General features: G+C 41.1%; 51 protein-coding genes, 2 other RNA genes and 1 other annotated feature (1 of these 54 running past the window's edge). Of the genes, 43 read left to right on the top strand and 10 right to left on the bottom strand.

What is annotated here, in order from left to right:
• From WMO37_RS13525 to WMO37_RS13505, 5 genes are all read left to right on the top strand, one after another.
• A protein-coding gene (locus WMO37_RS13525; protein WP_227089691.1) for a pseudouridine synthase crosses the window boundary here: on the top strand, positions 1-574 show its 3' portion. Its footprint begins 143 nt before the window's first position; only the last 574 of its 717 coding nucleotides appear in the window; its start codon lies off the left edge, out of view; its stop codon occupies positions 572-574.
• Complete coding sequence (ligA, locus tag WMO37_RS13520) at positions 558-2537, top strand: NAD-dependent DNA ligase LigA (protein WP_349155259.1); 1980 nt, start codon at positions 558-560, stop codon at positions 2535-2537. Before WMO37_RS13525 ends, ligA begins: the two co-directional genes overlap by 17 nt.
• A 93-nt stretch (positions 2538-2630) precedes the next feature.
• On the top strand, positions 2631-3539 hold the full coding sequence (metA, locus tag WMO37_RS13515) for a homoserine O-acetyltransferase MetA (protein WP_022431276.1): 909 nt from the start codon (positions 2631-2633) through the stop codon (positions 3537-3539).
• 20 nt (positions 3540-3559) lie between these two features.
• On the top strand, positions 3560-4045 hold the full coding sequence (locus WMO37_RS13510) for a hypothetical protein (RefSeq protein WP_349155258.1): 486 nt from the start codon (positions 3560-3562) through the stop codon (positions 4043-4045).
• 73 nt (positions 4046-4118) lie between these two features.
• Positions 4119-4763: a YoaK family protein gene (locus WMO37_RS13505; RefSeq protein ID WP_227089795.1), complete on the top strand. Its 645-nt coding sequence runs from the start codon at positions 4119-4121 to the stop codon at positions 4761-4763.
• A 48-nt stretch (positions 4764-4811) separates the two neighbouring features.
• Here the strand turns inward: WMO37_RS13505 and WMO37_RS13500 are convergent, their stop codons facing one another.
• Together WMO37_RS13500 and WMO37_RS13495 are read right to left on the bottom strand one after the other, a co-directional pair.
• The gene (locus WMO37_RS13500) at positions 4812-5795 is read right to left on the bottom strand and encodes a hypothetical protein (RefSeq protein WP_349155257.1); all 984 of its coding nucleotides are present in this window, start codon (positions 5793-5795) and stop codon (positions 4812-4814) included.
• 118 nt (positions 5796-5913) lie between these two features.
• Positions 5914-7173 (bottom strand): DNA polymerase Y family protein, encoded by a 1260-nt coding sequence (locus WMO37_RS13495; protein WP_349155256.1) that lies wholly within the window; start codon positions 7171-7173, stop codon positions 5914-5916.
• 271 nt (positions 7174-7444) lie between these two features.
• Between WMO37_RS13495 and WMO37_RS13490 the strand changes: the two genes are divergently transcribed.
• A complete protein-coding gene (locus tag WMO37_RS13490) occupies positions 7445-7756 on the top strand; it encodes a hypothetical protein (protein ID WP_022431271.1) in 312 nt (103 codons plus the stop codon).
• Positions 7757-7806: 50 nt separating this feature from the next.
• Here WMO37_RS13490 and WMO37_RS13485 read toward each other — a convergent pair whose 3' ends face one another.
• On the bottom strand, positions 7807-9309 hold the full coding sequence (locus tag WMO37_RS13485; protein ID WP_349155255.1) for an oligosaccharide flippase family protein: 1503 nt from the start codon (positions 9307-9309) through the stop codon (positions 7807-7809).
• 93 nt (positions 9310-9402) lie between these two features.
• Here WMO37_RS13485 and WMO37_RS13480 point away from each other — a divergent pair, with 93 nt between their 5' ends.
• On the top strand, positions 9403-10557 hold the full coding sequence (locus tag WMO37_RS13480; RefSeq protein WP_436970293.1) for a cysteine desulfurase family protein: 1155 nt from the start codon (positions 9403-9405) through the stop codon (positions 10555-10557).
• A gap of 7 nt (positions 10558-10564) precedes the next feature.
• Here the strand turns inward: WMO37_RS13480 and WMO37_RS13475 are convergent, their stop codons facing one another.
• Positions 10565-11386 (bottom strand): histidinol-phosphatase HisJ family protein, encoded by an 822-nt coding sequence (locus WMO37_RS13475; protein ID WP_227089699.1) that lies wholly within the window; start codon positions 11384-11386, stop codon positions 10565-10567.
• Positions 11387-11637: 251 nt separating this feature from the next.
• Between WMO37_RS13475 and WMO37_RS13470 the strand changes: the two genes are divergently transcribed.
• The 10 genes from WMO37_RS13470 to smpB all read left to right on the top strand — a co-directional run bounded on the left by WMO37_RS13470 (position 11638) and on the right by smpB (position 24679).
• Complete coding sequence (locus WMO37_RS13470) at positions 11638-13281, top strand: Na/Pi cotransporter family protein (protein WP_436970294.1); 1644 nt, start codon at positions 11638-11640, stop codon at positions 13279-13281.
• A gap of 166 nt (positions 13282-13447) precedes the next feature.
• Positions 13448-14476: a type I glyceraldehyde-3-phosphate dehydrogenase gene (gene gap / locus WMO37_RS13465; RefSeq protein ID WP_022431266.1), complete on the top strand. Its 1029-nt coding sequence runs from the start codon at positions 13448-13450 to the stop codon at positions 14474-14476.
• A gap of 169 nt (positions 14477-14645) precedes the next feature.
• Positions 14646-15839 carry a phosphoglycerate kinase gene (locus WMO37_RS13460; protein ID WP_022431265.1) on the top strand — a complete coding sequence of 398 codons (1194 nt, stop codon included), beginning with the start codon at positions 14646-14648 and terminating at the stop codon, positions 15837-15839.
• Between the two features lie 278 nt (positions 15840-16117).
• Positions 16118-16864, top strand: coding sequence for a triose-phosphate isomerase (gene tpiA / locus WMO37_RS13455; protein WP_349155253.1), 747 nt, complete (start codon positions 16118-16120; stop codon positions 16862-16864).
• A 173-nt stretch (positions 16865-17037) separates the two neighbouring features.
• A complete protein-coding gene (gene gpmI / locus WMO37_RS13450; protein ID WP_227089702.1) occupies positions 17038-18585 on the top strand; it encodes a 2,3-bisphosphoglycerate-independent phosphoglycerate mutase in 1548 nt (515 codons plus the stop codon).
• A 104-nt stretch (positions 18586-18689) separates the two neighbouring features.
• Positions 18690-18947 (top strand): preprotein translocase subunit SecG, encoded by a 258-nt coding sequence (gene secG / locus WMO37_RS13445; protein WP_022431262.1) that lies wholly within the window; start codon positions 18690-18692, stop codon positions 18945-18947.
• Between the two features lie 85 nt (positions 18948-19032).
• Complete coding sequence (locus tag WMO37_RS13440; RefSeq protein ID WP_349155252.1) at positions 19033-21015, top strand: methyl-accepting chemotaxis protein; 1983 nt, start codon at positions 19033-19035, stop codon at positions 21013-21015.
• 40 nt (positions 21016-21055) lie between these two features.
• Positions 21056-22036 (top strand): sugar ABC transporter substrate-binding protein, encoded by a 981-nt coding sequence (locus WMO37_RS13435; protein ID WP_349155251.1) that lies wholly within the window; start codon positions 21056-21058, stop codon positions 22034-22036.
• Between the two features lie 32 nt (positions 22037-22068).
• Positions 22069-24246 (top strand): ribonuclease R, encoded by a 2178-nt coding sequence (gene rnr, locus WMO37_RS13430; protein WP_349155250.1) that lies wholly within the window; start codon positions 22069-22071, stop codon positions 24244-24246.
• On the top strand, positions 24206-24679 hold the full coding sequence (gene smpB / locus WMO37_RS13425) for an SsrA-binding protein SmpB (RefSeq protein WP_022431258.1): 474 nt from the start codon (positions 24206-24208) through the stop codon (positions 24677-24679). The genes rnr and smpB overlap by 41 nt, the downstream gene beginning before the upstream one ends.
• 337 nt (positions 24680-25016) lie before the next feature.
• Here the strand turns inward: smpB and ssrA are convergent.
• Positions 25017-25366, bottom strand: a transfer-messenger RNA (tmRNA) gene (ssrA, locus tag WMO37_RS13420).
• 321 nt (positions 25367-25687) lie between these two features.
• Between ssrA and WMO37_RS13415 the strand changes: the two genes are divergently transcribed.
• From WMO37_RS13415 to WMO37_RS13400, 4 genes are all read left to right on the top strand, one after another.
• Positions 25688-26278, top strand: a complete 591-nt coding sequence (locus WMO37_RS13415; protein WP_022431257.1) for a hypothetical protein — start codon at positions 25688-25690, stop codon at positions 26276-26278.
• A gap of 75 nt (positions 26279-26353) precedes the next feature.
• Positions 26354-27028, top strand: a complete 675-nt coding sequence (locus tag WMO37_RS13410) for a response regulator transcription factor (protein ID WP_022431256.1) — start codon at positions 26354-26356, stop codon at positions 27026-27028.
• A 2-nt stretch (positions 27029-27030) separates the two neighbouring features.
• Positions 27031-28710, top strand: a complete 1680-nt coding sequence (locus WMO37_RS13405) for a sensor histidine kinase (RefSeq protein WP_349155249.1) — start codon at positions 27031-27033, stop codon at positions 28708-28710.
• Positions 28711-28772: 62 nt separating this feature from the next.
• On the top strand, positions 28773-29573 hold the full coding sequence (locus WMO37_RS13400) for a hypothetical protein (RefSeq protein WP_349155248.1): 801 nt from the start codon (positions 28773-28775) through the stop codon (positions 29571-29573).
• Between the two features lie 135 nt (positions 29574-29708).
• On the opposite strand, the gene WMO37_RS13395 is transcribed toward WMO37_RS13400, so the two are convergent.
• Positions 29709-30647, bottom strand: coding sequence for a pectinesterase family protein (locus tag WMO37_RS13395; RefSeq protein ID WP_349155247.1), 939 nt, complete (start codon positions 30645-30647; stop codon positions 29709-29711).
• A gap of 192 nt (positions 30648-30839) precedes the next feature.
• On the opposite strand from WMO37_RS13395, the gene WMO37_RS13390 reads away from it, so the two are divergent.
• From WMO37_RS13390 to WMO37_RS13380, 3 genes are all read left to right on the top strand, one after another.
• Positions 30840-31268 carry a GNAT family N-acetyltransferase gene (locus WMO37_RS13390; RefSeq protein ID WP_022431252.1) on the top strand — a complete coding sequence of 143 codons (429 nt, stop codon included), beginning with the start codon at positions 30840-30842 and terminating at the stop codon, positions 31266-31268.
• Positions 31265-32407 (top strand): glycosyltransferase, encoded by a 1143-nt coding sequence (locus WMO37_RS13385; protein WP_349155246.1) that lies wholly within the window; start codon positions 31265-31267, stop codon positions 32405-32407. Before WMO37_RS13390 ends, WMO37_RS13385 begins: the two co-directional genes overlap by 4 nt.
• A 155-nt stretch (positions 32408-32562) precedes the next feature.
• On the top strand, positions 32563-33123 hold the full coding sequence (locus tag WMO37_RS13380) for a biotin transporter BioY (protein ID WP_022431250.1): 561 nt from the start codon (positions 32563-32565) through the stop codon (positions 33121-33123).
• 158 nt (positions 33124-33281) lie between these two features.
• Here WMO37_RS13380 and WMO37_RS13375 read toward each other — a convergent pair whose 3' ends face one another.
• Positions 33282-33923, bottom strand: a complete 642-nt coding sequence (locus tag WMO37_RS13375) for an RpiB/LacA/LacB family sugar-phosphate isomerase (protein ID WP_022431249.1) — start codon at positions 33921-33923, stop codon at positions 33282-33284.
• 355 nt (positions 33924-34278) lie between these two features.
• Between WMO37_RS13375 and bioB the strand changes: the two genes are divergently transcribed.
• The 5 genes from bioB to WMO37_RS13350 all read left to right on the top strand — a co-directional run bounded on the left by bioB (position 34279) and on the right by WMO37_RS13350 (position 39626).
• Complete coding sequence (bioB, locus tag WMO37_RS13370; RefSeq protein WP_227089709.1) at positions 34279-35253, top strand: biotin synthase BioB; 975 nt, start codon at positions 34279-34281, stop codon at positions 35251-35253.
• Between the two features lie 21 nt (positions 35254-35274).
• Entirely contained in the window at positions 35275-35856 is a 582-nt protein-coding gene (locus WMO37_RS13365) for a biotin transporter BioY (RefSeq protein ID WP_022431247.1), read from the top strand.
• Between the two features lie 80 nt (positions 35857-35936).
• On the top strand, positions 35937-36920 hold the full coding sequence (locus tag WMO37_RS13360; protein ID WP_227089711.1) for a sigma-70 domain-containing protein: 984 nt from the start codon (positions 35937-35939) through the stop codon (positions 36918-36920).
• Positions 36921-37022: 102 nt separating this feature from the next.
• A non-coding RNA gene (gene ssrS, locus WMO37_RS13355) (6S RNA) lies at positions 37023-37202 on the top strand.
• A 147-nt stretch (positions 37203-37349) separates the two neighbouring features.
• Positions 37350-39626, top strand: coding sequence for a SpoIID/LytB domain-containing protein (locus WMO37_RS13350; RefSeq protein WP_349155245.1), 2277 nt, complete (start codon positions 37350-37352; stop codon positions 39624-39626).
• Between the two features lie 110 nt (positions 39627-39736).
• Here the strand turns inward: WMO37_RS13350 and WMO37_RS13345 are convergent, their stop codons facing one another.
• Positions 39737-40588 (bottom strand): YihY/virulence factor BrkB family protein, encoded by an 852-nt coding sequence (locus WMO37_RS13345; protein ID WP_227089713.1) that lies wholly within the window; start codon positions 40586-40588, stop codon positions 39737-39739.
• A 158-nt stretch (positions 40589-40746) separates the two neighbouring features.
• On the opposite strand from WMO37_RS13345, the gene WMO37_RS13340 reads away from it, so the two are divergent.
• From WMO37_RS13340 to thiI, 7 genes are read left to right on the top strand one after another with little or no spacing between them, the layout of a single operon-like run.
• Positions 40747-41523, top strand: a complete 777-nt coding sequence (locus WMO37_RS13340; RefSeq protein WP_227089714.1) for a segregation and condensation protein A — start codon at positions 40747-40749, stop codon at positions 41521-41523.
• Positions 41524-41532: 9 nt separating this feature from the next.
• Complete coding sequence (gene scpB / locus WMO37_RS13335; protein ID WP_227089797.1) at positions 41533-42150, top strand: SMC-Scp complex subunit ScpB; 618 nt, start codon at positions 41533-41535, stop codon at positions 42148-42150.
• Positions 42151-42178: 28 nt separating this feature from the next.
• Positions 42179-43573: an aminopeptidase gene (locus WMO37_RS13330; protein ID WP_227089715.1), complete on the top strand. Its 1395-nt coding sequence runs from the start codon at positions 42179-42181 to the stop codon at positions 43571-43573.
• Positions 43574-43598: 25 nt separating this feature from the next.
• A complete protein-coding gene (gene prmA, locus WMO37_RS13325; protein WP_227089716.1) occupies positions 43599-44555 on the top strand; it encodes a 50S ribosomal protein L11 methyltransferase in 957 nt (318 codons plus the stop codon).
• A 39-nt stretch (positions 44556-44594) separates the two neighbouring features.
• Positions 44595-45332: a 16S rRNA (uracil(1498)-N(3))-methyltransferase gene (locus WMO37_RS13320; RefSeq protein WP_227089717.1), complete on the top strand. Its 738-nt coding sequence runs from the start codon at positions 44595-44597 to the stop codon at positions 45330-45332.
• Between the two features lie 17 nt (positions 45333-45349).
• The gene (locus tag WMO37_RS13315; protein ID WP_022431238.1) at positions 45350-46507 is read left to right on the top strand and encodes a cysteine desulfurase family protein; all 1158 of its coding nucleotides are present in this window, start codon (positions 45350-45352) and stop codon (positions 46505-46507) included.
• Positions 46508-46556: 49 nt separating this feature from the next.
• Positions 46557-47738, top strand: a complete 1182-nt coding sequence (gene thiI, locus WMO37_RS13310) for a tRNA uracil 4-sulfurtransferase ThiI (protein ID WP_496111651.1) — start codon at positions 46557-46559, stop codon at positions 47736-47738.
• A gap of 90 nt (positions 47739-47828) precedes the next feature.
• Here thiI and WMO37_RS13305 read toward each other — a convergent pair whose 3' ends face one another.
• A complete protein-coding gene (locus WMO37_RS13305; protein ID WP_022431236.1) occupies positions 47829-48062 on the bottom strand; it encodes an HPr family phosphocarrier protein in 234 nt (77 codons plus the stop codon).
• A gap of 100 nt (positions 48063-48162) precedes the next feature.
• On the opposite strand from WMO37_RS13305, the gene mtaB reads away from it, so the two are divergent.
• The 3 genes from mtaB (at position 48163) to WMO37_RS13290 (ending at position 52401) form a co-directional block, all read left to right on the top strand.
• Positions 48163-49491 carry a tRNA (N(6)-L-threonylcarbamoyladenosine(37)-C(2))-methylthiotransferase MtaB gene (mtaB, locus tag WMO37_RS13300; protein WP_349155244.1) on the top strand — a complete coding sequence of 443 codons (1329 nt, stop codon included), beginning with the start codon at positions 48163-48165 and terminating at the stop codon, positions 49489-49491.
• Positions 49492-49571: 80 nt separating this feature from the next.
• Positions 49572-49824, top strand: a binding site (T-box leader).
• 126 nt (positions 49825-49950) lie between these two features.
• Positions 49951-51174: a tyrosine--tRNA ligase gene (gene tyrS / locus WMO37_RS13295; RefSeq protein ID WP_022431234.1), complete on the top strand. Its 1224-nt coding sequence runs from the start codon at positions 49951-49953 to the stop codon at positions 51172-51174.
• Between the two features lie 42 nt (positions 51175-51216).
• Positions 51217-52401 carry a hypothetical protein gene (locus WMO37_RS13290; RefSeq protein ID WP_349155243.1) on the top strand — a complete coding sequence of 395 codons (1185 nt, stop codon included), beginning with the start codon at positions 51217-51219 and terminating at the stop codon, positions 52399-52401.
• Here WMO37_RS13290 and WMO37_RS13285 read toward each other — a convergent pair.
• Complete coding sequence (locus tag WMO37_RS13285) at positions 52354-54087, bottom strand: Rqc2 family fibronectin-binding protein (RefSeq protein ID WP_349155242.1); 1734 nt, start codon at positions 54085-54087, stop codon at positions 52354-52356. The genes WMO37_RS13290 and WMO37_RS13285 overlap by 48 nt on opposite strands.
• A 157-nt stretch (positions 54088-54244) precedes the next feature.
• Between WMO37_RS13285 and WMO37_RS13280 the strand changes: the two genes are divergently transcribed.
• The 4 genes from WMO37_RS13280 (at position 54245) to rlmD (ending at position 57627) form a co-directional block, all read left to right on the top strand.
• Positions 54245-55123, top strand: a complete 879-nt coding sequence (locus WMO37_RS13280; protein WP_349155241.1) for a YicC/YloC family endoribonuclease — start codon at positions 54245-54247, stop codon at positions 55121-55123.
• A gap of 66 nt (positions 55124-55189) precedes the next feature.
• Positions 55190-55825 (top strand): guanylate kinase, encoded by a 636-nt coding sequence (gene gmk, locus WMO37_RS13275; RefSeq protein ID WP_227089723.1) that lies wholly within the window; start codon positions 55190-55192, stop codon positions 55823-55825.
• Positions 55826-55828: 3 nt separating this feature from the next.
• On the top strand, positions 55829-56182 hold the full coding sequence (gene rpoZ, locus WMO37_RS13270) for a DNA-directed RNA polymerase subunit omega (protein ID WP_022431229.1): 354 nt from the start codon (positions 55829-55831) through the stop codon (positions 56180-56182).
• Positions 56183-56454: 272 nt separating this feature from the next.
• Positions 56455-57627, top strand: a complete 1173-nt coding sequence (rlmD, locus tag WMO37_RS13265; RefSeq protein WP_349155240.1) for a 23S rRNA (uracil(1939)-C(5))-methyltransferase RlmD — start codon at positions 56455-56457, stop codon at positions 57625-57627.
• Positions 57628-57671: the final 44 nt, after the last annotated feature.

Raw genomic sequence — 57671 nt, 5'->3', positions numbered from 1 at the left:
TTTTGTCGATGGAAAATCAATTATAGAAGAAGATGAAAAGATTTTGCTGGCATTTTACAAACCAACGGGAATCGTGTGTACGACAACGGCAAATCAGGGTGATAATAATATTGTTGATTATATTGGGTATCCTAAAAGAATCTACCCGGTTGGCAGGCTGGATAAAGATTCAGAAGGGTTAATTTTAATGACAAATAACGGAGAGATGATGGATAAAATTCTCCGTTCAGCCAACGGTCACGAAAAGGAATACATTGTAACCGTAAATAAAGAGATTGATGATTCATTTATTAAGGCAATGTCTGGAGGAATATATCTGGCGGAGTTAGACAGAACAACGAAACCGTGCAAAGTAACCGCATTGGGAAAGAAAACCTTCCGCATTATCCTTACACAGGGATTAAACCGGCAGATCCGGCGTATGTGCAGTACACAGGGAAGGGAAGTTGTGCAGCTCAAAAGAATCCGTATCATGAATATTTTATTGGGAGATTTAAAGCCCGGAGAATACCGGAATGTGACAGAAGCAGAATATCAGCAGTTAAAGGAGCAGTTATATGATTCAGCAAAGTAAAATGGACAGAATTAAAGAATTGGTAGAATTACTCAATAAGGCAGGGAAAAGCTATTATTCAGAGGGCAGGGAACTGATGTCTAATTATGAATATGATGCTTTATATGATGAATTGGGTATGCTTGAAAAAGAAACAGGTTATATTCTTTCAAATAGTCCGACCGTAAATGTCGGCTACGAGGTGCTTAGTGAACTGCCTAAAGAACGTCATGAATCTCCAATGTTAAGTCTTGATAAGACGAAAAGTCCGGAAGCGCTGGCAGAGTGGCTTGGCAGTCAGAAAGGTCTGCTTTCATGGAAGCTGGACGGTCTGACAATTGTATTGACCTATGACAATGGACAACTGCAAAAAGCTGTTACAAGAGGAAATGGCGAAGTAGGAGAAATTATTACCAATAATGCCAGAGTATTTAAAAATGTTCCTGTGACCATTCCTTTTAAAGGAAAACTTGTTCTGCGTGGAGAAGCGATTATTACGTATTCAGATTTTGAGCGTATTAACGAACAGATTCCGGAAGCCGATGCAAAATATAAAAATCCGAGAAATTTATGCAGCGGATCTGTCAGACAGTTAAATAATGAAATTACGGCACAGCGTAATGTCCATTTTTTTGCATTTACACTGGTATCGGCACAGGATGTTGATTTTGATAATTCCAGACAACGACAGTTTGAGTGGCTTAAAGATCAGGGGTTTTCGGTTGTTGAATATAAAATGGTTACAAAAGACACGATTTTAGACACGATAGAATGGTTTGAAAAAACAATTGTAACAAATGATTTTCCGTCAGACGGTCTGGTAATCTTATATGATGATATTGCATATGGAGATTCTTTGGGAAGAACAGCAAAGTTTCCAAGAAATGCGATGGCGTTTAAATGGACAGATGAAACCGCAGAAACGACACTGCGAGAAATAGAATGGAGTGCTTCAAGAACCGGTCTGATTAATCCGGTTGCCGTTTTTGACCCGGTAGAGCTTGAAGGCACGCAGGTCAGTCGTGCAAGTGTGCATAATATCAGTATTGTTGAAAGTTTAAAACTAGGTATTGGTGATCGCATTAAAGTATTTAAGGCGAATATGATTATTCCGCAGATTGCAGAAAATCTTACACAAAGCGGTAATTTAGAGATTCCGGAAGTCTGTCCGGTATGCGGCGGGAAAACGCAGATTAAACAGGTTAATGATGTCAAAACACTTTACTGTATCAATGAAGACTGTCAGGCGAAACATGTAAAAAGTTTTGCCCATTTTGTATCAAGAGATGCATTGAATATCGATGGATTGTCAGAGGCAACACTGGAAAAATTTATTCAGCACGGATTTTTAAAGAATTTCTGTGATTTATACCATTTGGAAAAATTCCGTGATGAAATTATTGCTTTAGACGGATTCGGGGAAAAATCCTATGAGAATCTGCTGACATCTGTTGAAAATTCAAGAAATACAACGCTGCCGAAATTTATTTACGGACTTGGCATTGCAAATGTAGGACTTTCCAATGCCAAGATGATTGTGCAGGCATTAGGTAACGATATAGAAAAAATAATTCATGCCGGAAGACAGGAACTTGAGAAAATAGATGGTGTAGGTGCAGTCATTGCAGATACATTTGCTTCCTATTTTGAAAATGAAAAAAATAAAGAGGAATTTTATAAGCTGCTGCAGGAAATGCACATTGAAAAAGCGCAGGACAATCAGAATAATCAGATTCTTACCGGTAAAGTGTTTGTAATTACAGGTTCATTGGAACATTTTGAAAACAGAAATCAGTTAAAAGAACGCATTGAACAGCTTGGCGGCAGGGTGACCGGTTCTGTGACAGGAAAGACATCATACCTGATTAATAACGACAGCCATTCTACGTCATCTAAAAATAAGACTGCGGCAAAACTGGGAGTTCCTGTAATAACAGAAAACGAATTCCTTGAAATGGCACCGATGAATGATGATGGCAGATGATGACGGTTGCCGATAAAGAGAAAATATGCTATAGTGTGACTGCGTAAGCACAAACCAACAGGAATAAAAGCGTTGTGCGGAAATGAGGAAATTATGCCAATTAAAATACAGAGTGATTTGCCGGCAAAGGCAGAACTGGAAAATGAAAATATATTTGTAATGGATGAACATAGAGCAATGACACAGGATTTCCGTGAATTGCAGATTTTAATTCTTAATCTGATGCCGATTAAGCAGGATACGGAATTACAGCTTCTGCGGGGACTTTCAAATACACCGTTACAGATTGATATTACTTTTCTGCAGATGGCAACACACATTTCAAAAAACACCTCAGCTTCCCATTTGAAGAAGTTTTATGAGGTATTTGAAGATATTAAACACCGCAAATTTGATGGGATGATTATTACAGGTGCACCGGTTGAAAAGATGAATTTTGATGAGGTGAATTACTGGAAAGAATTATCTCAGATTATGGAGTGGTCTAAAACACATATTACGTCAACACTTCATATCTGCTGGGCGGCACAGGCGGGATTATATTATCATTACGGGGTAAAAAAGGTACAGCTGGAAAAGAAGTTATCCGGAATATACCGCCATCATGTAATGAATAAAAAAGAACCGCTGGTACGTGGATTTGATGACTTTTTTATGGCACCGCATTCACGCTATACGGAGGCCTGCCGGGAGGATATTTTAAACAATCCGAAATTGAAAGTGCTGGCGGATTCAAAAGAAGCCGGAATATATATTGTCATGGCACAGGAAGGCAAACAGATTTTTGTAATGGGACATCCTGAATATGACCGTATGACACTGGATCAGGAGTATAAGCGGGATGTGAAAAAAGGCATTATGCCGACTTTACCGGTACATTATTATCCCGATGATGATCCGACGCAAAGACCGATATTATCATGGAGAAGCCATGCCAATAATCTATATACGAACTGGCTCAACTATTACGTATACCAAAGCACACCGTATGAGTGGCACTAATTATAAGGGGAAGACATTCTATGACAGAAAACGAAATGTTACAGGCAATTTATTCTGATATGCAGAATATGAAAAACGATATGCAGGAAATGAAGACTGACATGCAGAATATGAAGGCAGATATGCAGAACATGAAGTCGGATATGAAAGAAATGAAGACTGATATGCAGGGTATGAAGACTGATATGCAAGGTATGAAGACTGATATGCAGGGTATGAAGACTGATATGCAAGGTACGAAGACTGATATGCGGGGAATGAAGACTGATATGCAAGGCATGAAAACGGACATACGGGATTTAAAAGGCCGTGTATCCGGTATTGAAATGACCCTTGAGAATGAAACAAACCGCAATATCAGAATTATTGCAGAGGGACATGCCGATTTGTGCAGAAAACTGGATGAAGCATTGAAGGTAGAAAACGAAAAGGAACTCCTTCTTGTCCGGACGAATATAATGGAAAATGATATCCGGAAGATTAAAGATAAATTAGAAATTGCTTAATCAGACTTTGGAGGTGCGTGCATTGAGCAGTCATAAACAGACTTGGATAAAACATCTGCTGTCAGAAAAACAGATGTCTGAAGCATTTGTAAACAGTGTATTTCTGGCATTGTCCGGAGGCTTTCAGGATGCGTATACATACAATACAAGAGATGAGGTTTTTTCAAATGCCCAGACGGGAAATGTTGTCCTGATGAGCCAGCATTTTATGAACCGGGAATGGCAGATTGGGCTGCGGTATTTGTTCCCTTTACTGGCATTTGTGTTTGGGGTCTTTGTTGCAGAAAATGTACAGAACCGCTTCAAGTATGCTAAAAAAATGCACTGGCGGCAGGGAATTTTGTTGGCCGAAATAGGGATACTCGCGATTGTAGGATTTATTCCAAATGCTTATAATATGATAGCAACCGTAATGGTATCGTTTGCCTGTGCAATGCAGGTGCAGACATTCCGCAAAGTGGGTGGCTATTCTTATGCAAGCACAATGTGTATCGGAAATTTAAGAAGTGGAACAGCCGCATTGTCTTTGTATTTAAGAGATAAAAAAGCTGAACATCTGCGGCAGACTTTTTATTATTTTGGAATTATCTTTTTCTTTGCCATTGGTGCGGGCATTGGTGGTATTTTATCTGTCTGTTATGGGATTCATGTTATCTGGATATCTTGCATATTGCTGTTTATCAGTTTCCTGCTGATGTTTTTGGAAAAATTAAGATAGTGATAGTTAAAAGAAGTGGGTAAGCATAAAATGTTTACCCACTTCTTTTTATGCGTAGTAATCAATATTTAAATCAGATGAATCTGCCTGCACAAGACTTGAAAAAAGTTTTTCGGCATATCCTTTTATAATTGTTCCATAAGAAGATGAAGAACCAAACAGATTTTTTACATTTTCGATATTATCCGAAGAAACGGCTGTTTCGTCAAAAGAAAGTGTACCGTCATCGGTGACTGTAATGCCGACAGGCAGAAGCTGGTTCTTTACCTTCTGTGTTGCATTTTTCATAGCATTCAGATAACCGTTTTCTGTTGAATTTAAATCAGCGGAAGTATGGTTTTGCAATGTATTGTTATACTGTTCTGTATAATTTTTTAAATAGGTAACTAAGGTTTGCGCCTGCACGGATGCATAGTCTGTTAAATACAGATTTTTTGTGGCAGCTGCTAAGAGCTGATCAGACTGAGCCAGAGCTGTATTACCGGCAGATACAGAAATAGTGGTTGTTCCAAGTACATTCTCTGGCGTATTTAAAGCCTGCTGCGCAGCAGAAGAAATAGCTTTGGCATATTTAATGCTGTCACTTACAAAATGTTCATCTTCACCAAAAACAGCATCCAGTTTTGTGCTTGTTACATCTGAAAAATTGGTAGTATCGAATTTTAATTTATTCGTTGAAGTCCGTGTAATACCAAGACTTTTTAATGAATCTTCATATTCGGAAAACAGGCTGTCCATTTTATCCATGTACTTTGTGAGTTTCTTGGAACCGGTTATACCGGATGCGGAAGACATTAAATCATTATAGGTATTTACAAAACTTTTGATTTTATTCTGTGTACGTGCAGTTGGTCCGTCCGATGTATCAATATCTTTTAAAGAACGTAATTTATGCTTGAGTGAAGAAGCACTCTGACGGGTTTCATCTGCATCGCTGTTGTACTTTACAATTCTTTTTGTCGATGAAAAAGCATAAGAATTGTTTGCTGTCAAATTATTTAAAATTGCCGAAGCATTAATTGTAATAGACATCTATAAACACTCCATTCTGTCAGACTGACATTTATTTTAATCGTATTTTGTCTGGTGTATTTTTGTATAAGCATTGTACCATTATACTTTTATGTATATCGGCTGAATCTCCAAAAAATTAAGAGTTCTTTTTGTGACTGCGTTTTTCGCGGTTTAAGCCTCCGGACATATGGGTGCAGCCATTATCTAAAAAACGTGCCCGTTTAATACTGTCTTCACCATATTTATCCCGAATGGAATCAACCGCTTTATTCAACATCGCAAACCGTTCATTTTTATCTTCATCAAAAAGGCTCATTTGATGAAAAGCAGTGTCTGTCGCATGTGCCGTGGAAACACCGAGCAGACGGATTGGGACATGATTCCATGTCAGATCAAACAGCCGGCAGGCATTTTCATAGATGATTTCTGTTATATCTGTTGGTGTAGAAAGCGTACATTGACGGGATAGGTGGCGAAATTCATTATCAACAATTGTGACAGACACCACACCAATATAAGCGTGTTCTGCGCGGATTCGTGCACCGACTGTTTCGCTGAGGGAAAGAAGAATGGTCTTTGCATTTTCAGCATCTGTAACATCAAAATGCAGTGTAACGGAATTACCAAAGCTTTTATTGGCAGCTTTGTGGTTTACCGGCAGTTCAATATCAAATCCATTTGCATAATTCCAGATCAGTTCTCCGTGCTTTTTAAAATGGCTCACAAGCAGCTGCGGATTGCTGACGGCAACATCACCAATCGTATGAATCCCCAGGGCTTCCAGTTTTTTGCACATTGAAGGTCCGACAAAAAACAGTTCTCCCACAGGGAGCGACCACATTTTTTGGGGGATTTCTTCAGGAAAAAGTGTATGCACAAGATTTGGTTTCTTAAAATCAGATGCCATTTTAGCAAGCAGTTTATTTGTTGAAATACCGATATTAACTGTAAAGCCAAAGCGGTTTAAAATATCGTCTTTAAGCTGGTGTGCAAAAGCAACCGGATCGCCGTACAACAGACCGGTACCTGTCATATCACAAAATGCTTCATCAATGCTATATTGTTCAACAACAGGCGCAGTCTGTTTCAAAAAATTCATAAGCTGTTCGGACATGGATACATATGTTGCAAAATCAGGCGGAACAATTAAAATATCAGGACATTTTTTCCGGGTCTGTACAAGAGGCTCTCCTGTCTGGATGCCATAGGCTTTAGCGGGAACAGATTTTGCAAGAACAATGCCATGCCGTTTCTTTTCATCTCCGCCGATAACAGCCGGAATCGTCCGGATATCTAACGCTTCCGGATTGTCACGAAGTCGCTTTACAGCAGTCCATGAAAGAAATGCGCTGTTTACATCAATATGATAAATAATGTGTGGTGGAAAATCGCTCATGAAAAACCTCCTTATTTTTAACAGTATATCAAAACAAACGTTCTGTGTAAATCTTTAAACAGCATAAAATTATATAAAAAAACATATAAAATCATGTTATAATGTGCGTAAGCAATGAGCCATGCCGTCCGGAAGTCTAGAAAAGAACTGTGCTTGCACAAAGTTCTTTTCTAGACTTCCGGACGATAGGGCGAACGCCCGACAGAGCAGGAAAATTCATTTTCCTGCTCGTGCATGGCGGAAAAGCCGGAGAAAAGGAGAAAAGGTTAAAATGATGGATGAAAAAGAAATTATGCCATACAATTTTTTTAAGTATGGCGGAGTATATACAGGTGAACATCACGGTATGCGTTATCTGATAAAAAATACCGGAGAAAAACCGGATTTTAAATTGATGGTACAGGTCTGGTTAGGACCGTATGCTTCGACAGCAGTTCCAGATGAAAAAAAGACGACACAGTATTTTGAAAGCAGTGTTGAAGGCCGCAAAGAAGCAATTAACTGGCTGCATGAGCAGTATGAAACACGCAGGGGTGAGTGGGATACGGCACCCGCACTGCTGGATGCCGTACTGCCGCAGTAATTGTATGAAATAATGCCGGAATTAAAAGATTTAAAACTACGTGGGGCAGCTCACAGCCGTGTGCGTTCTGCTGTCAGAAATGAAGATTTTATTAATACCGCAAAAATAAAGACGGCACAGCAGGCACCGGTAAAAAGCCGGAAAAACAGTGAGTCCGTTCCTAAAAACAGCAATAAACGGCAGAACATCTGTGAAAATAAAATTGAAACAGCTGTATATAAAAGCGGCTGCAGGATGTATTTCCAGACCGGAAAACCGATATGAAACAGATGGTTTAAATATAGAAAATGTGCAATGCAGACCAAAATCTGTGAAACCAGCGTGCCAATCAGATATCCGCGGATACCGGTTTTGGGAACGAGCAGAACAAGAAAAGCAATGCGCACAAGAATTCCGGCAATGGTCTGGACACAGGTCAGGGTAGTACAGCCAAGACCGTTTAAAATACTGCCAAGTGTTGTTGTCAGATAGTAAAAAGGACACAGCCATGCAAGAATCATGACAAAATTTTCAACAAGCGGTTCTTTAAACAAAATAGCCCCCATTTTAGCACCATAAAATAAGAAAAGTGCGGTGCTTAAAAATCCCATTGCCATACAGATTTGCAGGGAGCGGTTCAAAGTATGTACAATCCGTGCATTGTCACCGTCTGCCTGCGCACCGGAAACTTCCGGCAGAAGCATGACAGCCATGGAATTGGTTATGGCAGACGGGAACAAAATAAGCGGAAGGGACATCCCCATAAGAATACCATAAATACTTAAAGCCTCATTCTGCGTATTGCCAAAAAGCACAAGCTGTGCCGGAATCAGAATAGATTCTCCACTTTGCAGCAGATGCATTAAAAGACGGTTGGCAGTCAGCGGAATAGAAAATACCACGGTTTTTTTGATACATTCAGGTAAAGAATGAAACCGGAATGTTACGGTTTTATCAATCAGCAGAGCAAGGATACAAATCAGGCAGGAAGCTGCTTCACCGGCAAGATTACCGTAAACGGCGCATAAAACAGAAACAGGACGTTCGTTTTGTGTACAGTATACAGTGTACAAATAAACGGCACCAATCCGTGCAAACTGTTCAAACAGCTGGGAAAATGCAGGGAGTCCAGCCTGCTTTTTTCCGAGATAATAGCCGTTTACGCAGTTGTGAAAAGTACAAAATGGAACGGCAATTGCAAGAATCCGGATAAAACGGGAGCAGTCTTTGTTTAGAAAAATCCGTACAGCAATAAAATCTGCGTAAGCATAGGTGAAAAATGTAAAAAGAACAGATAGCGGAAGTGCAACGGCTAAACCGGCAAAAAGCCATGTGCTTTGAAATTTTTTTGCAGCACAAAATCGTGAAATGGCAGTCTGAATACCGGCAGAGCATAGCGCAAATGCAATGCCAAGCACCGGTGTGACAAGCTGGAACATTCCTATACCATCAGCACCAATCTGGCGGGTTAAAAAAATACGGTAAAAAAATCCCGCAATCCGGCTGATAATACCAGCCAGTGTCAAAATTACAGTTCCTTTTAATACAGCATTTTTATTAAATGAAAAGTTCATTGTTGTAACCAACCGGAATGTCAAACAATTATTATCAATATATGCATGCATTGAATATATTATTAATAAGAAATGAAAAAAGGGGATGGCAGTATGATTTATATGGACAATGCCGCAACAACCCGGCTGCACCCGGAAGTTATCAATGCGATGCTGCCTTATATGGGAAAACGGTATGCCAATCCATCCGGTGCTTATACATTTTCAGCGGATGTAAAAAACGATATAAATAACGCAGAGGCATTTCTTGCCCAGACCATTCAGGCAAAGCCGCAAGAAATCTATATTACATCAGGTGGAACAGAATCGGACAACTGGGCGGTAAAAATTGCAGCCGAGGAACACCGCAGGGGACACATTATTACAACAGCAATGGAACATCATGCAATTTTAAAAAGCTGTGAAGCAGTTGAAAAGGAAGGGTTTTATGTGACTTATATCCGTCCGGCTGAAAATGGGATTGTCCGTCTTACGGATATTCAGCGGGCAGTCCGTCCGGATACATTCTTAATTTCAGTAATGGCAGCCAATAATGAGATTGGCACAATTCAGCCGGTTGCGCAAATTGGTGCATTTGCACGCAGACACCGTATTTTGTTTCATACGGATGCAGTGCAGGCATATACGAATATGGATATTGATGTCAATGCCATGCAGATTGATATGCTCAGTACCAGTGCACACAAATTAAACGGACCGAAGGGGATTGGATTTTTATATATCCGCGAGGGCTGTGTAAAGACACCGTTTATCCACGGCGGCGGACAGGAGCGTGGGATGCGCTCAGGCACGGAAAATACGGCAGGGATTATCGGTTTTGCAAAGGCGGCGCAGACTGCCATGGCAAATAAACCGGTGCGGACACAATATGAAATGCGGATGCGGGATTATATGATTCACAGAGTTCTTACAGAGATTCCTTTTTCACGTTTAAACGGGGACAGCAGAAAGCGGCTTCCGGGAAACATGAATTTCAGCTTTCAGTTTGTTGATGGCGGGACGCTGATTGTAATGCTGGATAAGCAGGGAATTTGTGCATCGGCGGGTTCTGCCTGTTCTACAGGCTCCGGTATGCCTTCACACGTATTAAAATCCATCGGACTGCCGGATGAATTAAGTTTCGCAACAGTCCGTTTTACCATTAATGAAGAAATCACCCGCCAGGAAATTGATTACGTTGTGAATTGCCTGAAAAATGATATTGCCCAATTGCGGGAACAGTCCGAGGATTACCAGAACTTTTTGTGAAAATATTTTAAAGGCGGATAAATTCAGGCTTTCGCTGATGGAAAAGCGTGTAATAAGAAAAACCGCAGTCTTTGAGTAAATCCACAATAATATCAAAAGCAAATGCCATATCCTGCGGCTTATGGGCGTCGGAACCGGTTGTGAGGATTTCGCCGCCCAGTTCGCGGTAACGTTTCAAAATAAAACAGCATGGATTTGCCTCTTTTAAACCATAACGAAGTCCTGCTGTATTGATTTCAATGCCTTTTCCGTTTTCAATCAGTTTTTTTAAAATCATATCCAGCAAGTCCGTGTAATCCGCAGGCTGGTAGTCTGCATCTTTCTTAGGTGCATAGCGGACAACGTAGTCTAAATGTCCGTAAACGTCAAAATTATCGCAGCAGCAGATACTTTTGTAAATATTTTCAAAATAAGTACAGATACTTTCCTTTGGTGAGTGATGTTCCCAAAAAGATGGATAATAAGGGTCACTTCCGTCTACTAAATGTGTTGATCCAATGATAAAATCCAGCCGGTGTGCAGGGTCATAATTGTTAATTTGTTCACAAAGATGCGGCTGCAGACCCTGTTCCACACCGATCCGGACATCAATTTTATCTTTATAAATTTTCTTTAATACAGATATTTTTTCTAAATAAGCATCTAAATCCAACAAAAAGACGGTTTTTCCATCTTCTTTCGGGTAATCATAGTCATTGTGGTCTGTAAAACAGATGTGAGACAGCCCCAGTCTGACTGCGTTATCTATCATAGATTCCGGTGAAGCTTCAGAATCCGAAGAAAAATGGCAGTGTAAGTGGCAGTCCGATAAATTTTCAAAGCCTTGCATTATATCTCCAATCCGCCGTATAACGGCATTTATCATAGTCCTTTTAGTATATCATAAAATAAATTTGAAGAATAGTGTAAGATTTCAACTTGAAAATTAAGCAGACAATTGTTATGATGTAAAGGAATTGTTAAAAAAATTTTACACAAAAAGCACGTACTTTTTACATTACGAAAGAAAATGTGCAGACAGGAGTAGAAGTGAATATCGAGTATATCAGCAGTTTGTTTGAATTTGCAGGAGGAATCGGAATGTTCCTCTACGGTATGAACACAATGGCAGATGGTATGCAGCGTTCCGCCGGCGGTAAGATGAAAAAATTATTGGGTTATCTTACAAGTAACCGGCTGCTGGCAATCATCGTAGGTGCCGTTATCACAGCGATTATTCAAAGCAGCGGTGCAACAACGGTTATGGTTGTTGGTTTTGTTAATGCAGGACTGATGACACTGGTTCAGGCAGTTGGTGTTATTATGGGTGCCAATATCGGTACGACCATTACCGCATGGATTGTATCTTTAGGACAGCTTGGGGATGCGGCGAAGGTAATGAATCCGTCATTTTATGCCCCGTTTTTAATCGGTATCGGTGCATTTGTTATTTTATTTTCAAAAAAGGATAAAGTAAAAAATGCAGGAGAGATTATCGTCGGAATCGGTCTGCTGTTTGAAGGTCTGACATTTATGTCTTCTTCGATTGCACCGTATACAGATGCGCCTATTTTCTCACAGGCATTCCAGATTGTGGGAAGCAATCCGTTTTTAGGTATTTTAATTGGTATTATTGTAACCGCGGTTTTACAAAGTTCCTCCGCCTCTGTCGGGATTTTACAGACACTGGCTTTAAACGGAGTGGTAACAACCAATGCGGCAATTTATATTACACTGGGACAGAATATCGGTTCCTGTGTGACTGCACTGATTTCAAGTGCCGGAACAACGAGAACGGCAAAACGTGCAGCCTGTATGCATATTTTATTTAATATTGCAGGGGCACTTTTATTCGGTACCGTCGGATTTATTCTGTTCAGTATTTATCCGGCACTTGCGGCACATAATATTACAAGCGTGGAAATTTCCGTATTCCATACATTCTTTAATATTACATGTACACTGGTAATGTTTCCGTTTGCCAATCTGCTTGTAAAAATTTCCGGTCTGATTGTGCGTGAAAACGAAAAGCAGGACGATTTTGCGGAACTGGAAGCCAAAGATGCCGTTGCAGCAGAAATTGCAAGACATTTTGATTCCCGTCTGTTAGGTCAGCCGTCCGTTGCAGTAGAAACGGCTAAAAATGAAGTGATTGCCATGGGTAATCTGGCATTAGATAATATTAAATATGCGGCAGAGGCAACACAGAAAAATGACCAGACGATGGTAGATAAGGTCTATGAAATCGAACATAAAGTCGATTTATATGAAAAGTATCTGACAGACTTTTTAATTAAGGTCAACAATTTATCAATCACACAGGAACAGCATCTGCTGGTTAAAAATCTGTTCCATGCGATTATTGATATTGAAAGAGTATCCGACCATGCGGAAAATATTGCGGAGCTGGCAAAATATAAGATTGAACATCAGATAATTTTTTCCGAAAAAGGAACACAGGAACTTAATCAGCTGTGGGATAAAGTTGTGCATTGTTTTGAAGAAGCTGTTAAGGCGAGAGGAACCGGAAGCCGTCAGGCAATTCAGAATGTCCTGAGAATTGAAGACGAGGTCGATGATTTGGAAGAAGAACTGCGCAACAAACATATCGAACGTTTGTCCGCGGGGCTTTGTATTCCGTCAAACGGTGTTGTGTTCTTAGATATTCTTTCTAATCTTGAAAGAATGTCAGATCACGCCAATAATATTGTCGATTGTATACAAGAAGAAAATACCGCTAAATAATTTTTAAATTTACCGTTTTTTTTGGACAAATAATAGAAAATGGACGGTAATTTGTAAAAAAAGGGAATTAATACTTGATATTTTGGAATGAATTCGGTAAAATACACCATAGTTGATTATTTATTAACAAACTCAATAAAAATTCTATTTTAGGAGGAATGATTTTATGTCAGTAAAAGTTGCGATTAATGGTTTTGGACGTATCGGTAGACTTGCATTCAGACAGATGTTCGGTGCAGAAGGATACGAAGTAGTAGCTATTAACGATTTAACAAGCCCAAAGATGTTAGCTCATCTTTTAAAGTATGATTCATCACAGGGAAGATACGTTGGTTTCGGCGAAGAAAACCAGGTAACAGCTGATGACGAAGCTGGTACAATCACAGTAAAGGGTAAGACAATTAAGATTTACAAAGAGCCAGATGCTAACAACTGCCCATGGGGAGCTCTTGATGTAGATGTAGTTCTTGAATGCTCAGGTTTCTACACATCTAAGGAAAAGGCTCAGGCTCATATCAATGCAGGTGCTAAGAAGGTTGTTATCTCAGCTCCGGCCGGTAATGATTTAAAGACAATCGTTTATAATGTAAACCATGAAACATTAACAGCAGATGATAAGATTATCTCAGCAGCTTCTTGTACAACAAACTGCTTAGCTCCTATGGCTAAGGCTCTTAATGACTGTGCTTCAATCGAATCAGGTATCATGTGCACAATTCACGCTTACACAGGTGATCAGATGATTCTTGACGGACCACAGAGAAAGGGCGATTTAAGAAGATCAAGAGCAGGTGCATGCAACATCGTACCTAACTCAACAGGTGCTGCTAAGGCTATCGGTCTTGTTATCCCTGAATTAAACGGAAAGCTTATCGGAGCTGCTCAGAGAGTTCCTACTCCTACAGGTTCTACAACAATTCTTAACGCTGTAGTATCTAAGAAGGTTACTGTTGATGAAGTTAATGCTGCTATGAAGGCTGCTGCAACAGAAAGCTTCGGTTACAACGAAGAACTTATCGTTTCAAGCGATATCGTTGGTATGAGATTTGGTTCATTATTTGATGCTACTCAGACAATGGTAAATGACCTTCCAAACGGCGGCTGCCAGGTTCAGGTTGTTTCTTGGTATGATAACGAAAATTCATACACAAGCCAGATGGTAAGAACAATCAAGTATTTTGCTGAATTAAACTAATATAAATTCGGCTTTGTGCCGGAATGAAAGCCGGGGAATGAAGCTATAGTCTTCTTTCTCCGGTATTTTACTATCGCGTGGCACTGTCCCGCAAAAACAAGGAGGCAAAATCCTCTGCTCCTGCATAGGGCAGTCGCATTTTGCTTCGCAAAAACAAGGAGGATTCATTATGCTTAATAAGAAGTCAGTTGATGATATTAACGTAAAAGGCAAGAGAGTATTATGCAGATGTGATTTTAACGTGCCGTTAGACGGAAAGAAGATTACAGATGAAACAAGACTGGTTGCAGCACTTCCTACAATCAAGAAGTTAATCTCAGACGGTGGTAAGGTTATCCTTTGCTCTCATTTAGGAAAGCCGAAGGGACCGGATGCAGCATTTTCTCTTGAACCGGTTGCTGAAAGACTTTCTGCACTGTTAGGACAGGAAGTGAAGTTTGCAGCAGATGATACTGTTGTAGGTGAAAATGCAAAGGCTGCTGTTGCAGCTATGAATGACGGTGACGTTATTTTACTTGAAAACACCAGATTCAGAGCAGAAGAAACAAAGAATGGTGAAGCATTCTCTAAGGATTTAGCTTCTATCTGTGATGTATTTGTAAACGATGCTTTCGGTACAGCACACAGAGCTCACTGCTCAAATGTTGGTGTTACACAGTTTGTAGATACAGCTGTTGTCGGCTATTTAATGCAGAAGGAAATCGATTTCCTTGGCAATGCAGTCAACAATCCGGTAAGACCTTTCGTAGCAATCCTTGGTGGTTCGAAAGTATCTTCAAAGATTTCTGTTATCAACAATCTGCTTGATAAGGTAGATACATTAATCATCGGTGGTGGTATGTCTTATACATTCCAGAAAGCAAAGGGCGGCAATGTAGGACAGTCACTCGTAGAAGATGATTATCTTGATTATGCTAAAGAAATGATGGAAAAGGCTGAAAAGAAGGGCGTTAAAATGTTGATTCCGATTGACACTGTTGTGACAAAGGAATTCAAAAATGATACACCATTTCATGTAGTAGATGCGGGCTGCCAGGCTGATGATGACATGGGCATGGATATCGGACCAAAGACCTGTGAACTTTACAAGGAAGCTTTAGCTGATGCAAAGACTGTTGTATGGAACGGACCAATGGGTGTATTTGAATTTGAAAACTTTGCAAAGGGTACAATCGCTGTTGCAGAAGAACTGGCATCATTAAAGGATGCTACAACAATCATCGGTGGCGGTGACTCAGCTGCAGCTGTTAACAATCTTGGTTTTGGTGATAAGATGACTCACATTTCAACCGGTGGCGGTGCATCTTTAGAGTTCCTTGAAGGAAAAGAACTTCCGGGTGTTGTTGCAGCTAATGATAAGTAATAAGTAACATTTGATGAAATATTACTGACATAATAAAAATATAGGAAAACAGTCATACATTCAGTGGTTTTATCTGAAATATTGCGTATGACTGTTTCTTTATTTTGTAAAAAAATCCGCATAAATTTTATAAATTGTATTTATTGAAATAATTGGATATAAATTTTTATAAATTCTAGTATTATTTAGAAAGATGTGTTATAATTTACTTAAAAGAAAGCGACGGAATAACCAAATATGTATGACAAAAAATAATACAGTTTGAGGAGGATTATTTTATGCGCAGGAAAGTTGTAGCAGGTAACTGGAAAATGAACATGACACCGAGTGAGGCAGTGGCTCTTGTTAAGGAACTTAAGCCCAATATGGAGAATTCAGATGTGGACGTTATCTTTTGCGTTCCATCTATTGATATCGTTCCGGTTGTAGAAGCCTGCAAAGGTACAAAAATCAGCGTGGGAGCTGAAAATATGTATTATGAAGAAAAGGGAGCCTATACAGGTGAGGTTTCTCCACAGATGCTGGTTGATGCCGGTGTATCCTATGTGATTATCGGCCATTCGGAAAGAAGACAGTATTTTAAAGAAGACAATGAAATGGTAAACCGAAAAATCAGGAAAGCCATTGAACATGATATTATTCCGATTATCTGCTGTGGTGAAACATTAGAAGAAAGAGAAGCAGGTATTACACTTACATTGATTAAAAAACAGATTGTAAGTGCATTAAAGTATGTATCACCGGAAAATGCCCAGCGTTGTATCATTGCTTATGAACCAATCTGGGCAATTGGAACGGGGCGAGTGGCAACTACACAGCAGGCACAGGAGGTATGTTGTTCTATCCGTGGAATTATCCGCGATATTTATGGTACACAGATTGCGGATGCTATCCGTATTTTATATGGCGGCAGTGTGAATGCAGGCAACGCATTGCAGCTGTTTTCTGAACCGGATATTGACGGTGGTCTTGTCGGCGGTGCCAGTTTAAAACCTGAATTTTCAAAAATTGTAAATTATCAATAAAAATACATAACTGCTGCAAAAGGAACGGTTTCTGATGGAGTTCTTTTTGCAGCAGTTTTTTAATGTGAAGTGCCATAATTATAATAATTAGCACTTTTATTTTTGCGCAAAATATGATATGATTCTTTAGGTATATTGTACCGATTATGGAAAATGTTAAAAGGAGAAATACAATGAGTAAAAAACCAGTTGTTTTAATGATACTTGATGGATATGGATTAAATGATAATACAAAAGGAAATGGTATTGCTGCAGCGAATACACCGGTAATGGATAAATTAATGAAGGAATATCCTTATGTAAAAGGCTATGCAAGCGGTCTTGCAGTCGGACTTCCGGACGGACAGATGGGTAACTCTGAAGTAGGACATTTAAATATGGGTGCCGGACGTATTGTATATCAGGAACTGACAAGAATCACAAAAGCAATAGAAGATGGTGATTTCTTTGAAAACGAAGAACTTTTAGGCGCAATTAAAAACTGCAAGGAGAACAATTCAGACTTACATTTATTCGGTCTGTTATCAAACGGCGGTGTGCACAGCCACATTACACATTTATATGCCCTGCTGGAACTGGCAAAGAGAAACGGTATTAAGAATGTCTATGTTCACGGCTTTATGGACGGACGTGATACAGCACCGGACGGAGGAAAAGAATTTATCAGCCAGTTATCTGACAAAATGGAAGAATTAGGTGTTGGACAGATTGCTTCTATTATGGGTCGTTACTATGTAATGGACAGAGATAACAGATGGGACAGAGTAGAAGCTGCTTATAATGCACTTGTAAAGGGTGAAGGAAATGAGGCAGAATGTGCAAAGTGTGCTATTGCTGCATCTTATGAAGATGGGAAAACGGATGAATTTGTTGTGCCGACTGTTGTAAAGAAGGATGGTAAGCCATTAGCAACGATTAAAGACGGAGATTCTGTTATCTGCTTTAACTTCAGACCGGACAGAGCAAGAGAAATCACAAGATGTTTCTGCGATGATGAATTTACAGGCTTTGACAGAGGCGCAAGAAAGAAAGTCCACTATGTATGCTTCACAGATTACGATGTAACAATCGGCAATAAGTATGTAGCATTCAAGAAAGAAAAGATTACCAATACATTTGGTGAATTTTTAGCAGCAAACAACAAGACACAGGCCCGTATTGCTGAGACAGAAAAATACGCACACGTAACATTCTTCTTCAACGGTGGTGTAGAAGAACCAAACAAGGGTGAAGACAGAATCCTTGTAAAGTCACCGAAGGTTGCAACTTATGATTTACAGCCGGAAATGAGTGCACCGGAAGTCTGCGATAAGTTAACAGCTGCTATCCGTTCAGATAAGTATGATGTTATTATCATCAACTTTGCAAACCCGGATATGGTCGGACATACCGGTATTGAGTCTGCCGTTGTAAAGGCAATTGAAACTGTAGATACCTGTGTAGGCAAGGCTGTAGAAGCATTAAAGGAAGTTGACGGAACTATGTTTATCTGCGCTGATCACGGAAATGCAGAACAGTTAATTGATTATAAGACCGGAGAACCGTTTACGGCACATACAACCAATCCGGTTCCGTTCATTCTTGTAAACTACGATGAAGCGTATACATTAAAAGAAGGCGGAAAGCTTTGTGATATCGTACCGACACTGATTGAAATTATGGGTATGGAAAAACCAAAGGAAATGACAGGCGAATCCCTGCTTGTTAAAAAGAATTCATAAATTTCTATTGTGTTGCACGTATAGGTGTGCTATAATGATAATAGTATGCGATTATAATTTAATGAATAGAATCGTAAGCTTCGACACAATAGGAGGTGTGATAAATGTTCGGAATGTCGGCTGGTGATATTATACGAATTGTTTTAATGGGAATCTTTATATTAGTATGTATAGCATTATCAATCGTTGTTTTAATGCAGGAAAGCAAGCAGCAGGGTCTGTCTGGTACAATCAGTGGAGCCGCTGATACTTACTGGGGCAGAAACAAAGGCCGTTCAATGGAAGGAAAACTGGTATTATTTACAAAGATATTAGGTGTTGCTTTCTTTGTTCTGGCAGCTATATTAAATATTAATTTTTAAAAAGAAACCTGGATTCTCCGTAAAACAATGGAGGATTCAGGTTTTATTTTTTGCAGAAGTGAAAATATATAAAGGGGTTGGTTTTATGAAAAAACGCGGAAACATATCAATTAAAGCAAAACTTTTGGGTGTTATTACACCAGTAGTCATTGCAATTGTTGTTGTGCTGGTACTGGTATCGTATCTGGCATCCGCACATATCATTGAAAATTATTCGCAGAATCTGTTGGAATCTTCGGTTGAAAACCAGACATCAAAGATTGAATCGTGGTTAGACGAGAATCTTTCGTCTTTTCAAATGGCAAAGACAACGATTGAACAGTTAAATCCAGACGATGCACAGCTTCAGACGATTTTGGACAGCTATTATGGCTACAGCGACAATTATCCGGACGGATTATATGTATCCGACAGTAACGGCAATTTGTTAAAGGCTTCCAAATCTACAAAGAGTGAGAGCAGTCCGACAAAAAGCACATGGTATACTGAAGGTCTGACTCGTGTCAACATGGCAGTCGGTTCGGCTTACAAAAATGCAGAGGGTGTCAATGTCATCAGTGCATCGGGAATATTAAAGGATAATTCGGACAAAATACGTGTCATATCCGCAGATATGACGTTGGACCGCATTTCTATCATTGTCAATTCATTTATTGAAATGGACGATGCGCAGACATTTCTGGTTGACAAAAACAGCGGTACGATTTTAGCAGACCGTGATTCGTCTTTGATTTCACAAAAGCTCGGTGCAGCGGGACAGAGCATTTTTTATCAGGATATGGCACAGCGTATTGACGACCAGAACTACGATTTTACAACGATTGACGGTGAAATGACTGTTTCACAGGAGGTACAGGGAACGGACTGGATTCTGGTATCTTACATTCCTAAGAGTACGGTACTCGTGGATTTAGTTGCATTAAGAACACGAATGATTGTAATCGGCGTGGTTTGTATTATTCTGCTCTGCATATTGATTGAAAGAATGACACATATTGTTGTAAAACCTGTTAAAGAAATAACAAAGGCTATTACACAAATGGCATCCGGTGATTTCACGGTATCCGTCAATCCGCGCGGCAATGATGAAATCGCCGTAATGGGCTACAGTGTCCAGCATTTTATCGAAGCCATGAAGCAGATGATTACACAGATTGGACAGGTTTCCCAGACGTTAAGCGAACAGGCACAGTCCAGCAAGAGTGTATCCACGGAGTTAAATTCCGCAACGGAAATCCAGTCGCGTTCTATGGGCGAATTAAATTCAACGGTAGACCAGCTTGCGGTTTCTGTCAATGAAATTGCCGAAAACGCAACACAGCTTGCCGGGGTTGCCGCCGATACCAAGAAGGACAGCGATGTTGTTGATGTTAAAATGCGTGAAACGGTTGAAGTATCCGAAAAAGGCCGTCAGGATATGGAAAAAGTCAGCAAAGCGCTGGAGGGCATTGAGCTTTCTATCCATAACTTACAGGAGGCCGTTGACAAGGTCGGCACCGCTTCTGGTGAGATTGTTGACATTATCAATCTGATTGGCAGTATTGCGGAAGAAACAAATCTTTTGTCTTTAAATGCTTCGATTGAGGCGGCGAGAGCCGGAGAAGCTGGCAGGGGCTTTGCTGTTGTTGCTTCTGAAATCGGTACACTGGCAAAAAACAGTGCCGATTCCGTTGCCAATATTACGGAATTAATTAATGAAATCAATAAGCTGGTAGAAAATGCCGTATCCCAGGCAGGAAGCAGTGCCGGTGAAATCGCCGACAGTGCCGGTCTGATCCATGCGGCAGTGGATACCTTCCATACAATTTTCAGTAATATACAGGATACAAACGAATTGATGAAAAATGTTGTAAGCAAGATTGGCGAAGTCGATGAAGTCGCAACCAATGTTGCTGCTATCTGTGAAGAACAGGCGGCAAGTTCCGATGAAATCCTTGCAACTTCGGAATCCATGCTTACACAGGCAAAAAATATTACAAGAAACAGCGAACAGGTTGAATCCGCATCTGAAAATTTAGCAGTATCGGCAAATCAGCTTTCATCACAGATAGAGCAGTTCAGGATTTAAGCTGATACCGGTAAAAGTCTGAGTATGGAGGTAAGATAAAATGAAAAAGATAATCAGTTGGTTTTTATGTATTACAATGCTTGCAGGCTGTCTGGTTTTAGGCGGCTGTACGCAGTCTGCGAAGTCCGGTTCGTCCGCAGGCGGCAGTGTGAAAATGCTTTTATCCCTGGGACAGGCAGATACCTTTCGCACCACGCTTGTCAATCAGGCCAAAAAGACCGCTTCGGAAAATAATGTACAGTTAGACGTGCTGGACGCGGAAAGTTCCATTGAAAAGCAGGTTGAACATATTAAAAAAGCCGTGTCCGAAAAATATGACGTCATTTTATGCAATATGGTTGATGCCGATACGGCGCTGGAACTGGAAGCACTGGCAGGCGATATTCCGATTGTGTTTTTTAACACGTCACCGGACGTTTCTCGCTTAAAAGCCGGAAAATACATTTACGTAGGCTCAAATGAAGCAGATGCGGGACAGTATCAGGCGGAATATGTGTTAGAGCAGTTAAAAACACTTTCAGAATTAAATGTGGCAATCATTAAAGGACCGGACAGTCATTCCGCAACAAAGGGCAGAACGGATGCCGTTAAAAATACGCTGAATACATCCGGCAAAACGGTTCATTATGTGTTTGAAGACCATGCGGACTGGGACCAGACCCGTGCCGAAGAACTGTTTACAATATTTTTAAAGACGAATCAGAAATGCAACGCCGTTATTTGTAACAATGATACCATGGCGTTAGGTGTTGCGGACGCATGTAAAAAAGCAGGAAGAAATGACATTTTAATATTAGGAATTGATGCAACGGCTGACGGTTGTACGGCGATTACCAACGGTACAATGAACTTTACGGTTTACCAGTCTGCAACAGGACAAGGAGAACGCCTGATTCAGGCAGGAAAGATTCTGGCACAGGGCGGCAGTATCAAGGATTTGGACGGTGCTGCGGAAAATGAAAAGTACGTATGGGTTCCGTTTGAAAAGGTAGATGCCTCTAACGTCAGAAATTATCAGTAAATAAAAGCGCATCAGGAAAGGCTCGGTGGAGAATGAATAAAGAACAGCTTGAAAAACGTAAAAAGTTAATCGCTGAATTGATTTTGGAAAATGAATTTTATGTACCGATGAAAACAAAGGAAATTGCGATTCTTTTGCAGATTCCAAAATCACAGAGAGGGGAACTTCAAGAGGTGTTAGACAGCTTAGTCAGTGACGGAACTATTGGCGTTTCAAAGAAAGGAAAATACGGAAAACCGGATAATACGGCGGTTGTCGGTATATTTACCAGCACCAGGAGAGGTTTCGGCTTTGTTACGGTAGACGGCTGGGATGAAGATATTTTTATTCAGGAATCGGACACCGGAGGCGCATTCCATATGGATAAAGTAAAGGTGACGATTACCCATAAGAAGCAGGGTAACAAGCGCTGTGAGGGGAAAATTATCGGTGTGCTTGAGCATCAGCTTACCGAGCTGGTCGGTACATTTCAAAAAAACAGAACATACGGATTTGTTGTACCGGATAATGGAAAAATTCCGGTTGATATTTTTGTGCCGCAGGAAAAATCAATGGGTGCAATGAATGGTCATAAGGTTGTCGTAAAAATTACCAATTACGGCAGTCACGGCAAGAACCCGGAAGGTCAGGTCATTGATATTATCGGTCATATCAATGACCCCGGCACCGATGTATTGTCTATTGTTAAAGCCTATGATTTACCGGTGGAATTTCCGGATGCAGTCATGCAGTATTTAAAAAATATTCCCGATGAGGTAGACGAAAAGGAGAAGGCGGGGCGTGTTGATTTCCGCGATGTTGATACGGTTACGATTGACGGCGAGGATGCCAAGGACCTTGATGATGCTATTACGCTGACTGCAAATGAAAAGGGCTACCAGCTCGGCGTGCATATTGCGGATGTCAGTCACTATGTCACGGAAAACAGCATACTGGATAAGGAAGCCTATAAACGCGGAACGAGTGTATACCTTGTAGACCGTGTTATCCCGATGCTTCCTCACAAATTGTCAAATGGAATCTGCTCCTTAAATCAGGGCTGTGACCGTCTGGCATTAAGCTGTATAATGGACATTGATAATAAAGGAAATGTGGTGGGACACCGCATTTGTGAAACATTAATCAATGTCAACCGCCGTATGACTTATACGAATGTAAAGAAAATTCTTGTCGATAAAGAGACTTCTGTGATTGAAGAATACAAAGAACTTATTCCGATGTTTGAACGCATGGGAGAACTTGCGGCAATTTTAAGAAAGAAACGTTTTCAGCGCGGTTCGATTGATTTTGACTTTCCTGAAACGAAGATTATTTTGGATAAGGACGGTCATCCTTTGGAAGTCAAGCCGTATGACAGAAATGTTGCGACCAAAATCATCGAGGAATTTATGCTGATAGCTAATGAAACGGTTGCAGAGGATTATTTCTGGCAGGAAATACCATTCTTATACAGAAGCCATGAGAATCCGGATATGGAAAAGATTCAGAAATTAAGCACTTTTATTAATAATTTTGGATATTCTATTCATACCGGTGATGAAATTCACCCAAAGGAACTGCAAAAGCTTTTAGAAAAAATTGACGGAACAGACGAGGAAAATCTGATTGCACGTCTGACACTGCGTTCAATGAAAAGAGCACAGTACACAACAGAATGTGTCGGACACTTCGGACTTGCAGCAAAATATTACTGTCATTTTACGTCTCCAATCCGCAGATATCCGGATTTGCAGATTCACCGGATTATTAAAGAAAATCTGCACGGTGGACTGAAACAGACACGTTTCAAGCACTATCAGAATCTTCTGCCGGAGGTGGCAAAGCATACCAGCACAACGGAACGGCGTGCCGATGATGCAGAACGTGATACCGATAAAGTCAAAATGGTTGAATATATGGAAAAACACATGGGCGAAGAATTCGACGGCGTGATTTCCGGAATGACGGCATGGGGCATGTATGTGGAACTGCCAAGCACGATTGAAGGCATGGTTTCTGTGACATCTCTGCGGGACGGGTATTACATTTATGACGAAAACCATTACGAAATGGTTAATGAAACCACCGGAAGAACCTTCAAACTCGGACAGAAGGTCACGGTCAAAGTTGTTGCAACCAATAAAATTTTAAGAACGATTGATTTTGAATTATCAGAAGGAGAATGGGAGAATGGCAGAACAAAAAAACGCAAACCGACTGATTTCCAATAATAAAAAGGCCTATTTTGATTATTTTATAGAGGATAAATATGAGGCAGGACTGGTTCTGCACGGAACGGAAGTGAAATCTATCCGCATGGGAAAATGCTCTATTAAGGAGGCGTATATTCAGATTCAGAACGGCGAAGTATTTATTAATAATATGAATATTACACCTTACGAAAAAGGCAACATTTTTAATAAAGACCCGCTCCGCCCGAAAAAGCTATTACTGCACCAGAGCGAAATCAACAAGCTTGCCGGACAGATTGCGCAGAAAGGATATACAATTGTGCCATTGCAGGTTTATTTAAGCAAAGGCCGTGTGAAAATGGAAATCGGACTTGGTCGTGGTAAAAAGCTCTACGATAAGCGTGATTCCATTGCAAAGAAGGATCAGAAGCGGGAGGCAGAGAAAGAATTTAAAGTACGCAATCTCTATTAAGCATATACAACCCGTTGTAATTTAATAAAAGCAGAAAACTATAAAATAAAAACACCACCGCTTTGCAGGGCAGATTATCAGTTCTGCAGAGCGGTGGTGTAAATTTTAGTCAATGCGTTCCTTTTTACTTTCACGTTTATTCTGATACATTGCTGATATTTTTAGCTTCATCCGTTTCAGTTTATAGGATGAGCCGTTTTGATCATTACAATAGCCTGAATTTTGACAACACTTTTGACAACACTTTTCTTAATTTAAGACGGTTTAAAATACTGTAAAATGGCAATAAAAAAAGCCTGAAACACCATAAAATACGGTATTTCAAAGCCTTTTTTAATAGTGGAGTAGACGGGAGTCGAACCCGTGTCCAAAAGCCCATTCACTGTTCTTCTACTATCATAGTTGGTTATTGTGGGTAAACCCTCATTCCCTCCGGTAGCAGGAAATCAACACCCTGATACCTTTAGTAGCTTCATAATACGCCCACCGGTTCAAAGCTTTACCGGCGTCGTTTCCCGTATAGTCGAAGCCTGGGTCCTAAAGTACGGGTACTCTAGGTCAGACTGCTGCAACTAGGCAGCGTAAGCTAAATTTTCGTTAGCGTTTATATTTAGATTTGTGAGTTGACGCATCACCTGCGGATAGCTTCACCAGCTTCAAAACCCCTGTCGAAACCTTTACTACCCCGAGTGTATACACCGGAATATTTTCGGTCAACCAGTCATAACGCTGATTATTTACTACTATAGCACGCGGTAACGGCTTCGTCAAGAATTATCTTGTGACTTTTATTGACTTTAAAGCACACAATAAGTAAAATAATAGTAAATTAGCGACAAAGTCGCTCAGAAATGTGGATAGTGTGAAAAATAACACTGATGTGCTTATTTTTCACACAGGGATTTGTTTCTGGGCGAAAGCAAATCCCTATGATGGCAGATGAGAAATCGCCTGCGCGAATTTCTCATCGCCTCTTCGCGACAAAGTCGCTCAGAAATGAGGAATAATATGGCAAAAAACGAATCAAAGAATCCGGCAAAGGAATATTCTGTCGGAGGATATACCTTTAAGACAAAAGAAGGCGCACAGGCGGCAAAGGATGAGCTGGCGGCAATTAAATATATGTCATCAAAAACAGACAGTACAAATGCAAAACAGGTATATATTTTGTATCATGACATTATTGATAAAAAACTGTTTAATACGCTGATTGGCATGAATTATTTAAAAGAGCTGCAGCAGTTTTTATATCTTTCACCGGATGTACCAAATGAAAAAATCAGGCCGATTCCGATTAATAATGAAACAAAAGAAATGATGGAGGGCCGCAGAGAGCTTACGGAACATAAAAGCGAAATCCGTAAGCTGACAAAGGAACGCAATCATTATAAAGACAATTTTGTTATATCTGTGATTGTAAATGTTGTATTGGTTGTTGTGATTGCGGCAATGATTTATATTACACTGCATAGTTCCAATGCAAATGTAATCAATTACGAAGTAAACCTTCAGGATAAGTATGCTTCATGGCAGGAAGAACTGCAGTCGCAGGAAGAATCATTAAATGCAAGAGAACGTGCATTAAATCAGCAAAAATAATTTTAAAAAACACATTTTTAACATATTCTTACGATATAATCGGCACAAAGGTAAAAAGTCAGGAGGATATTACGAATGAATAAATTAAAAGTTTTAATGGTAGATGATGAAAGCAGAATGCGCAAGCTGGTAAATGACTTCCTGTCACGTAAAAATTATGAAGTCATTGAAGCCGGTGATGGTGAAGAAGCAATTGATAAATTTTATGCGGATAAAGATATTGCACTAGTAATCCTCGATGTTATGATGCCGAAAATGGACGGATGGGAAGTCTGCAAACAGATTCGCAAGGATTCCAAAGTGCCAATTATTATGTTGACGGCAAAAGGTGAAGAACGTGATGAATTACAGGGCTTTGACTGCGGTGCGGATGAATACATTTCAAAACCATTCAGCCCGAAAATTCTGACTGCCAGAGTGGATGCTCTGGTACGCCGTGCGTATATGGTAGATGGCAGCGAGTGTATTAACATCGGCGGAATTGAAATTGATAAAGCCGCACACATGGTTAAAATTGACGGGGAAGAAATTGAGCTGAGTTTCAAAGAATTTGAACTGTTATCTTATTTTGTGGAAAATAAAGGAATCGCTCTTTCAAGAGAAAAGATTTTAAATAATGTATGGAATTACGATTATTTCGGAGATGCCAGAACGATTGATACACATGTCAAAAAACTGCGTAAAAAGATGGGTGAAAAAGGGGACTGCATTAAAACCATTTGGGGTATGGGATATAAGTTTGAGGTATAGTTATGGGCAGACATTCGATTAAAGTTAAAATTACATTATTACTGACTGTTATTATTACCAGTCTGGTTGTACTTTTGCTGATTTTAAACAGTACACTGTCTGAAAAATTTTATTTTTCGGATAAGCAGGAATGTATGTTAAATACATATTCCAAAATTGATCAGATTATGAGCGATTACGATGCGGGAAATGTTTCTGAATCCCAGATGAGTGATAGTATTGAACAGCTTACCGGCAGTGCGGCGATGTCTGTTATCGTGGTAAATAGTGACTGGACAACCGTGTATTCCAATATTAACGGCGAACAGGATATGATAAACCGCCTGCTCCGCAGTATTTTTAATAAAGATGTATTCGGAACGTCCGATTCGGCACCGCAGCAAAATTCAAACAATGAAAATGTGCCGGGCGATATGCAGGATATGAGTAATCCGGATAATAACAATCCGGATAAAGGGAATTTAGACAATGGCAGCCCGGATAAAAATAATCCGAAGAATAAAGACGATGTTTCCATTAATATGTCGGATAGTGGAATAGAGGAAAGCCGTGATATTATGACACAGACAGATTTATATACACTGCAAAAGGTTTATGATAACCGTCTGGGTGATGATTATTACGAGTTGTTCGGTACACTCTCCAATGGAGACAGTATTATGCTTCGTATGGCATTACAGGGGATTAAGGATAACGTATCCATTTCTAATACCTTCATTACTTATGTGGGAATCGGTATTTTGATTATTGGTGTCATTGCGGCATACATTTTTTCAAGTTATATTACAAAACCGATTCAGCAGCTTTCCGATATTGCAGAGAGAATGTCCAATCTGGATTTTGATGTGAAATATCACGGAAAAGATAAGAGTGAAATCGGTGTACTTGGAAACAGCATGAATAATATGTCAAAGAAGCTTGAAGAAAATATCTCACAGTTAAAATCAGCGAACAAAGAACTGCAAAGGGATATTGACCGCAAAGTTAAAATGGAAGAAGTGCGGACGGAATTTTTATCCAATGTATCGCATGAATTAAAAACACCGATTGCCTTAATCCAGGGTTATGCAGAGGGCTTAAAAGAGGGCATCAGCGATGACCCTGAAAGTATGGACTTTTACTGCGGTGTCATCATTGATGAAGCCGGTAAGATGAATAATATGGTAAAAAAACTGCTCACATTAAATCAGATTGAATTCGGCAACGAAGAACTTGTTATGGAGCGTTTTGATATTATTGAACTGATTACTTCTATTGTAAATGCAAATGAACTGCGGGCATCCCAAAAAGGAATACAGATAGAATTTAACCAGCGCGATGAACATATTGATGTGTGGTCCGATGAATATAAAATAGAAGAAGTTGTAACCAACTATATTACCAATGCCATTAACCACTGCGATTTTGAAAATCGGATTGAAGTTTCTGTAGAACGTATCGGTGATGATGTGCGGGTACATGTATTTAACACCGGAAAAAATATTCCGGAGGAAGATATTCCGAATATCTGGCAGAAGTTTTATAAGGTTGATAAGGCGCGTACCAGAGAGTACGGCGGCAACGGTATTGGACTTTCTATTGTAAAAGCCATCATGGATTCTTATGGAAAAGGATTTGGTGTCATCAATAAATCCAATGGTGTAGAATTCTGGTTTGACCTGGACGGTAAAGCTATGGTATAATATTTTAATAGAGCAGTAGGAACTGTTAAATATTGGAATAGACTAAATGAGGTGGTTACAAGATGAAAAAAATTGCAGCGTTATGCATTGGGGTAGGCTGTATGCTTACAGTAACAGGCTGTGGCAGTAATGTTACATTAAATACAGAACAAAATGATATGGTATCGGAATATATTGCGGGTGTTCTTTTAAAACATTCCTATGAGAACCAGTGGGAATATGAAAAACTTGCTGCAGCAAAAAAACAGAGTGAGAGCAAGAACAACAATAAGAATCATACAGCGACCGGCACAAATACTGTACAGCAGACGACCCAGCCTGCAACCCGGTCTTCTGCCATGACTGCAACAACAGCTGCACAGAATCCTTCTTCAACGGCATCAGCAACACAGTCAACAGCAGGAGAAACAAAAGCAGTGACTTCCTCTGATGAGGTGCTGAATTCATTAAAGCAGGTATTAGGATTAAATTCGGGAATTTCACTTTCCTATACACAGACGGTATCAGGTCAGCGTTATCCGAATGAACAGTATTCCGTGAGTGTACCGGCAAATAATTCCTGTGTGGTTGTAGCACTTGAATTTGAACTGACCAATACAACCGGCTCGGATATTACACTGAATACTGCATCTTCTAACGCAGTGATAAAGCTTGGCATTGAAGGAACAACTTTTACAAAGTCAAAGACGATTTTAAAAAATGATATGACGAATTTAAAGAGTGTTACTATACCGGCAGGACAAAGCTATACTGCTGCCGCAGTTTTTCAGATTCCGGAAATTTTTGCACAGAGTCTTGAAAATACAACTCTGACAGTTGGCAGTGCTAATGCAATACTGGGGACGATGGAGTTGAAAAAATAATCAGCATAAGCGGCAGGTACAACAAGTACAATAAAATCAACATAAAAAATGAGATGTTTCCGTTACCGGTATCAGACCGGCAGGGGGCATCTCATTTTTTATAAAATTCATTTTAAAAATCAAAGAAGTCAAAGCCTATCTTCCGAAAACCTTTTCCCGTGTATATTCACCCGCTTCACGTTCTGTCAGCTGATGTACATAATCCGGGCGTTTTTCCGGTACATAGCCTTTTCCTGTACAGGCATATTCAGCATAATAACAGGTTTCGTGCGATTCCGGTTTATTCCAGTCGTGAAATCCAATTTCGGATACCTGCTCGCTTAAATCACAGTGGAGCAGGACAACCTTTGCATAAATCCGCCATGGACGGGAAAGCATCGTTGTGCGTGGCGGACAGTTCCCACTAAAAGAGCAGCTTTCAAATACGTAACCATACTTTTGACCTTCATATGTAGATGGTGCAGTATAATAACTGTTAATCGTTTCGTTTCTGTTTAAAGCATATAATTCACAGTTTTTAAAATAACAGATTGCACTGCCGAAGATAAAATCGACTTCACCACTGATAAAACAATCTTCATATAACTGACGTCCAGGAATGCGCGGTGCAAATTCTGTCGGACCGACAAATCCACCCGGTTGTTTTTCTTTCATCGGAAGCGGACCGGTAAAGAGCGTGTCCTGATGTCCGAGCATATGACAGTTTTTAAAAACCAGATCATCTCCTTCGGCATATACCGCAATTGCCTGACCGACCTTTTTTCCGAAACCTGCAGAATTTTCAAATGTGATGTTGTATGCATTAAAATGATTTGCCTGCACAAAAAAAGTATACGAACGGAATGTTCCGCGTTTACTTCCGTCCTCCATTGGCATAAATGCATAATAATTATTGGTAATCACCGTGCCGTCTGCATTTTCACCGATGAGTGTAATATTGTCTTTATGAATCTCTACCCGTTCTTTATAAATACCATTCTTAATAAAAACCGTTTCCGGTACGGAAGTAATGCTGTCGATGGCCTCCTGAACAGAAGTATAGTCACCGGAGCCGTCTTTTGCCACTGTAATCATTGTTTATCTCCTTTGTTATCATGCTTTTCGTCCTGCCTGATATGACGATTCGTTTATTAACGATATTATGTTTATTATATCATATTTAGACGGAAAACACATATAAAATTCGTTGATTTTATAGACTTTTTATATGAAAACGTGTATACTGTCGTTATCTTTTTTGAGGAAATATACGAAGGTGGAACAGTTATGATTACATTTGCAGAAGATATAAAAGACGTTTCCATATATCTTTCTTTAAGACAACAGGTTGGCTGGGTTTCTTTGACGACGGAACAGGCACAGCAGGCATTAGACCACAGCCTGAAGATTATTACAGTATATGATGATGAGTGTCCGATTGGCATGGGACGGATTGTCGGCGATGGGGCTGTGATCTGCTATATTCAGGATTTGATTATTATTCCGGAATATCAGAGCCGGCACATCGGCAGTATGTTGATTGAACGACTGATTGCTTATGTGAAAAGCATTACATTAAAAGATTCCCGGATGATGCTTTGTCTGATGTGTGCAAAAGGCAGAGAAGTTTTTTATGAAAAACATGGATTTACGGCAAGGCCGACCAGACAGCTGGGACCGGGTATGATTCAGTATATCCGCGTGGAGGAATCATGAAGAAAATACTGCTTTTTCAAATGAACGGCATTGCCTATGATTCGACATGCTTTTTTTCATCGTGTCTTGGCAAAGCATTAGAAAATGCCGGTATAGAAGTAACTTGGTTTGACTTCCAGAGACAGACGATGAAAGATTTGGAGGCTTTATGCGGACAGTCGTTTGATGCCGTCATTGATTACAATTCAAAACTGCCGGGAGCAGTATTGGATGACGGAACACCCTTCTTAAATCACATACAGGCTCCGTTCTATAACTATATTCTGGATCATCCGGTATATCATCATGCGAATCTGAGTGTTCTGCTGGAGAATTATCATGTCATCTGCATTGATGAAGACCATAACAAATATATAAGCAAATGGTATCCGCATATTAAAAGTGTCCATACCCTGTCTGTTGGTGCAGCTAAAGCGGAAAATGCAGTAAAATCAGAACAGCACAGAAAAGAGGGCATTTTGTTTCCGGCAACGTATCTGAATCCACGTGACTATTATGAATTAATCACCGCACTGCCGGACAGTATGCAAAAATATACCAAGGCCGTTTTAGACTGTCTGCTTTCGGATACGCATTGCACCTTTGAAGCTGCGGCGATGCAGGTGTATAAGGAATATGATACCGGAATGGCATTTCCGGTGTTTGCACAGAGCAATTTTCTGGCAGATGTCTATGTCCGTGCATTATACCGTGAGCGTGTACTGGAAGCTGCTGCCAAAAGTGGTTTGCCGGTACGCATTTTTGGTGAAAAATATCAGGAGAGCAGCATTGGTGAATTTTCAAATGTGACAGTTCTGCCGCAGATGTCATATCGAGACAGTTTATCTGCCATTGCGGAATCTGCCTTTGTATTAAATGTTATGCCGTGGTTTAAATCCGGTATTCATGACCGTGTGCTGAATGCAATGTACAACGGTGCGGTGAGTATCACGGATTCCAGCAGCATGATGGATACCTGTTTTACGCCGCAGCAGGATTATATTGCGTATTCACTGGATCGTATTGAAGCGTTGCCGGATTTGTTAAATACGTATGTACCGGACGAGGATTTCAGAGCGCAGACCGCCGCGCGGGCATTTGCAAAGGTACAGACCTTTACCTTTGCAAAACAGGCAGAATATATCAGGACAATATTGTAGTAGGAAAGTAACATATCAATGCACGTTGTAAACTAATTTTAAATATAGGTTGACAATTCTTCTTTCAAATTGTAAACTAATAAAAGAACAGACAGCAGGCATCGTAAACAAAGGACTGTCCGTTCAATTTATAGGACAAAAAGAAGGATAAAACAATGCAGAAGAAAAAATTTTCTTTAACACAATTAATTTTCATGGCACTGATGGCAGCCGTCATGTGTATTGCAGGGCCGCTTGCCGTGCCGATTGGGCCGGTTCCGATTACGCTGACCAATCTGGTTATTTATATTGCAGTCGGGGTGCTTGGTACCGCACAGGGAACCATTAGTTACTGTCTGTATCTGCTTCTGGGAATGGTCGGTCTTCCAGTTTTTTCCGGCTATGCCGGTGGACTTGGCAAACTTGCCGGACCGACAGGCGGATATCTGATTGGCTTTATTGCAATGGCACTGATTGGTGGAATTGTGATGGAAGTATCACACAGAAAACTGATTCCAACACTGATTGGCTGGTTTATCGGAACAGCCGTTGATTATCTGTTTGGAACATTGTGGTTTATGTATATCATGCACACGACATTTATGCAGACTATGGCAGCGTGTGTTTTTCCGTTTATTATCGGTGACTGTATAAAACTGATTGCCGGTGTCATGCTTGGCAGACAGCTTCATAAAATACTGGTACATGCCGGATTTATTAAAACAGCAGTAGCATAACCGCTAAAATTTTTTGATAAATCAATATGATAAATGAATAATTAATAAGAATTAATAAAACCCCGCACTTTCAATGTCCTCTACGGACGGAAAGCGCGGGGCAGCTTTTTATGCATTTATATTATCGCACAATTTCAGATGAAATTATACAAAATCTACTATGCAAGCAGTGTCTTTACATAATCTGCAATTTCCTGATTCTTGCAGTTTGCAAAGAATAATTCCTGGAATTTTTCACCGGCAACAGCACCCTTTACAAGATCCTGATCAAGGTTCTTTAAAATGTCGATTAAGCTGTCTTTGAAAGCAACCTTTCTTACTCCATCAAGAATCTTCTTATTTCTCTGTTCCGGAACAACTCTTTCCTTTGGATAACCGCCGCCCGGTTCGCCTTCAAATAATTTTTCAAAAATGTATGTAAGATTTAATTCAGCACCCCAGCCAAAGCCCTTTGCAAATGGGAGTGAAATGGCATTACCGTCATTAATCTGCATAAACATATATGCATCTGAAGGGTCTACAACATGTCCGCACAGAACACCCGGGAATGAATTTAATGCAAGCATGGCGCCTTCACCTGTACCGCAGCCTGTTACAACGAAATCAGCAGCACCGCTGTTAATTAAAAGAGCAGCTAAAATACCGTTCTGTACATATGTCAGCTGTGCAGCATCGTCAGCAGCATACATACCGTAATTATCAACTGTATGTCCCTTGCTTTCTGCAACCTTCTTTAAAGTGTTATAAACCATTTCATTTTTTGCAGCCTGGCTGTTTTCATTAATCAATGCAATTCTCATGATTTTAAAACCTCATCTTTCTTTATTTTGCAATATTGCAATTAAATTAACTATAAGCAATTATGAGAGATTTGTCAATGTATGTGAAATTTGTAACAACAAGTGTTAACTTTGCAGATTTTTATGTTGACATTTAACGGTGCAGGTATTAAATTAGTTGTAAACTTAATTTTTTAAGAGGTTCACAATTTACAACAAAACGGAGATCGTGTAAAAAAACACACTGATGTGCTGATTTTTTACACAGCACTTTGTTTATGAGCAAAAATAAAGTGCTATTATGGCAGATGAGAAAATGCATGCGCAAATTTTTCATCGCCGTTTCGTAACAAGTTGCTCAGAAATGGAGATTAGTATGTTAGAACTTGCAAAAGAAATTGTCGGCGGAAGACGGCTGACAAGGGAAGAAGATTGTTCGTTTTTACTGGAAGCGGATATTAATGAATTGTGTGAAGGTGCGGATTATATCCGTAAAAATTTATGTGGAACACGCGCGGATTTGTGTGCAATTATCAACGGAAAAAGCGGTGCATGCAGTGAAAACTGTAAATTCTGCTCACAGTCCGCACATCATCACACCGCCTGTCAGGCAGGAGATTTTATTGATGAAGAAGCCATTTTATCCGGCTGCCGCGAAGCATGGGAGCAGGGGGTAGACCGCTACTGCATCGTAACGGCGGGACGCGCCATTAAAGATGAAGATTTTGAAAAAGCACTTCATGCGTACAAAAAAATGCATGAGGAATTTCCGGATATGATTTTGTGTGCATCCCACGGTTTTGTATCGGAAGAAAAATTAAAACAGTTAAAAGAAGCCGGTGTTTCAATGTATCATGAAAATATTGAAACGTCCGAGGAAAATTTTCCGAATGTCTGTACAACACACAGCTTTGAAGATAAAATCCATGAAATTAAGCGGATTCAGGAAGCGGGCTTAGAGCTTTGTACCGGCGGCATTGTCGGCATGGGTGAAACATGGAAAGACCGTCTTAGCATGGCATTTACGCTCGCAGAACTGGGTATCCGTTCCATCCCGATTAATATCTTAATTCCTGTAAAAGGCACACCGTTTGGAGAACTTGAGCCGATGACGCAGGAAGATATATTAAGAACCGTCGCCATACTGCGTTATATCAATCCGAAAGCAGATGTGCGGATTGCTGCAGGCAGGAATTATTTTAAAGATGGCGGCGGGGAACTGTTTTTGTCCGGTATCAATGCCGCACTGACCGGAAATCTTCTGACAACCGGTGGAAGCAGTATGGAGCAGGACAGAAACATTTTAGAGGAAAAAGGATATATTTTGAAAAAGAAACCAACTGAAAAATAATTTATAGAACGGGAGAAGAAAATGAATAAAATCAATGCTCAAAAAACAAAAGACATGGTAATCATCGGACTGATGGCAGCAATTATTTGTGTGATGGGGCCGCTGTCAATCCGGCTGCCGTTTACACTGGTACCGATTTCACTGACCAATCTGGCAATCTATTTCATTTTATATGTAGCAGGAACCAGACGCACTGTTATCAGTTATCTGATTTATCTTTTAATCGGAATGTGCGGTGTACCGGTATTTTCTAATTTTTCATCCGGAGTGCAAAAGCTTGCCGGTCCGACCGGCGGATACCTTGTCGGTTTCATTTTTATGGCAATGGTCAGCGGCTTCTTTATTGACCGCTGGTATAACAAGCCTGTAATTGCTTTTGCGGGAATGTGGCTCGGCAAAGCAGTCAGCGCGGCATTTGGTACAATCTGGTATGCGTATGTTGCAGGGCTTTCTTTTAAGGCAGCTTTAATGGGCGGTGTTGTTCCGTTTTTACTGGGAGATTTAATAAAAACAATCCTCGTTGCGGCAGTCGGTCCGGCTGTGCGTAAGCGGCTGGCAGTCAGCGGACTTGTAGAATACAGCGTGAATAATTCTTCAATTTAAGCGTATGCATTCGTATTTAAACCATTGTCATTTTATAAAATTCATTATATAATAGTCCAAGCAAATTGCAGGAGGGACTTATGTCAGCACAAAATGATACACAGGCGGCATTTATGGAAGCCATGAACGGCTTAAAAGAATATGCCAAAGTCAATGGTGGCTTTATTACTAAAGACGATGTACTCAGTTATTTTAAAGATTTAGATTTAGATGACGGTAAACTACAGATGGTTTACGGCTATCTGATGGCAAATAATATTAAAATCAAAGGCGCAGCTTCCGAAGATAATGAATTTTTAAAAATGATGGAAACCGCGGAAGCGGAAGAAATCCAGAAGCAGGAAGCCGAGGAAACCAAACAGGAAGAACAGGCGGGCGCAAAGCAGCTTGAGGAATCACTCGACTATGCAGAAGATGAGAAATATTTACAGCTGTATCTGGAAGATTTAAAGCAGGTGGATATGCTTTCCGATACCAGTCTTGCATTTCTGTTAATGAATATTGTTGAAGATAATGATAAAAATTCACTGGAACTTTTATCGCAGTCTTTTTTAGGCAAAGTTACCGAATGGATTACCCCGTACCGCGGCAAAGGTGTGCTTGCCTGCGATCTGGTGCAGGAAGGTAATCTGGCAATGCTGTCCTATATCGGCCAGAAGCAGTGGGCAAACAATTACGAATGGAAAGATAAGATTAAAGAAGGAAATACGCAGGATTTGCTCGAAGTCCTTCACGGCATTGAAAAAGAAGTCCGTGAACTGGTTGAGGGCAGTCTTGAAATGATGATTGATGAACAGAAAGAATCCAATCAGGTCGCGGGCAGAGTGCTAGGAAAGGTCAATCTTGTCAACGATTGGGCAAAACGTTTAAGAAATGAACTGGAACGCAAACCGACCATTCAGGAGGTTGCTGATAAAATGGGCATTTCCCCAGAACAGGTAACGGAAGCAATCCGCTTATCGGCAGAAGCAATAGAAGACATTGATTATGTAAAAACCATGCCGCAGGCAGATACAAAGGCAGATGTTCCAAATAAACCGGTTGGAAAAATCAGCTTCCAGTAACAACATTTAAGAATAAAATATGAAATTTTACATAAGATATTGTGTAAAGACAAAGATTGTTGTATAATACGTTTAACGAAAACGAGATACAATTGAATAGGGCATTTCCTGGGGTGTTCGCCAGCCTGTTTATTTTGATCCTACATTATTCGCACGGGACTCCTATATCTTCATTTTCAATGTCAAGCCTCCTTAGTCAGTGGAAGGCAGCGGAATGAATGCGGTAACCCACCTAGCTAAGCTAGGAGTCGAAAACGCAGGCAACGGCATTTTGGGAATGTTTAATTGACAAAGTACAGACAAACTTCTTTTTATCCGCATAATGATGATAAAAGGAAGTTTTTTTCATTTATATCTTAATTTATAACCGCATAAAATCATGAATAGCGTTTATTCGGTTCATACAAATCAGTATAGAAGGGGACGGGTGTGATTTTAAAAAAGCGAAAACGAATTTGGATAATGGCAGGACTGTTTCTTTGTATTTTTCTTATTTTAGCGGCAGTTCTTTTTACAAAAAAGAAAAGTACAGATATCTTTACCATGGCAGAAGCTTCTAAAATGCTTGCTTATGCCGCAACGGATTTTAAGACGTCCGGAACGGATGACACCGGTAAATACTGGTATTCCGGTTATGTCAATGCTGTCAGCGAAGCCGGTCTGCTTAAAATTAAAAAGCCGCAGGCAGCGGTGCGTTTTAAGGATACATATGCACTGGCAAAGAAACTGGAAGTGCCGGAAACGGTTCTTGCAGAACTTCAAAACAGTGCGAAAGCGATGACAAAACAGGAATTTTTAGACGTATTTATGCAGCTGCTTCCTTATATGAAAAACGGTGAACAGGTTGTTAAAATACAGGCGGGGATTGCAGGCACGCCCGCAACGCTTAAACAGGCGGGGGAGTGGGAAGCCTACACCACCAAAGGCACCTACCGTTTTACAGGAATTGTGCTGGACGATAAGATTGATAAGACAGTAACAATGTATACCTGCGGCAAAGAAATTCTTGCAGTTGAAGATACTGTGGAAAACGAGGTAGAATATAAAAACATCTGGATTAAATCCAGTACGGATACCACGGTTGAAACCAACGTTTACGGCGCGGACCGCATTTTTAAAATTCCGGGACTGACAGCGCCTGTTGAAAATGTACTTGCTGATTTAAAGGTGGAAAACGGCAGTGTCACACAGATTAATACCAAAACCGATACAATTACCGGCATGGTACAGGCCGTCACAAAAGACTATGTGGAAGTGCAGGGCTACGGAAAAGTCGCATTAGACGATGCGTTTATGATTTATGACATTTACAACGGCTTTGCCGTAAAGACCTATCAGGATATTATTGTGGGTTATTCCTTACAGGATTTTATCGTTGCAGAAGGCAAAATCTGCGGTGCGGTTATCTCTAAACCGCTGAATGTGCAGAATATCCGCGTTATTTTGAAAAATACCGGGTTTAAAAGCATTTTCCATGAAAATGTACGGCTGACGTGTTCTAAAAGCTTTATGGTCAGTACAAATGAACAACAGACACGCTACAACGCGGGGGACGTCTTTGAGCTGACACCGGATAATGAACTGCTTTTACAGGGACGAGTGACCGTCACACCGGATAACGGCGGTGAAATCTCTATTTTGTCGGTGATGCGCAGTCAGGGTGTGCCGTCTTATGAGGGCAGTATCGAACTGGCGGCTGCAGATGACGGCATTGTGATTGTCAATGATGTGCCGGTCGAATCCTATCTGAAGCGTGTTGTACCAAGTGAAATGCCTGCAAGCTTTGCCGTAGAAGCCTTAAAGGTGCAGGCCGTTTGTGCCAGAAGCTATGCTTACAAACATCTGGAAAACGGTGCTTACAGTGAATACGGTGCGCATGTGGATGATTCCACGATGTATCAGGTATACAACAATACATCGGAGCAGTCATCTTCCAATGAAGCCATTCAGAATACGCGCGGACAGATTCTGACCTATAATGGTGAAGTCGTGCAGACTTATTATTATTCGACCTCCTGTGGTGCAACGACGGATGTCAGCATCTGGGGTTCAGATTCATCGTCTTATCCGTATTTTGTAAGCCGCTTTGTCAGCCGTTCACAAAAGGAACTGGATTTGACGGATGAAGCCGCTTTTGAAGCTTTTATTACGTCAAAAGATGAAAATGATTACGATGCCGGATATGCGCTTTACCGCTGGGAATTACAGGCAGATATTACAGCACTTTCCAACAGTTTTAACGCAAAGCTGTATGAAAAATATCTGTCAGCTCCGTCAAAAATTCTGACACAGCAGGCAGACGGCAGTTTCCAGTCACAGAAAATAACGGACATCGGTACGATTACATCTGTTACCGTTAATGAACGGGCGGCGGGTGGTGCGGTAAAAAGTGTGACTGTCTGCGGCAGTGCGGCAACGGTGCGCATTGACAGCGAATCCTGTATCCGCGGGTTATTCGGTATGACAGATGCAGAAATGACGACCAATACCGGAACGACAAAAATGGCATCGCTTCCGAGTACCTTCTGTATCTTTAAACCGGTATACGAGAAAGGCTCTTTAAGCGGTTACCGCATTATCGGCGGCGGATACGGACACGGCATCGGCATGAGCCAGAATGCAGTCAATGAAATGGTAAAAGACGCAATGAATTATCAGCAGATTTTACAGTTTTTCTATCCGGGAACGGCAATCGAACAAAAATAAAACAACCGCAGAAAGCATTTTGATTTCTTGTTTTCACCCTGACCGGTGAAAATGAAGTCAACTGCCTTCTGCGGCTTTTTGTTTTTAATTTGTTATTTTTTTAACAAGTCTTATTTTCTTTCCGCTTCTTTTTTCTTTTTCCGTGAAAACTTCGGCAGAAGCGGGCGGAGTGTCTGACTGGCAATCAGTGTATTTAATTCCGCACCAAAAAACAGAATCAGCATACATACATAAATCCACACCAGTGCAAAAATCAATGTTGTCAGACTGCCGTACATATATGAAAAATTCGGTGAATGTGCAACGTAGAGCGAATAGCAGTAGGAAAATCCGTACCAGCCGACTGCCGAGAAAACCGCTCCCGGAAATTCCTTTGTAATGCTGGACTTTCTTGTTGGAATAAATAAATACATCAGCAAAAACAGCAGAATCATAAATGACGGAAATAAAATCATACGGTTATTTAATATTGCCGATAAAATCACTGCAAGCCGAGGAATAAAAACTTCAATCAATCCGATCAGCTGGTTGCCAAAGACCAGCAGCAGCAGGGTCGCAATAATTAAAACCAGCAGTGCAATTGTATAGACCGTAGACATCAGCCGCTGTAACAGCCAGTTTCGTTTCTTTTGGGTATCGTAAATAATATTTAATTCCTGCATGATTGCAAGAAAGCCTTTTCCTGCCGCCCAAATGGTTGCAACCGTAGTAATGGATGTTAATGCTGCCGATGAATTATCATATAAATCTTCAATAATGGAAACCAGAAATGGTTCCAGCTGGACAGGAATTACACCTTTGAGCATCAGTAAAAGGGCATCTTCTGTCAGCGGAAGGAACTTAAACAAGCTCATCAGCAGCAAAAGACACGGGAAAATGCTTAATATAATGTAAAAACAGGACTGTGCCGCATAGCCGGTAAGATTATCCTTTGTCAGCTTGCGCGCAATTTCCTGAATCATAAAGATAATTCTCATAAAATGACCCTTTCTTTACGGTGATTTTATTATTATAAACTATTTTTCGGATAAGATAAAGATAAAAATATTGCATTTGTTGCAGGTTTTCGTTACAATATAAAGTACGGTTAAAATTAGTATACGCAGAAGTGGGAAAAATAATGGGAATTAATGTAAAATTACAGGTGTTCGAGGGACCATTAGACCTTTTACTACACCTGATTGATAAAAACAAAGTAAACATTTATGATATTCCGATTGCAATGATTACGGAACAGTACATGGAATACGTCAATCAGATGGACAAAGAGGATTTAAACGTTGTCAGTGAATTTTTAGTCATGGCAGCGACCCTTCTGGATATTAAATCTAAAATGCTTCTGCCAAAAGAAGTCAACGAAGAAGGTGTTGAGGAAGATCCGAGAGCCGAACTTGTTGAAAAACTGCTGGAGTACAAGCTTTTCAAATATATGTCGTATGAATTAAAGGACCGGCAGATTGATGCGGAGCGCGCCTTTTATAAAGAACCAACCGTTCCAAAAGAAGTCGCCGCATACCGCCCGCCTGTCAATTTAGAGGAGCTTATCGGAGATTTAACACTGCACCGGCTCAATCAGATTTTTCAGGACGTTTTAAAGCGTCAGGAAGAAAAGATTGACCCAATCCGGAGCAAATTCGGAAAAATCGAAAAAGAAGAAGTCAGTATGTCAGAAAAACTGGTGCAGGTACGTTCTTATTTAAAAGAACATAAGCAGTTCAGCTTCCGTCAGATGTTAAGTAAAAATTCGTCAAAAGTTTCGGTGATTGTAACATTTCTTGTCATACTGGAATTGATTAAAACAGGTTTTGTCACGGTACAGCAGGAAAATACGATGGCAGACATCGAAATCACGGTTGTAAAAGACCCGGATTTAATTGAAGATATTGAAGAGGAATAAAAAATGGAAATGGAGTTAAAACAGGCAGAAGCCGCGATTGAAGCGGTGCTGTTTACAATGGGAGAATCGGTGGAGGTATCAAAACTTGCCGCTGCCATTGACCACGATGAGGATACCACCAGAAAAATTGTACATAATATGATGGATAAATACGAAGCGGAAGACCGCGGCATTAAAATCATTGAACTGGAGAATGCATTTCAGTTATGCACCAAACAGGAATATTATGAAAATCTGATTAAAGTTGCCAGCCAGCCGCGAAAATATGCATTGTCCGATGTGCTTTTGGAAACGCTCTCGATTATCGCTTATAAACAGCCTATTACCAAAATGGAGATTGAAAAAATCCGTGGTGTGAGCAGTGACCATGCTGTAAACAAGCTGGTTGAATTCGGACTTGCCAAAGAACTTGGCAGGCTTGATGCACCGGGACGCCCAATGCTTTTCGGTACAACAGAAGAATTTTTAAGAGTATTCGGTGTACAGTCGATTGATGAGCTTCCTGTCATCAGTGAAGATTTAGTAGAGCAGTTCAAGGATGAGGTTGAGATGGAAGTCGAAGCTGATGAACGGCAGGCACAGGAGCAGGCAGCGGACGAATCGGAACAGATTACACTCGATATATAAAAAGATTTTAGAAAGGAAGTCAATCATTATGGAAAGAAAAAACGCATGGAAAAAATATGGCAAAGAGGATTTAAAAACAGTTTTTGATTTTTCTGAAGCGTACAGACAGTTCATTTCCTGCTGTAAAACAGAACGTGAATGTGTAAAAGAGGCAGTACGGCTTGCAAAAGAACGGGGCTACCGTGATTTACAGGATGTCATTGCCAAAAATGAGACACTGTCAGCCGGTGATAAAGTATATGCGGTTAATAAGGAAAAAGCCGTTGTATTATACCACATCGGAAAAGAACCGTTAGAAAAGGGCATGAACATTTTAGGCGCACATATCGACTCCCCACGCCTTGATATTAAGCAGGTGCCGTTATATGAAGATTCTGAACTGGTATTAATGGATACGCACTACTATGGCGGCATTAAAAAATATCAGTGGGTTGCACTTCCGCTTGCCTTACACGGCGTAGTTGCTTTAAAAGACGGCAGTGTCGTGGAAGTCTGCATTGGTGAAGATGCTTCTGACCCGGTTGTCGGCGTATCGGATTTGCTGATTCATCTTGCCGGTGAACAGATGAGCAAAAAGGCCGACAAAGTTATTGAAGGTGAAAATTTAGATATTCTTGTCGGCAGTATGCCGTCTTATGAAAAAGAAGAAGACGGAAAAGATGCAAAGGAAGCCGTTAAGAAAAATATTCTTGCGCTGTTAAAGGAAAAATACGGCATTGAAGAAGAAGATTTTATCTCTGCCGAGCTTGAAGCTGTTCCTGCCGGTCCTGCAAGAGATTACGGTATCGACAGAAGCATGATTATGGGTTACGGCCATGACGATAAAGTCTGCGCTTATCCTTCCTTAGCCGCCCTGTTAAATGCAGATAATCTGGACAAAACAGGTGTATGCGTACTTGTCGACAAAGAAGAAATCGGCAGTGTCGGTGCAACCGGTATGCACTCCCGTTTCTTTGAAAATATGACAGCAGAAGTTATGGAACGCATGGGACAGTATTCTGAATTAAAGCTGCGCCGCGCACTGACCGCTTCCAATATGCTCTCATCTGATGTCAATGCGGCATTTGACCCGAACTACGCAAGTGTCAGCGAAAAGAAAAATACGTCCTTCTTCGGAAATGGCATGGTCTTTATGAAATATACCGGCGCTCGCGGAAAGAGCGGTTCTAATGACGCTTCGGCAGAATACCTTGCCGCATTAAGAAAGGTTATGGATGATGCCAATGTTACCTATCAGACTTCAGAACTTGGCAAGGTCGATGCAGGCGGCGGCGGAACCATTGCTTATATCATGGGCAATTATGGCATGAATGTCGTTGACAGCGGTGTTGCCGTACAGAACATGCACGCACCGTTTGAAGTTATCAGCAAGGCAGACCTTTACGAAACCTACAGAGGTTACGAAGCTTTCCTGCATATGTAAATGTTTATATGAATGGAGAAAACAAATGAAGTGGAATAAATACTCAATCCAGACAACAACCGAAGCTGTTGATTTTATCAGCAGTATGCTCGGAGAACTGGGCATTGAAGGAATCGAAATTGAAGATAATGTACAGCTGACACAGGAAGAAGCAAAGACGATGTTTGTCGATTTTATCCCGGATTTACCGCCGGATGACGGCAGTGCAAAAGTCAATTTCTATATTGACTCCGATGAAGACGACAATACAATTATGGACAAGGTCAAGGACGGTCTGGAAGAACTGCGCCTGTTCTGCAATGTCGGTGCAGGAACAATTTCCGAATCCCAGACAGAAGATAAGGACTGGATTAACAACTGGAAGCAGTATTGGCATACCTTTACCATCGGTGATTTATATATCAAACCGACATGGGAGCCGTTAACAGAAGAAATGAAAGGACATGCGGTTTTAAGCATTGATCCGGGTACGGCATTCGGTACGGGTTCTCACGAAACGACCCGTATGGTGATCCGCCAGCTTCAGAAATATATCAAGGGCGGTGAAGAAGTCCTTGATGTCGGCTGTGGCAGTGGTATTTTATCCGTTGTTGCTTTAAAATACGGCGCAAAGCATGCATTTGGTACAGACCTTGACCCGAATGCGATTATTGCTTCCCATGAAAATGCAGAGCAGAACGACATTTCTGCCGCACAGCTGGAAGTCATTGAAGGAAATATCATTGACGACAAGGCGGTTCAGGACAAATGCGGATACGAATGTTACGACATTGTATGTGCCAACATTTTAGCCGATGTATTAGAGCCGCTTTCTGCAGAAATTACACAGCATATGAAGCACGGCGCATATTTTATCACTTCCGGTATTATCAACACCAAAGAGCAGGAAGTCGTTGACGCTTTTAAAAAGAACCCTGAACTTGAAATTGTAGAAGTAAATCATGACGGCGAATGGGTCAACGTAACTGCCCGCCGCAGATAAGCAGGATTCAGAGAAAAATGTTCTCGGAACGGAGAGGAAATGTATCATTTTTTTTCAGAGCATGAGCATATTCATGACACCTATATTGATATTGTAGGTTCGGACGTGAATCATATTAAAAATGTACTGCGCTTAAAAACAGGAGATTCCTTGTTAATCAGCAGTGGCGATAATATTGACTACACCTGCCATATCGCACAGATTGACGAAGAGCATATCCGTGCGGACATTGACTCGGTTGACGAGCGCGGCAGGGAACTGGCTTCCAAAATCTATCTGTTTCAGGGACTTCCCAAAGCAGATAAAATGGAACTGGTCATTCAGAAAGCTGTTGAACTTGGCGCTTTTGAAGTAATTCCGGTTGCCATGAAGCGGAGTGTTGTCAAACTCGATGCCAAAAAAGCCGAATCGAAAGTCAAACGCTGGAATGCCATTGCAGAAAGCGCGGCAAAGCAGAGTAAACGCAGTATCCTGCCTCAGGTATCCGATGTTGTAACCTTTGCACAGGCAGTGAAAATGGCAGAAAACTGTCAGATAAAGTTACTGCCGTATGAATGTGCAGACGGCATGGAAAAGACCAAACGGCTTATTGAAAATATTACCCCGGGTCAGGACATCGCTGTTTTTATCGGTCCGGAGGGTGGCTTTGATTTGGACGAATTAGAGCTTGCAAAAGAAGCAGGCTGTGAAATCATCACACTCGGAAAACGCATTCTGCGGACAGAAACCGCCGGCATGATGCTGTTATCCGTCCTGATGTATCATTTAGAACAATAATCACATGGGAGAAAATCATGGAAGCATATTTAGACAACTCCGCAACAACGAAATGTGCCAGAGAAGTTGTTGAAACGGTTGTAAAAGCAATGCAGGACGATTATGGCAATCCGTCCTCTAAGCATATGAAAGGTGTCGATGCCGAACAGTATATCAAACAGGCCGCCGCCACGATTGCCAGAAGCCTGAAATGTCAGGAAAAAGAATTGGTTTTTACGTCCGGCGGAACGGAATCCAACAATATGGCAATTATCGGAACAGCTATGGCAAACAAGCGCCGCGGGAATCACGTTATCGTATCAAGCGTGGAACATTCTTCCGTCAAAGAGCCGTTTAACTTTCTGGAGGAGCAGGGCTTTCGCGTAACCTACCTTCCGGTTGATGCACAGGGCAGAGTATCCATAGATGCCCTGCGTGAAGCGCTCGATTCGGAAACGATTCTTGTATCGGTAATGTATGCCAACAACGAAATCGGAACGGTTGAACCCATTGAAGAAATCGGTCAGATTGTCAAGCAGTTCAATCCTGAAATTGTATATCATGTAGATGCCATTCAGGCATATGGAAAATTTAAAATTGTTCCGAAAAAGTTAAATATTGATTTACTGTCTGTCAGCGGACACAAAATCCACGGACCGAAAGGCACCGGATTTTTGTATGTGAAAGAAAAAACAAAGATAAAGCCCATTATTTTAGGCGGCGGACAGCAGAAAGCCATGCGTTCCGGTACGGAAAATGTACCGGGAATCGCAGGACTGGGCGTTGCCGCAGGACTGATTTATAACAGCGCCTTCGATGAAAAAATACAGAAAATGTATGATTTGCGCAGTTATTTTATCGAAGAACTGCAAAAGCTTCCAGACGTGACAATCAACGGCTGTATGGGACGGGAATCCGCACCGCATATCGTCAGTGCATCATTTCGCGGTGTCCGCGCGGAAGTTTTATTACACGCGCTGGAAGATAGGAAGATTTACGTATCCTCCGGTTCTGCCTGCTCGTCCAATAAACCGGGATTAAGCAACACACTGGTTGCAATCCACTTAGACCCGGATTTGCTGGATTCCACAATCCGTTTCAGTTTCAGCTTTGAAACAACAAAGGAAGAACTGGATATGACACTGGAAGCTTTAAAAGAACTGCTTCCGGTACTGCGTAAATATACAAGACACTAAAACAAAATAATGACAGGTGCAGGGAACACAAGTGTTCCCGGAATGGAGAATTATGTACAAAGCATTTTTGATTAAATACGGAGAAATCGGTGTCAAAGGAAAGAACCGTTATCTTTTTGAAGACGCCCTTGTAAGACAGATTCGCTATGCCTTAAAGAAAACAGACGGCGAATTTGAAGTAACCAAAGAAAACGGACGTATCTATGCAACGGCTGTCAGCGATTTTGATTTTGATGAAGCCGTAGAAGCCTTAAAGACCGTATTCGGTATTATCGGCATCTGCCCGGTTGTACAGATTGAAGACAACGGATTTGATGACCTTGCCGATACTGTTATTAAGTATTTCGACTCCGCATACCCGGATAAGCATTTTTCTTTTAAGGTCAATGCCAGACGTGCAAGAAAGAATTACCCGATGGATTCCATGGAAATCAACATGGAAATGGGCGGAAGATTATTAGACGCATTTCCTGAATTAAGCGTTGACGTACATAATCCGGATGTTTTACTTCAGATTGAAATCCGTAATAAGATTAATATTTATTCAACAGAAATTCCGGGTCCGGGCGGTATGCCGGTCGGCACAGCCGGAAAAGCAATGTTACTGCTTTCGGGCGGTATCGACAGCCCGGTTGCCGGATACATGGTTGCAAAGCGCGGTGTCGAACTGGAAGCAACGTATTTTCATGCACCGCCATATACGAGCGAGCGGGCAAAGCAGAAGGTTATTGACCTTGCAAAGCTGGTTGCAAAATATTCCGGTCCGATTACATTAAATGTTGTTAACTTTACCGATATCCAGCTTGCCATTTACGAGAAATGCCCGCATGACGAACTGACAATCATCATGAGAAGATACATGATGCGCATTGCCGAAGAACTCGGTAAAGAAAGCGGCTGTCTGGGACTTGTTACGGGAGAGAGTATCGGTCAGGTAGCCAGCCAGACCATGCACAGTCTGTACTGCACCAACGAAGTATGTACGATGCCGGTATTCCGTCCGGTTATCGGATTTGATAAGCAGGAAATCATTGATTTATCGGAAAAAATCGGTACATACGAAACCTCTATCCAGCCGTTTGAAGACTGCTGTACGATTTTCGTGGCAAAGCACCCGGTTACAAAGCCGAACTTAAATATTATCCAGCGTGATGAACATAACTTAGATGACTGTATTGACGAACTGTTTAAGACAGCCATTGAAACAACCGAAAAAATCCGCATTGAATAAGATTTTTTACAAAATAAAAACTGCCGCGGCAAGGCAGAAGCTTTGAGCGGCAGTTTTTATTTTTATTAAAATCACTATGTAAAACTGTAATTAGTTTGCCATGTATGGCTTTAATACAGCAAGAATTGTATCGACATCAGAATCGGCATGAATATTTAAGTCGATTGGCTTTGATAAGTCCAGACTGAAAATACCCATGATAGATTTTGCATCAATAACGTATCTGCCTGATACAAGATCGAAGTCTACATCAAATTTTGTAATGTCATTTACAAAAGACTTTACTTTGTCGATAGAATTTAACGAAATTTTTACGGTTTTCATTGCGAAAATACCTCCTACCAAATAATATTTACTCTATTAGTTATAATATCTATTTGGTAAAATTATGTCAATACAAAAATAAAAGACAGGAGCAGAAAAATTGAAAAAAGTTGCAATTCATAACCTGGGCTGTAAGGTCAATTCTTATGAAGCGGAATCTATGGAACAGATGCTTCGCGCCGCAGGTTATTCCATTGTTCCGTTTGATGAAAATGTTCCGGCAGACGTGTATATTATCAACACCTGTTCCGTAACGAATATTGCCGACCGCAAATCCCGTCAGATGCTTCACAAGGCAAAGAAGATGAACCCGGATGCCATTGTCGTTGCCGCAGGCTGTTATGTACAGTCCGACAGTGAAGGCGTACAGAAAGATGAAGCGGTAGACCTTGTACTTGGCAATAACTGTAAAATTAATATTGTAGAAGCCCTTGAAAATTATGCCGCTGACCATGAATCCCATATCAGTGTACTGGATTTATCGGTAAAACAGCCTTATGAGGAACTGGAAATTGATAAGGTCAGTGAACATACCAGAGCCTATATTAAAATTCAGGACGGCTGTAACCAGTTTTGTTCTTACTGCATTATTCCTTATACCCGCGGCAGAATCCGCAGCCGCGAACTAGACGACATTTTAAAGGAAGTACACCGCCTTGCGGACAACGGTTATCAGGAAATCGTGCTGACCGGAATCCACCTGACTTCCTATGGCGTGGATAATCAGAAGGGCAGTCTGTTAGAAGTTATTTCACGGATTCATGAAATCGAAGGTGTGAAGCGAATCCGTCTGGGTTCATTAGAGCCGCGTGTTGTGACGGAAGAATTTGTATCGGCACTCGCCGCCATGGAAAAAGTATGCCCGCATTTTCATCTTTCCCTGCAAAGCGGCTGTGACAGCGTTTTAAAGCGCATGAACCGCAAATATACAACTGCCGAATATGAAGAAGGCTGTCGTATCCTTCGTAAATATTTTAACAATCCGGCGATTACAACCGATGTTATTGTGGGCTTCCCGCAGGAAACGGAAGAAGAATTTGAAACGACCTATGATTTTGTAAAACGGATTCATTTTTATGAAATGCACGTTTTCAAATATTCGAGAAGAAAAGGCACGGTTGCCGATAAAATGGACGGTCAGGTCGATGAAAAGATTAAGACACAGCGAAGTGGATGCCTTTTAGCACTTGAAAAGGAAATGTCTGCGGCATACCGCAAAGAAAGTCTTGGTCAGACGATGCAGGTTTTAATCGAAGAAAAGATGACTTACAACGGCACAGACTACATGGCAGGATATACGAAAAATTATATCCGCGTGCTAGTTCCGGTGAGTGACCGGATGACAGAAGCCGCCGTCAATACCATTGTCAACGTAAACTGTAAGCAGATAACAGAAGATGAACTGTATATTATCGGCGAACTTTCTTAATCCCGGTAAAAATTTCCATATTAAAAGTGCTTGCATTTTATAAAATGATATATTATAATCAGACCCATAATTATATATTTCACAAAGCAATGAAGGAAACAAGTAGTATCTGTGAAAAGCAACAGAGAGCAGCCGGCAGGTGAGAGGCGCAGACCGGAAGCAGATATGAATACATTCCAGAGCAGCACTCCGAACAGGAAAGTACCCAAGTAGGCAGTGACGGATTGGTACACGTTATCGTACCCGGAGTATATTTGTACTTCATAAGATAAGCAGTGTGAGCTGTTTATGAATAAAGGTGGTAACACGTAAGCATCAGCTTTCGTCCTTTTAAATAAGGGCGGAAGCTTTTTTTATTAGAATTTTAAATGCAGACACCGCACCCGCCCTTGCCGTAAATCTAAATGATTTGCAAGTGCGCACAGGTAAGACAGGGTGTCTGCGGAAACGGAGGATTTTATGACATTATATGATGAATTAGTGGCAAGAGGACTGATTGCCCAGGTAACAGATGAAGACGTTATCAAAGACTTAATCAACAACGGAAAAGCAACCTTTTATATCGGATTTGACCCAACGGCAGACAGCCTTCATGTCGGACACTTTATGGCACTGTGCTTAATGAAGCGTCTTCAGATGGCAGGCAATAAGCCGATTGCACTCGTTGGCGGCGGTACAGCCATGATTGGTGACCCGTCAGGACGTTCCGATATGAGAAAAATGCTTACAACCGAGCAGATTGAACACAACTGCGAATGTTTTAAGAAGCAGATGAGCCGTTTTATTGATTTCTCAGACGATAAAGCACTTCTTGTCAACAACGCAGACTGGTTGTTAAAGTTAAATTATGTCGAGCTGCTCCGCGAAGTCGGCGCATGCTTTTCTGTCAATAATATGCTGCGTGCAGAGTGCTACAAGCAGAGAATGGAAAAGGGCTTAAGCTTCCTTGAATTTAATTACATGATTATGCAGTCTTACGACTTTTACATGTTATACCAGAAATACGGCTGTAATTTACAGTTTGGCGGTGATGACCAGTGGAGCAATATGCTCGGCGGTACAGAATTAATCCGTAGAAAATTAGGCAAGGATGCAAGTGCCATGACCATTACCCTGCTTTTAAATTCGGAAGGCAAGAAAATGGGTAAGACACAGTCCGGTGCCGTATGGCTCGACCCTGAAAAGACATCTCCGTACGAATTCTACCAGTACTGGAGAAATGTTGCCGATGCCGATGTATTAAAATGTATCCGTATGCTGACATTCCTTCCGCTTGAAGAAATTGATGCAATGGATTCATGGGAAGGCGCACAGTTAAATAAGGCAAAAGAAATTCTTGCATTTGAACTGACAAAAATGGTTCACGGTGAAGACGAAGCAAAGAAAGCCGAAAACACAGCCAAAGCAATCTTTACCGGCGGCGATTCCGCAGATATGCCGGGCGCAGTCTTAACAGAAGATGCTTTCAAAGATGGTGTTGTCGATGTCATAACACTGGTACATCAGGCAGGACTTGCTGCTTCACGTTCTGAAGCAAGACGTGCCGTACAGCAGGGCGGTATCTCTGTAAACGGTGAAAAAGTAACGGAAATTGATGCTTCTTTTGCAAAGGACATTTTTGAAGGCGAAGGTGCGGTCTTAAAGAAAGGTAAAAAGACTTTCCGCAAGGTGACAATTTCTTAAAAATAAACGTTTTAAGGATTTTCATGGAAAGGATTGTGCCTTATGAAAAAAGAAGAAATTATCTATGTCAGGATTTTAACCGTCATCGGTGCTTCGGCACTGATGGCGCTGATTCTGATTTTCGGTGCCGGGAGCGGACTGTTTCAGCGCATTGCAAACGGTATCAACGACAATACACTGCAATTAAGCAATGTCGATGCCGCAATTTACAGCCTTTATTTTTATAAAGGACTGGATGTCCTTTACCGGATTTTATATGCAGTCACGGTTTTCGGACTGATTCTGACAACCGCCGCCATGTTTTTTAAGTTAAAAGGTGCCGGTATTTATGCGGTATTAAGCTCTGCATCTGCTGTTGTCACCGGTGCATATATTGTCCTTTGCAGTATTTTTGAAGGAAATACCGCACTGCGCCGCATGGTGGTTCATTTTTACTTAAAAGACGTACAGACCGTAGCGCCGGAGCATTTATTGGGATTGCATTGGATGGCCGGTGTATTTTTAATCGTACTGGGTGTGTTCTGCCTGGTGATTGTAAAGGGAACACGGCTTGACAAAATGAAAGCGTACAGCAGTAGCAGTAAAGCCGCCTGCTACAGCGTATTTATTCCGGTGCTTATGGGCAGTGTGATCTTTGAATTTTTGCGGGAATTACTGATTTCCGTGCTGTGCCAGCGCGGGGACACTTACACGGCTTCGGCTTATGCGTGTATCCGAAGTTATTATTTTGGAGGAAAATGGTTTTTTGACGATCCGTATGTATTGTATCTGATCCTTGCCGTACTGGGTATCATTGTTCTTTCCAAAATCAAACTGCCGTTACCTGAAAAATTACGCTCTGCATGGCTTGTGCCTGGCATTTTAACGGTTATCGGTGTCGTGCGCAGTATCGTGTATTTATTCAATGCGCCGCCGCTGTTCGGGTATCTGACGTTTGATGAAAAACTGTGTGATGTCATTGAAAGTGCATATCCGCTTTATATGCTCGTTTACATTCTGGATATGGTCTTTTTAATGGCCCTTGTGGTTATGATTTTGCAGGAGCAGGGCAGTACAAAAAAAATACTGGCTGTCTGCGGCATTGCCACAGCAGTCAGTATAATAGGGATTCTTATCTGCGGATTTACCGCGGGGCTTCCGGCAATGTATATTACCGCCGCCGCTGCAGATGTCATCGGATTAATCGGCCTGCTTTATCGCGGAAATATCCGTGGAAGCCATCATTGAGTAATTCGTGTAATAAACGACAAATCCCGGTTTGGCAGAAGCAGGTTTTTTAACCTCTTTCTTAATTACATAATCAATTTCAACCTTGTCCTGGTCGCGTCCTTTGGAGTAATAAGCCGCAAGACTTGCCGCTTCTTCAAAGGTGCGGTCAGGCAGTTCTTTGCCGCCGGTTCTTACGATAACGTGGGAACCCGGCATTTTTTTTGCATGAAACCACCAGTCATTGCCGTTTGCAAATTTAAAGGTAAGCTCATCATTCTGAAAATTATTCTTTCCGACATACATATCGAAGCCGTCCGAAGAAATGTAGTGGAACGGTTTACTCGTCACTTTTTCCTTTTTGCCACCTTTGCCTTTTCGGTGAATGTAGCCTGCCTGAATCAGTTCTTCTTTTAATTCGACAAGGTCTTCTTCATTGACCGCAATATCAAGTGCCGTTGCAATAGATTCCAGATGCTGTGTTTCCGCTTTTGTTTCCTCAATCAGCTTGGAATCTGCTTCAAATGTACGTTTAAGCTTATTGTAGCGGTTAAAATATTTCACGGCATTTTCAGACGGTGTGAGCATCGGATCAAGCGGAATGGAAATCTCCTCGTTGGTGTAATAATTTAATGCCGTAAAAGACTTTGCACCCTCCGGGATATTGTAGCCGTAAGTGTTAATCAATTCGCCGTATACACGGAATTTTTCTCTTTTTTCGGTATCCTTTAACTGCTTTTCCTGAATATCCAGCTTTTTATAGGAACGCTCCAGTGCTGTTGATACAATCCGTCGCAAATCCGAAGATTTCTGGCGGATTCGCGTAAATTTATCTTTTTCCGAATAAAAGCTTCGAAGCAGGGCACTGATAGAATCAAACGGCGTACAGTCCGCATACATCGCCATCGGAATCGCTGAAAATTCCTTTGGTTCACCGTTTTCATAAAAAATATTCGGCGCAAACTGACCGCTTTTTACCTGTTCCATGCAGTCCGAAAAAATGTGGTATAAGTGAAGCTGCTCATTTTCCTCCAGACAGTTTGCCGGTTTTTCGCTTGAAACAGAAGCTTCATAGCAGATTTCCTCCGCAACGGCAGGACTGATACCGGTATAGCCGGTGTAAACCGCCTTTGAAAGCGGCATCGGCTTTGTAAAAACAGCTTCTGCAAATTCGGCATCGTTTGTCTGCAGCGGATTCTTTTTATGCATGGTCTGCGGGATAAAATACGTCCGTCCCGGCAGCACCTCGCGCACGGAGCTTGTCTGTGAAGAAATGTGCTTAATGCTGTCTAAAATATTCTGTTTGTCATCACAAAAAATGATGTTGCTGTGCTTTCCCATAAATTCGGCAATCAGGTGCTTGCGGCACAAATCACCTAAATCATTTAAGTGTTCAATTTCAAAATCAAGGATTCGCTCCAGTCCCGGCTGTGTAATCGAGATAATTCTGCCGTTGTTTAAATGCTTGCGTAAAAGCATACAGAAATTCGGTGCCGTCATCGGACTCGGTTTATTTTCTTCTGAAAGATAAATCAGCGGCAGGCTGGCATTGGCTGAAATGACAAGCCTGTACTGCTGTTTTGGTGTTTTAATCGTAAAGAGCAGTTCATCGGTTTCCGGCTGTGCGATTTTATAAAGTCTGCCGCCAAGTAAGGTCTGCTCTAATTCCTGTCTGATATTTGCAATTACAATTCCATCTAAAGCCATTGTTTTAATTCCTTTATATCTATTTTTTATGTAGTCCCATGATAGCACATTTTTTAACTGGTGTCTTGTACTTTTGCACAGGAGTTGCTATAATACATTGGTTATTGATATAATCAAAATAAAACTACCGAAACATCAGTTTGGATTGGAGGACACAATGATAAAGAGCATGACTGGCTTTGGCCGCAGTGAAATAAGTGAGGGGAAACGCAAGATTTCCGTGGAAATGAAGTCAGTTAATCATAGATATTTGGAAGCGGGTATCAAAATGCCAAAGAAATTAAACATTTTTGAGGCGCGTATCCGTGATTTATTAAAAAAATATGCACAACGCGGAAAGATTGACATTTTCATTACCTATGAAGACCTTTCCGAAACCAATGTCAATTTAAAATATAACCGCGACATTGCGGCAGAATATATGGATATTTTTGAACAGATGGCATCACAGTTTCATCTTGACAATGATATGACGGTTTCCGCACTTTCAAGATATCCGGAGGTCATTACGACAGAGGAAGTCAAGGTCGATGAAGAAGAACTGTGGCATTTTATTGAAAAAGCCGTATGCGCCGCGTGTGAACAGTTTGTTGCCGCCCGCATTACCGAAGGGGAACATTTAAAGAAAGATTTGCTTGATAAGCTTGATAATATGGCAGGGCTGGTTGATTTTATCGAAGCACGCAGTCCGCAGATTATGAAAGAGTACCGCGGCAAATTAGAGCAGAAAGTGACAGAACTTCTCGGAGAAAATCCGTTTGATGAAAATAAGATGGCGGCGGAAGTGATTTTATATGCGGATAAAATCTGTGTCGATGAAGAAACTGTCCGTTTAAGAAGCCATATCGTCCATGCAAAAAGCTGCTTGAACGAAGACGGCGGTATCGGCCGCAAGCTGGACTTTATCGCACAGGAAATGAACCGCGAAGCCAACACCATTTTATCCAAAGCAAATGACCTTGAAATTTCAAATAAGGCGATTGATTTAAAAACAGAAATCGAAAAGGTACGCGAACAAATTCAGAATATTGAATAAAACTGCTTGCCAGCTTTCGGAAACTTATGTATAATAAAGAGTACGAATGAAAATAGAGGGATTGCCATGAATAACAGAGGAATTTTAATTGTTCTTTCCGGATTCTCAGGAGCCGGTAAAGGAACGGTTGTAAAGAACATTTTAAAGACGTATCCGGATGAATATGCGGTATCTGTTTCTGCAACCACAAGAGCGCCAAGAGAAGGTGAAACCGACGGCAGGGAATATTTTTTCAAATCCACTTCCGAATTCCAGAAGATGATTGCCACAGGCGAACTGATCGAATATGCGCAATACGTGGGCAACTATTACGGCACACCGCGCCGCTATGTGGAAGAACAGCTTGAAGCCGGTAAGAATATCATCCTTGAAATTGAGATACAGGGAGCTTTTAATATTAAAAAGATGTTTCCTGATGCAGTGCTGATGTTTTTAATGCCGCCGACTGCGGCAGAGCTTGAAAATCGTCTGCGTGGCAGGGGAACAGAAGACGAAGCCACGATTAAAGCGCGTCTTGCCCGTGCGACACAGGAAGCGGAAGGCGTTGAAGGGTATGACTATATTGTTATCAATGATACGGTCGATGCCTGTACACAGCGTATCCACGAAATTGTTACCAGTGAGAAGATGAAAGCTTCCCACAACCTGACTCTGATTGAAGACATCAGAGAAGACTTAAAAATCTATGCAAAAGGAGAATAAACCATGATACATCCATCGTATTCAGAATTAATGAACGTTATCAACAGCGAGGTAGAAGAAGGCGAACAGCCGTTAGTACAGAGCCGCTATTCAATTGTAAAGGCTGCTGCTACCCGTGCAAAGCAGATTATTGATTCCAGAGCCATTGAAGAAAAGCTTTTGAAAATGCCTGAAAAGGATAAAGATAAGGTCAGTGAACCGGTACTTTCCGATGACGAAGAATTCCGTTTAAAGCTCGGTGAGCCGACTATTCCGAAGTCAAGCAACATGAAGCCTTTATCAATCGCCGTAGAAGAACTCTACGAAGGCAAGGTAAAGATTGTAAACAACGCAAACGACATCAGTGAAGATGAATAAAGCCAATATAAAATAATGCGCTGTGGCATATATATTTTATATATTTTGTAAACGGTGCGGATTATTTTTAAATGATGCCTGGGATATGTTCCGATATGTGAGTGTATCTCAGGCTTTCTTTTATTTTATTCATTGGCGGCGCATTGTCAGTGGCAAATATAGGTATTGCAATCAGATTTAGCACCAATATTGTCATTAGTGGCGTTAGTTCGCATTTTATACTATAATTGTATATTAAATATTTCAGATAAAATAAAAAGGAGTTGTGTCCTATGAGCGGAAAATATAATGAATCAAATCAGTCTATCAGTTGTTCTGTCTGTAAGCAGTGCGGCGGCTGTCAGTACGTTGATATTCCTTACGAAAAGGAATTAAAGAAAAAAAGTGCCTATTTAAAACAGCTTTTTGAAGGGATCTGCACCGTTGGAGAAGTACACGGTATGTATCGTCCTGCATTTTACCGCAACAAAGTGCATGCCGTTGTCGGTCTTGACAAGCAGAAAGGCATTGTGACCGGAACTTATGCGGAAGGCACACACCGCCTTGTCCCGGTCGATGTCTGTATGATTGAAGACCAGAAGGCTGACAGCATTATTGCAACACTGCGCGAACTGTTTGCTTCCTTTAAATATGTACCGTACAACGAAGATACGCACCGTGGATTTATGCGCCACATTTTAATCCGCCGCGGATTTTCCACGAAAGAAATGATGGTTGTCTTGGTGACCGCCGACAATAAATTTCCGTCCAAAAATAATTTTCTCAAGGCACTGCTTGAAAAACACCCGGATATTACAACCGTTGTGCAGAATATCAACGATTACTCTACAAGCATGGTTCTTGGCAAAGCCAATAAGGTTTTATACGGAAAAGGTTATATTGAGGACGTGCTGTGCGGCTGCCGCTTCCGTATCAGCCCGGAATCTTTTTATCAAATTAATCCGTCACAGACCGAAAAGCTGTACAAAACGGCTATCAGGCTGGGCGGCATTACAAAAAATGATGTGGTCATTGATGCGTACTGCGGCATTGGAACGATTGGCATTGCGCTGTCTTCCCATGCCAAAAAGGTTATCGGCGTAGAGTTAAATCCGCAGGCGGTCAAGGATGCACAAACTAATGCCGATTTAAACCACATTAAAAATATCCAGTTTGTCAATGAAGATGCCGGTGACTTTTTAGTCCGCTACGCCGAGGGCGGCAGGGCAGACGTTGTCATCATGGACCCGCCAAGAAGCGGCTCTACCCCGGAGTTTTTGCAATCCCTTCTGCAAATCAAGCCGAAACGCATCGTCTACATTTCCTGCAACCCGGAAACACAGGTACGTGATGTGCGCGTACTGCAAAAGGGCGGCTATAAGGTTGAGGCTTGTGAGGGGTATGATATGTTTCCACATACTTTTCATGTGGAAACAGTCTGCCTTTTGTCAAGAAAAGCCCAATAAATCAAAGGATTTCGCCATTTTGGGAATAAAATAGATGTGTGTTT

This window comes from Lachnospira intestinalis, from assembly GCF_040095895.1.
Classification (GTDB): Bacteria; Bacillota; Clostridia; order Lachnospirales; family Lachnospiraceae; genus Lachnospira; species Lachnospira intestinalis.
Note: the sequence above shows the minus strand (reverse complement) of the source record. Positions and strands in the feature narration are given on the sequence as shown.

Bases quoted from the DNA above. Each gene is read 5' to 3' on its own strand.
- ligA (WP_349155259.1), top strand. From the start codon at position 558: ATGATTCAGCAAAGTAAAATGGACAGAATTAAAGAATTGGTAGAATTA.
- metA (WP_022431276.1), top strand. From the start codon at position 2,631: ATGCCAATTAAAATACAGAGTGATTTGCCGGCAAAGGCAGAACTGGAA.
- WMO37_RS13510 (WP_349155258.1), top strand. From the start codon at position 3,560: ATGACAGAAAACGAAATGTTACAGGCAATTTATTCTGATATGCAGAAT.
- WMO37_RS13505 (WP_227089795.1), top strand. From the start codon at position 4,119: ATGTCTGAAGCATTTGTAAACAGTGTATTTCTGGCATTGTCCGGAGGC.
- WMO37_RS13500 (WP_349155257.1), bottom strand. From the start codon at position 5,795: ATGTCTATTACAATTAATGCTTCGGCAATTTTAAATAATTTGACAGCA.
- WMO37_RS13495 (WP_349155256.1), bottom strand. From the start codon at position 7,173: ATGAGCGATTTTCCACCACACATTATTTATCATATTGATGTAAACAGC.
- WMO37_RS13490 (WP_022431271.1), top strand. From the start codon at position 7,445: ATGATGGATGAAAAAGAAATTATGCCATACAATTTTTTTAAGTATGGC.
- WMO37_RS13485 (WP_349155255.1), bottom strand. From the start codon at position 9,309: ATGAACTTTTCATTTAATAAAAATGCTGTATTAAAAGGAACTGTAATT.
- WMO37_RS13480 (WP_436970293.1), top strand. From the start codon at position 9,403: ATGATTTATATGGACAATGCCGCAACAACCCGGCTGCACCCGGAAGTT.
- WMO37_RS13475 (WP_227089699.1), bottom strand. From the start codon at position 11,386: ATGCAAGGCTTTGAAAATTTATCGGACTGCCACTTACACTGCCATTTT.
- WMO37_RS13470 (WP_436970294.1), top strand. From the start codon at position 11,638: ATGTTCCTCTACGGTATGAACACAATGGCAGATGGTATGCAGCGTTCC.
- gap (WP_022431266.1), top strand. From the start codon at position 13,448: ATGTCAGTAAAAGTTGCGATTAATGGTTTTGGACGTATCGGTAGACTT.
- WMO37_RS13460 (WP_022431265.1), top strand. From the start codon at position 14,646: ATGCTTAATAAGAAGTCAGTTGATGATATTAACGTAAAAGGCAAGAGA.
- tpiA (WP_349155253.1), top strand. From the start codon at position 16,118: ATGCGCAGGAAAGTTGTAGCAGGTAACTGGAAAATGAACATGACACCG.
- gpmI (WP_227089702.1), top strand. From the start codon at position 17,038: ATGAGTAAAAAACCAGTTGTTTTAATGATACTTGATGGATATGGATTA.
- secG (WP_022431262.1), top strand. From the start codon at position 18,690: ATGTTCGGAATGTCGGCTGGTGATATTATACGAATTGTTTTAATGGGA.
- WMO37_RS13440 (WP_349155252.1), top strand. From the start codon at position 19,033: ATGAAAAAACGCGGAAACATATCAATTAAAGCAAAACTTTTGGGTGTT.
- WMO37_RS13435 (WP_349155251.1), top strand. From the start codon at position 21,056: ATGAAAAAGATAATCAGTTGGTTTTTATGTATTACAATGCTTGCAGGC.
- rnr (WP_349155250.1), top strand. From the start codon at position 22,069: ATGAATAAAGAACAGCTTGAAAAACGTAAAAAGTTAATCGCTGAATTG.
- smpB (WP_022431258.1), top strand. From the start codon at position 24,206: ATGGCAGAACAAAAAAACGCAAACCGACTGATTTCCAATAATAAAAAG.
- WMO37_RS13415 (WP_022431257.1), top strand. From the start codon at position 25,688: ATGGCAAAAAACGAATCAAAGAATCCGGCAAAGGAATATTCTGTCGGA.
- WMO37_RS13410 (WP_022431256.1), top strand. From the start codon at position 26,354: ATGAATAAATTAAAAGTTTTAATGGTAGATGATGAAAGCAGAATGCGC.
- WMO37_RS13405 (WP_349155249.1), top strand. From the start codon at position 27,031: ATGGGCAGACATTCGATTAAAGTTAAAATTACATTATTACTGACTGTT.
- WMO37_RS13400 (WP_349155248.1), top strand. From the start codon at position 28,773: ATGAAAAAAATTGCAGCGTTATGCATTGGGGTAGGCTGTATGCTTACA.
- WMO37_RS13395 (WP_349155247.1), bottom strand. From the start codon at position 30,647: ATGATTACAGTGGCAAAAGACGGCTCCGGTGACTATACTTCTGTTCAG.
- WMO37_RS13390 (WP_022431252.1), top strand. From the start codon at position 30,840: ATGATTACATTTGCAGAAGATATAAAAGACGTTTCCATATATCTTTCT.
- WMO37_RS13385 (WP_349155246.1), top strand. From the start codon at position 31,265: ATGAAGAAAATACTGCTTTTTCAAATGAACGGCATTGCCTATGATTCG.
- WMO37_RS13380 (WP_022431250.1), top strand. From the start codon at position 32,563: ATGCAGAAGAAAAAATTTTCTTTAACACAATTAATTTTCATGGCACTG.
- WMO37_RS13375 (WP_022431249.1), bottom strand. From the start codon at position 33,923: ATGAGAATTGCATTGATTAATGAAAACAGCCAGGCTGCAAAAAATGAA.
- bioB (WP_227089709.1), top strand. From the start codon at position 34,279: ATGTTAGAACTTGCAAAAGAAATTGTCGGCGGAAGACGGCTGACAAGG.
- WMO37_RS13365 (WP_022431247.1), top strand. From the start codon at position 35,275: ATGAATAAAATCAATGCTCAAAAAACAAAAGACATGGTAATCATCGGA.
- WMO37_RS13360 (WP_227089711.1), top strand. From the start codon at position 35,937: ATGTCAGCACAAAATGATACACAGGCGGCATTTATGGAAGCCATGAAC.
- WMO37_RS13345 (WP_227089713.1), bottom strand. From the start codon at position 40,588: ATGATTCAGGAAATTGCGCGCAAGCTGACAAAGGATAATCTTACCGGC.
- WMO37_RS13340 (WP_227089714.1), top strand. From the start codon at position 40,747: ATGGGAATTAATGTAAAATTACAGGTGTTCGAGGGACCATTAGACCTT.
- scpB (WP_227089797.1), top strand. From the start codon at position 41,533: ATGGAGTTAAAACAGGCAGAAGCCGCGATTGAAGCGGTGCTGTTTACA.
- WMO37_RS13330 (WP_227089715.1), top strand. From the start codon at position 42,179: ATGGAAAGAAAAAACGCATGGAAAAAATATGGCAAAGAGGATTTAAAA.
- prmA (WP_227089716.1), top strand. From the start codon at position 43,599: ATGAAGTGGAATAAATACTCAATCCAGACAACAACCGAAGCTGTTGAT.
- WMO37_RS13320 (WP_227089717.1), top strand. From the start codon at position 44,595: ATGTATCATTTTTTTTCAGAGCATGAGCATATTCATGACACCTATATT.
- WMO37_RS13315 (WP_022431238.1), top strand. From the start codon at position 45,350: ATGGAAGCATATTTAGACAACTCCGCAACAACGAAATGTGCCAGAGAA.
- WMO37_RS13305 (WP_022431236.1), bottom strand. From the start codon at position 48,062: ATGAAAACCGTAAAAATTTCGTTAAATTCTATCGACAAAGTAAAGTCT.
- tyrS (WP_022431234.1), top strand. From the start codon at position 49,951: ATGACATTATATGATGAATTAGTGGCAAGAGGACTGATTGCCCAGGTA.
- WMO37_RS13290 (WP_349155243.1), top strand. From the start codon at position 51,217: ATGAAAAAAGAAGAAATTATCTATGTCAGGATTTTAACCGTCATCGGT.
- WMO37_RS13285 (WP_349155242.1), bottom strand. From the start codon at position 54,087: ATGGCTTTAGATGGAATTGTAATTGCAAATATCAGACAGGAATTAGAG.
- WMO37_RS13280 (WP_349155241.1), top strand. From the start codon at position 54,245: ATGATAAAGAGCATGACTGGCTTTGGCCGCAGTGAAATAAGTGAGGGG.
- gmk (WP_227089723.1), top strand. From the start codon at position 55,190: ATGAATAACAGAGGAATTTTAATTGTTCTTTCCGGATTCTCAGGAGCC.
- rpoZ (WP_022431229.1), top strand. From the start codon at position 55,829: ATGATACATCCATCGTATTCAGAATTAATGAACGTTATCAACAGCGAG.
- rlmD (WP_349155240.1), top strand. From the start codon at position 56,455: ATGAGCGGAAAATATAATGAATCAAATCAGTCTATCAGTTGTTCTGTC.